Source organism: Lentzea sp. (genome assembly GCF_035525475.1).
Classification (GTDB): domain Bacteria; phylum Actinomycetota; class Actinomycetes; order Mycobacteriales; family Pseudonocardiaceae; genus Lentzea.
In genome coordinates, this window is sequence record NZ_DATLEC010000250.1 from 1 (window position 1) to 56799 (window position 56799).

Consider the following 56799-nt stretch of genomic DNA (forward strand, 5'->3'; position numbering starts at 1 on the left):
CAACGGCAGCTTCTCCTGGGCCAAGCGCTTCTCGTCCTCGTCCAGCCGGTCGAGCACGAACCGCCGCAGTTCATCGGTGTCCATGACACAGGGGTATCCGCTGAGCCGCCGGGTACGCCTGGCGACAGCAGCTTCCGGGAAAGGAGCACCTCATGCGCAGTCGCGTCCGCGTCGCGGGCCACGCCGTCCACCCGATCCTCATCGTGTTCCCGCTGGGGCTCCTGACGACAGCGGTGGGCTTCGACGTGCTGCACCTGATCACGGACAGGGTCACGTTCGCCTTCACCGCCGGCCACCTCATCGCCGCCGGGTTGCTGCTCGGGGTCGTCACGGCCGCCATCGGCTGGCTCGACTGGTGGCTGATCGTTCCGCGCGGCACGCGGGCACATCGCGTCGGGTTGCTGCACGGTCTGCTGAACTCCGTGGTGCTGGTCCTGTTCGCGGTCAGCTGGTCGATGCGGCTGGCCGAGCAGAACTGGGTCCCGGCGTGGCCCGCCCTCGTGGCGGCCTGGCTGGGCCTGCTGGTGAGCGGCGCCGGTGGCTGGCTCGGCGGTGAGCTCGTCGAGCGGCTCGGCATCAGCGTGGAGGAGGACGCGCACCCCGACGCGCCCAGCTCTCTTCGTGGTGCGGCCGTGTCGTAGTGGTCGCCGGTCGTGTCACGCGGTCATCCGCGCGACACGACCGCACGCGCGGGATCAGCTGACCGCAGGCCCTGACGAGCTCGACCCGGACAACTCCTTGATGAACTCGTGGCACTGCTGGGCGCGAGCCGAGTCCTGCTCCATGACCTGGCGGAAGAAGTCCGCGATGTCCTGGCGTCCCGCGTTGTCGGCGTCACGGACGTACTGGCCGTAGTCGTGTCCCGCCTTGAGTGCGTGGTACTGCACGGAGATCAGGTCGTAGGTCACGTCGTCGAAGCCGGTCTCACCGGTTGCCATCCTTGCCTCCCTTGGTTGTTCGGCACAGAGGACATACCCGCGAGAACCTCCTCGAACCTGTGCACCCGGTTTTTCCCGGCGAGCACGGGCTATCCCGTGCACTCGAACTCCCAGGGAGGCCGAGAACATGAACACAGCAGGGAAAGCGCTCCTCGCCACCGGGGTGGCTACCGCGGTCGCGGTGACCAGGTGGCGAAAGCGAGCGCCGGCGTCACGGGACGGGGAAGCGGACCGCTGGCTGGCCGTCACCGTGTACCGCTCACCGGACGAGGTCCAGGAATCGCTCCCGGAGGACCTGGCGCGGTGGCGGGACCAGGTGGAGATCCGCATCCGCCCGGCAACGGGCGACAAGGGAACCGAGCTGATGGCGAAGCCCGTCGGGCAGGTGTCGCGCCACGACCTCAGGCTCGCGTTGCGCAAGGCGAAGTCGGTGCTGGAGGCCGGTGAGGTGGTGCGGCCGGACACTGCGCCGACGCATCCCGGACCGCTGGGCAAGGCGCTGGGACTCGTGACGAACCGGGCAGGGGGAAGTGGTCGGCTGTGAAGGCGTTGTGCTGGGAAGGGATCAACGACGTCCGCGTGCAGGACGTGCCTGATCCCCAGTTGCTGAACGACCAGGACATGATCCTGAAGGTCCGGCTGAGCACCGTGTGCGGTTCCGACCTGCACCTGCTCACGGGCCACATCCCGTTCATGAAGGCGGGTGACGTGATCGGGCACGAGTTCATGGGCGAGGTGGTCGAAGTCGGCCCCGGTGTCACGAAGCACAAGCCCGGCGACCGCGTGGTCGTGTGCTCGTTCATCGCCTGCGGCCGCTGCTGGTACTGCCGCAACGAGCTGTACTCGTTGTGCGATAACACGAACACCAATCCGGGCATCACCCAGAAGCTGTGGGGCGCCGATCCCGGCGGCATCTTCGGCTACTCGCACGCGATGGGCGGTTTCCGCGGCAGCCATGCGGAGTACGTGCGTGTGCCGTTCGCCGACCACACCGCCATCCCGATCCCCGAAGCGGTCGACGACATGAGCGCGCTCTTCGCGTCCGACTCGGTGCCGACGGGCTGGATGGGCGCGGATCTCGGTGGCGTGAAACCCGGTGACGTGGTGGCCGTGTGGGGTAGCGGCGCGGTGGGGCAGATGGCCGCCAGGGCCGCTCAGCTCCTCGGTGCCGAACGCGTTATGGTGATCGACCGCTTCGACTACCGGCTGCGGCAGGCGGAACGGGCGTTCGGCGTGGAGACGATCAACTACGCGAAGACGTCCGTCGGGGACACCCTGCTGGAGGCCACCGGAGGGCGCGGGCCGGACGTCTGCGTCGAGGCGGTCGGCTGCGAGGCGCACTCCACCGGCCCGCAGTACGCGTACGACCAGGTGAAGAGCAAGCTGAAGCTGGAGATGGACCGGCCCATCGCGGTGCGCGAGGCGATCTACAACTGCCGCAAGGGCGGATCGGTCTTCGTGCTCGGCGTGTTCACCGGCCTGGTGGACAAGTTCCCGTTGGGCGCCCTGATGAACAAGGGTCTGACCGTGCGCGGCGCTCAGCAGCACGGGCAGCGCTACATCCCGATGCTGCTGGACCGCATCGCGTCCGGCGAGCTCGTCACGAACCACCTCGCCACGCACGTCATGCCGTTGAGCGAAGGTGCGCGAGGGTACGAGATGTTCAAGAAGAAGGAAGACGACTGCGTACGCGCGGTCTTCAAGCTGTGACGGGCTGACGGCCGGTGCCGGTCTCCTGGCACCGGCCGTCAGCGGCTACGCGGGGACCGTCCACCTCTGGTTGGCGCCACCCGTGCAGGTCCAGATCTGGAGTCTCGCGCCGTCAGCGGTGTTGTTGCCGATGACGTCCAGACACTTGTTGCTGCCCACGTTCACCACCGTGCCGTTCGACGCGGTCCAGCGCTGGTTCGTGCCGCCGAAGCAGTCCCACAGCTGGACCGCCGTCCCGTCCGCCGTGCCGTTGCCGGTCACGTCGAGGCACTTGCCCAGGCCGCGCACCGTGCCGTCGGAGGCCAGCGTCCACGTCTGGTTCGGGCCGCCGAAGCAGGTCCACATCTGCGGCAGGGTGCCGTTCGCGGTCGAGCCGTCGGTGACGTCGAGGCACTTGCCGCCCAGGCCCGTGATGGCGCCGGTGCGGCCGCTCGGCTGACCGGGATCGAGCGTGCCGGGCCAGGTGAACGTCGCCATCGCTCCCGCCGGCAGGTTGTAGCCGAACGTCTGGCCGTTGTAGGAGACGCGGAAGTCCTGCTGGCCGCCGGAGTTCAGGGCGACGAGCACGATCCGGCCGTCCGGGTTGCGGAAGGCGACGTTCTGGATGCCGCCCTCGCCGTAGCCGGTCGAGTCGATGCGGACAGCGCCGGGCTGCACGAACTTCGACAGGTGACCGAGGACGTAGTACTCCGCGTTGTACGTGACGTCGTTGCCGTTGGTGCGGACGACGCCCGTGCAGTTGGTGCAGCTGCCGATCACCGGGCCGTTGTTGTTGTCCAGGGCCATGTTCCAGATCGCCACTGACCGCGCGTGGTTGCGGGTCGCGCCGATCGCGAGGTTGATGCCCTGCCAGCGCAACGTGTCGCGGAACGTCGACGCGTCGTCAGCAGACCTCGTGCCGGAGCACTCGGTGAAGAAGATGTCCTTGCCGGGCTGGTTGTTCTTCACGACGGACTGGCCGCTCGGGTTGCCGCCGTAGCAGTGCCACGCCGAGCCGATCACGTTGCCGCCCGCGCCGTTGTTGACGGTCTGCGGGTAGCTCGTGTCGTCCCAGTTGTGGTCGTAGCCGAGGATCCGCGCCTGCTCGCCGACCGCGCGCAGCTTCGGCACCAGGGTGTTGATGACGTTGACCTGCTGCTGCGCCGACATCCTCATGCCGGGGTAGCCCGGCGGTTCGAAGTTCGGCTCGTTCTGCACGCTCATGTAGTCGATCGGGATGCCGGCGGCCTTGTAAGCCTGCGCGAACTTGACCAGGTAGTCGGCGTAGACGCCGATCCGGCTGTCGTTGAGCGAACCCTGGATGAGGTTGTTGTTGTTCTTCATCCACGCCGGGGCGCTCCACGGCGTCGCCATCACCGAGAGCTGCGGGTTGAGCTGCTTGGCCTGCTGCAGCAACGGCAGGATGTAGGCGTTGTCGTGGGAGGTGGAGAACCGCGACAGCGACGGGTCGGCCGCGCCGTCGTCGTAGGTGTAGAAGCTGCGGGAGAAGTCGGATGCGCCGATCGGCTGGCGGAGGAAGCTCATGCCGATGCCGGTGCTCTTGTTGAACAGGTTGTTCATGATCTCGTTGCGGCGCGGCGAGTTGAAGATGTTCCACGCGGCCGCGTCCGTGAACGACGCGCCGAAGCCGACCATGGACTGGTAGGCCGAGTTGGGGTTGACCGTGATCGTGGAACCGCTGCCGCCGGAGCCGAACGTCACGTCGCCCTGCTGCCGCAGCAGGTTCGACCGGTCGGCCGTGGTCAGCCACACGCTCGCGTTCGTGGCCGCGGTCGCGGCGGGAGACACGAGCGTGCTTCCCACCGTCACGACCGCCGCGGCGATCGCGATGCCGCGCCACCGTTTCGTCGTCATTGACATAAGCGCTCCTTGCAGGGGTTTGGGCGCCCGTTGGGTTTTCAGTTGTAGAGACGGAAATCGGCGATGCTCCACCAGCTGCTCGCGGCACCGGTGGACGTGATGCGGACGTACCGAGCGCTGGTGCGGCGGACGTCGATGCTGGTCAGCTGACCGATACCCGTTCCCCGTGCGACAGCGCGCCACGACCGGCCGTCGTCGCTGACCGAGAGCTCCCAGGCACGGGCGTAGTCGCCGAGGTTGCCGCCGGAGTCGACCGCCACGCGCCGGAAGTCCCTGCGGCGCCCCAGGTCCACCTGGAGGTGCTGGCCGGGAGCCTGCGCGGCGCCGCTGGACCAGCGCGTCGACGCGTCGTCGTCGATGGCCGCCGCGCCGTCCGGGGTCGCGGTAGCACCGGTCAGCGGCACGAGGTCGAGCTTGCTGCGGTGCTGCGAGGTCCAGGTGAACGTCGCCAGCGCGCCGCCGGGCAGGGTGTACTCGAACGTGCGGTCGCCGGTGTTGACCGCGAACGCGCGCGGCTCGTCGTTCTGGTTGTGCACCACCAGCGCCGTGGAGCCGTCCGGGTTGCGGAACGCGGTGTCCATGATCTGGCCGTTCCAGCCGGTGGTGCCGAACGACGTGCTGGCGATGCGCCGCGCGCCCGGCTTCACGAACTTCGACAGGTGGCCGATCGTGTAGTACTCGGCGTCGGTCACCACGGACCCGTCCGGCTGCACGGTGACCAGCCCGGTGCAGGTGGCGCAGCCGCCGTTGTGCGGGCCGCCGGCGCTGTCGAGCGCGATGTTCCAGTTGACCGCGCTGCGCGCCCAGTTGCGGGTGGTGCCGAGGACGACGTTGCGGGCGTGCCAGCGCAGCGTGTCGCTGAAGACCTTGGCAGGCGGGTCGGTGGCGCCCTTGGAGCCCGAGCACTCGGTGAACCAGATGCCCTTGTCCGGGAAGGCGTCGCGCAACGCGGTCTGCGCGCTCGGGTCGCCGTAGTAGCAGTGGTAGGCGGTGCCGGCGAGCCACTTCGCGGCTTTGCTGTTCAGGACCTGGTACGGGTAGTCGGCCTCGGCGGTGCCGTCGTTCGGGTGCGTGGCCCAGTTGTGGTCGTAGCCCAGGATCCTGGTGCGCGGGCTGGCTGCCATGAGCTTCGGACCGAGCGCCTCGACGACCCGGATCTGCTGCGCGACGGGCATGTCCGTGCCGGGGTAGGCGTCGGGCTTGCGGTTCTGCGGCTCGTTCTGCACGGACAGGAAGTCGACCGGCACACCCGCCCTCGCGTACTCCTGGACGAACTTCACCAGGTAGCGCGCGTACGCGTCGTAGATCGCCGGGTCGTCCTTGAGCTGACCGCCGACGAGCGAGTCGTTCGTCTTCATCCACGCCGGCGGGCTCCACGGCGTGGCCATGACCTTCAGCCGCGGGTTGAGGCGCTTCGCCTCGCGCAGCAACGGGAGGATCTTCGCCTCGTCGTGGCGGACGCTGAAGTGCCGCAGCGGGAAGTCGGTCTGCCCGGCCGGGACGTCGTCGTAGGTGTAGTGCTCCGCCGCCGCGGTGAAGTCGGACGACCCGACGGGCTGGCGCAGGAAGCTCACGCCGATGCCGCGCACGGGGTCGAACAGCTTGCGCATGGTGTCCGCGCGGACGGCGGGGGACAGGCCCGCGAGCAGTTCCGCGGACGAGTCGGTGATCGACGCGCCGAACCCGTCGACCTCCTGGTAGCGGCGGTCGGGGTCGACCACGATCGTCGGCTGTGCCGAGGGCGTCGTGCCGAACGTGACGCGGGGGCGTTCGTGCATCAGCTCCGCGCGGTCCGGCGTGGTCACCCACACCCGGACCTGTGGTGCGCCGGAGGCTTCGGCCGCAGGCACGGCGGTGAGGCCGAGCACCAGGGCCACGATCGCGGTTCGTCGCATGTAACACCCGTTCATCACTGTGAAACGTCAGCTTCCAGGATGAAACACCGGGTCGCGTCACGGGTCAATGGTCTGGATGATTTCCGGTACATTGACCAGGTGGAACGCAAGATCGAACACGTGAAACAGCGCGCGAGTCTTCGTGACATCGCGGCGGAGACGGGCGTGTCGATCGCGACCGTGTCCCGCGTGCTGAACGATCACGTCAACGTGGCGCCGCGGACCCGTGACCTGGTGCTCCAGGCCGTCGAGCGGCGTCGGCAGGAGACTCCCGCGAGACTCAGGACCGTCTACGTGCGGTGCCCTTACGTGCTCACGGACTACTTCGGCCTGATCGTCTCCTCGATCGCCGAGACGGTGAAACTGCACGGCCTGCGCCTGCTGCTCGACGCGGGGGAGTCCGGCCAGCACAGCGACGCGCTCAAGGCCCTGCCGCGGGAGGCCGACGTCGACGCCGCGATCCTCATCCTGCCGCCGGAGGAAGGCGACGAGCTGGTCGAGCTGTCCCGGTCTGGTCTCCCGTTCGTCGTGGTCGACCCGCGCGTCCTCCCGTTGCCCGACATCGCCTCGGTCTCGGCCGCGCACTCCTCGGGGGCCCGCGCCGTCGCGGACCACCTCATCGCGCTCGGCCACCGCGACATCGCCGTGATCGCCGGGCCGGAGGAGTGGCTCGCGGGCGACGCGCGCCTGTCCGGCCACCGCGCGGCCCTGGCCGAGGCGGGGGTGCTGCTGACGCCGGACCGACTGCGGCACGTCGAACCCACCGTCGCGCACGGCGCGCGTGCCGCCGCCGAGCTGCTCGACCTGGAGCCGCGTCCGACCGCGATCGTCTGCTTCAACGACAAGGTCGCGGTCGGCACGTTGCAGGCCGCGCGCGACCGCGGCCTGCGGGTGCCGGACGACCTGTCGGTGGCGGGCTTCGACGACATCGACCTCGCCGAGGCGACCACCCCGCGCCTGACGACCGTGCGGCAACCGTTGCAGGAGATGGGCAGGATCGCCGTCACCCAGCTGATGCGGGTGCTGGACGGGCACCGGCCGGAGGCGTTGCACATCGAGCTGGCGACGACGCTGGTCGTCCGGGACTCGACAGCCGCGCTGTAGAAGCGCCCGGCCTGCGGCCCACCGGTTTCGGCGGCGGGCCGCTCGGGCGAGCCGGACGGGGCGGGGCGGTTATCCGGTCGGCGGGAGGACGTTCTCCTTGTACGCGCCCGTCATGTTCCCGGCCGGGGAGAAGTTCACGGCGATGTAGGTGTCGTGCCAGGTGTTGTCCGCGGTGCCGCACACGCGACCCGCGCCGATCTTCGTGCTGCCGTTCCAGACGAGCTGGGTGAAGTGCCCGATCGCCTCTTTCGGGTCCTTGGAGGCGAAGGTCTCGTAGTCGTAGAACTTGATCTCGGAGTACCAGGCGTCGCTCGCCGCCGTGGCCGGCCCCTGGACCGGCCGGGAGGAACTGGACGTGTAGAGGTTCTCCCCGTACCCCTCGGTCCCGTCGTGGACGAGGGCTCCCTTCTCCGCGATGTGCTCGGCGCGGGACTTGGCGTAGTCGACGAGCGTCTGGTCGAGCTGCACGGGCGGAGCTCCGTGCTTCGCCCGGTGTTGGTTGATGCTGTCCACCATGCTGGTCAGGAAATCTTGGCTGGTCTGGTCGGAGAAGCCGGCTTTCATGTCATCTACCTTTTTCCGAGGGGTTTCAGTGGCGCTTGGTGATGTCGGCTTGGAATCGCGGGTCGATTTCGTAGTGGGTGTCGAACTGGCTGCTGAAACCGGTCACGCTGACGGTGTGGCCGGTCGTGAGCCCGGTGAGGTCGATGCCGGTCTGGGTGTTGACGAAGATGGTGAGCTCGCCCGAGCCGTCGTCGACGAAGAACTTGAACCCGTACGGCAGATCCGGCACCGGCGCTCGGGTGACCGTGGCGACCACGCGCACCAGTCGTCCCTCGGTGCGCTCGCCGACGGCGCCGGTGGCGAGCAGCCGCGGTCGGACAGCCGGGCCCTTGCCGCGCACGACGACGTCGGCCGGGTCACCGGGAACGAGGACGAGCAACCCGGAGCTGTCGCGCAGCGTGCCGGTCACCCGTACCTGGGTACGGACGGAGATGCCCAGATCAACCGCGATGCTGACGTAGATGCCGGCGCCCCGGTCCTCCAGTCCGAAACCCTTGTCGAAGAAGCTGGACTCGAACGCGCCGGGCGGCGTCGTCACCGTGCCGCCGACCGTGACGACCGTGCCCGGCGGCAGGGTCCGCGCTTCCGCGATGGACGACACGTGGTGGTGCGCCTCCACCGCCTGGGCGGGTGGTGGGAAGCCGATGGATGCCAGGACCAGGAGCAGAACCGGCAGGCAACGCCGCGATGAAGACACGTGTATTCCCCGTTCACGCGTTCGCCGGAATACCTGTCGAACCGCTGAGAAGGCGTCCATGTTCGTGACGTCGCCGGAGAACACCCATTCGTTTCCGAATCGCGCGAAACTGCCGGAGGTGTGAGCCGTTCAGACCACGGAGTACCGCCGAAGTAAACGGCGTCCACTCATCGGAGTATTGCTGCGTCGCTTCGATCAGGCGTAGCGTCGGTCCCGCCGTGCACAATCATCGAATTCACTTGGCATGATCTCGTCAGCCATTCGGGATATCCATGACAGGGGTGAACCGCCTGTTCCGGCACAGGTCTAGTGCGGCACGGCCCAGGTGCGGACCTTCGGGTCGACGAGGACGGTGAGCCGGTCGCCGGGCTGCCGCCGGGAGCACTCCGCCCGGCGGCACCGGTGCGTCGCCTGGAAACCGCCGTCCGGCAACGGGACCCAGAGCGCGAGCTCGTAGTGGACGTCCTCGCCGTCGTCGTCCTCGGTCCTGCCCACGACCTCGCCGAGCACCTGCTTCCCCACCGCCAGCAACGCGGTGGTCTGCTTCGCCGACTCGCCCGCCGTGAACCAGATCGCCAGCATGATGAAGACGACGACCAGCAGGCCGAGGTCCCACAGCAGGATCGCCCACCACGGCTGGCCGGAGAGGGCGAGCACGACCATGGCCGCGACCACGGCGGCGGCCGAGAGCCCGGCGATCACGCGCTGCGCCACCGCCGAACGGGGGCTCGTCAGGGAGACTTCGGCGGGGTTCGGGGCCACCGGCCGATCGTAGGGCGGTGGCCCCGAACCTGGTCGCGTTATGGGCGAAGCGTGATCGACCGCCCCTTCCTCAGCGTGATCCGCTTCTTCCAGCGGCCGAACCGGACCTCGGTCTCCGTGCCGCCGACGCTGCGCACGACGGCGCTCGTGACCTTCCCGTCGCGCCACGCCAGGTCGACGGTGAACCCGCCGCGGGCACCTATCCCGGTGACCGACCCGGTCTTCCACGCCGACGGCAGCGCGGGCAGCAGTTCGATCACGCCCGGCCGGGAGTACAGCAGCATCTCCAGCATCGCGGCGGGGGCGCCGAGGTTCGCGTCGATCTGGAAGGTCGACCGGTCGCCGAAGCTGTACATGTCGAAGAAGTTCGGCGCCGTGCCATTGGAATGGTCGATGGACGGGCGGATGACCTTCCGCACCAGTTCGTAGGCCCGGTCCGCGTCCTTCAGCCTGGCCCAGCACGCCGCCCGCCACGCCAGGCCCCAGCCGAAGCTCTCCATGCCGCGGGTGATCAGGTGCTGCTCCACGCCGTCGAGGACCGCGGCGGGGGAGTCGTCGCGGTTGACGCGGTCGCCGGGGAAGAAGCCGACCAGCGGGGAGAGGTGGCGGTGCGTGGGCTCGCCCAGGTCGTCGGGCGACATCCACTCCTGCAGCATGCCGGTCCTCGGGCTGACGACCGGCAGGTAGAGCTTGTCGCGCAAGGCTGACATCTTGCGGCCGTACGCCTGGTCGCGGCGCAGGACGTCGGTCGCCACGCGGTACTCGCCGAAGAGGTTGTGCACCAGTTCCTGGGTGTAGGTGTTGCCGCGCGTGTCCTGCGGTCCGTGTTCCGGCGACCAGTCGTGGTCGTCCACGAGGCCCTGCGGGGTCTCGACGAGGCGTGCTTCCCAGAACTCGCAGGCGCCCTTGAGCAACGGGTAGATCCTGGCCAGGTAGTCGCGGTCCAGGGTGTACTCGTAATGCTCGAACAGCGACATGCACAGCCACGCGTTGCCGCCGGGGTGCCACCACCAGCCGCTGCCGCCGTGGATGTTGGTGGAGAAGGCGACGGCCCAGCCCGCCACGCGGTTGCCGGTGTTGCGGAACCTGTTGCGCGGGTCCTGGTACACCGCCTGCGTGGTGCTCGTCCACGACGGGAGCTGCGCCACGCAGTAGTTCGCGAGTGCCTCGAAGGTGTCCGGCAGGGCGGCCCGGTCCGCCAGCCAGTAGTTCATCTGGATGTTGATGTCGGTGTGGTAGTCGCTGTACCAGTCGGGGTTGTTGTCCGACAGCCACAGGCCCTGCAGGTTGAGCGGCAGGTTGTCGCGCGAGCCGGTGATCGCGAGGTAGCGGCCGAACTGGAGATAGCTCGCCTCCAGTTCCGGGTCGGGCGCGGAGTTCGACGCCCTCGCCTGCAGGCGGGTCCACGTGTCCATTCCGCGCTGGGCGTCGGTGGAGCGGCCCAGGTCGACCTTCTGGCGGTCGTACTTCTCGCGGTAGTCCGCGACATGGGTGCGCAGCAGGGCGTCGCCCCCGGCGCGGACCGTGGCCTTCCGCAAGGCGATCTGGGCCGGTTCGACCAGTGGGTCCAGGTAGCCGGTAGAGGCGTCCGGGACGTAGTTCGTGCCGCCGGAGAACACGATCACGAGGTCCGAGCAGCCGGTGAACGACAGCGTGGAGCCGTTCACCTCGACCGTCCCATCAGGACTGAACGCCGTGACGACACCGCTGTAGGCCAGCTTGTTCGCGAACGAGCCGGTGAACAGCGCGGCGGTGTGCGGTGCGTCGCCGACGGTCGGCTCGCCGTGCGCGCCGGCCAGGGAGAGGGTGCCGGACTGGTCAGGGCCGACCAGGCGGGCGATCACCACGTCGTCCGGGTGGCTCGAGTAGAACTCGCGGCGGTACTGCCTGCCGTCGTGGGTGTAGGTGGTGGTGACGATGCCGTTGCTCAGGTCGAGCGCGCGGCGGTAACCGGTGGCGCCGGCGTGGGCCGGAACCTCGACGTGGAGCTTGGCCAGCAGCGAGAACGTGCCGAAGTGCGTCGGGTCGTACGGCAGCTGGCCGTCGCCGTCCAGCGCGTCGTTGAGCTCGCCGGTCCACAGCGTGACGTCGGTCAGGTAGAGGAAGTCCTTCTCGACGCCTCCTCCGACGAGCGCGCCGAGGCGGCCGTTGCCGAGGGGCAGGCCCTGCTCGATGATCTTCGCCTCGTCGGCGGGAGCCGGGTACCAGAGCGTGGTCGGGCTGGTGTTCAAGGGATTTCCGGAGGGTCGGCCGGGCTCGGCGTGGGCGGCGAAGGCGGGCAGGACGAGGGCGCCCAGCCCCAGCGCCCCGGACGTCTTCAGGAAGGCGCGACGAGTCGTCATCGTGGTGCTCCTAGGAAGGTGGCGGGTCAGGAACCGGACAGGGTCGACACGTGCACGGCGTTGTCCGGGCCGCGCACCGCGACCCAGGCCGTCCCGCCGGTGCCCGCGGCCGCGCCGACCGCTCCGGTGAGGGCGTTGCTCGCGAACTGGTCGCGCTGGGACCACCACGTGCCCGCGCCGTCGACCAGGTCCTGCTGCCACAGCGTGTAGTCGCTGCCGCGCACGAAGACGTTCACGCGGTCGCCGTTGGCCGATGCCGTCGGGCTGCCGCTGATCACGCCGCCGAGCGAACTCCAGCCTCCCCACCGGCCGTTCGAGTAAGTCCGGTGGTACGCCACGTTGCCGGGGCCGCGGACGAAGAGGTCGATCCGGCCGTCCTGGCTCGCGAACGCGGAGGGCTGGCCGCCCCGAGGGCCGCCGAGGGTGACCCAGCCCCGCCACTCGCCGTCGACCATCGAACGCTGGTGCAGGCGGCCGGACCTGTCGCGGGCGAACACCGCCATGGTCCTGTCGTCCCAGCGGATCAGGGCCGGACTGGCCGAGGTCTCGCCACCGAGGTCGGTGCCGGGAACGGCGGTCTCGCCGCGCAGCTTGAGGAACGCGGTGCCGTGCGCGGGAACCGTGACGGTGTACGAGCCGGTCGCCGTGCCGCGGTCGGCGCGGGCGCAGGTCGCGGATGCTCACCGTGCCCTGGAGACCGGTGTCGGGGTGCGCGCGAGGCCGGAGTCGTAGTAGGTGGGCGCGCCTTGGTCGACGCCCGCGTGTTCTGCCGGCGTTGCGGAGGGGGCCAGCAGGGTGAGGGCGATGGCGGCCGCGGTCAGCAGGGCTCTCGGCATACCCGTACCTCTCGTCGTCGATCCCTGCGCCCGGAAGTACCGTAGCAGTGATCGGACCTATGTGGCCACGGTTGCATGGCCTACGACGAGCGTCCGGTCTTTTAGAAAGTAGTCATCCGAGGTGTTCGGTCAGTGGGGCACGCACTGTGCAGCTCAGGGCACCACCAGCACCGGCCAGTGCCCGGAGCGGATGAGCCGTGTCGCCACCGACCCCGCGAACCGGTGCCCCGCCTGCTGCGACGCGCCGACCACCACCATGTCGGCCTGGCACTGGTCGGCGGACTCGCGCAGCAGGGTGAACGGGTCTCCGAACGCCTTCACGAACGTCACCGGCACGTCGAGCTCCTCCGCGAACGACCGGATCTGCTCGGTCAGCTCGGCGTGGAGCCGGGCGGTGGCCTCGTGCTCGAACACCGACGCCACCGCCGGGCTGAGCGCCGCCAGGAACGAGTGGCACGCCACGAACGTGACGACCAGCCGGGCACCCTGGCGGCGTGCGAGGCCGAACGCGGACGCGGCCGCCCGCATCGCGGTGTCCGAGCCGTCGACGCCGACCAGGATGGTCCGCGCCGACGGCCGGGGAGCGGGACCGAAGGAGTCCACACTGGACTCGAAGACGTTCACACCGGCGCTCATGGTTCTCCCTTGGTCAGCGAGCGACAGCCGAGTCTGCTTCCTTCTTCTCGAGATCGATCGTCGTGCGCAACGTGATCGGCTTGAGCAGCAGCGCCGCGACCACGCCGATCAGGCCCACCGCCGCGGAGATCAGGAAGATGTGCGCGGTCGCGTCGCCGTAGACGGTGTGCACGATCGTCTGCACCTGGGGCGGCAGTGCGCTGAGGTTCAACGCGCTGGTGCTGCCGGTCGACTGGCCCGCGGGCACGTGCAGCGCGGCGGACAGGTCGGCGGTGACTCGGTTGGCGAGCACGGCGCCGAGCACCGAGACGCCGATCGTGCCGCCCAGCGACCGGAAGAACGTGACGGACGCGCTGGCCGCGCCGAGCTCGCTCAGCGGGACGCTGTTCTGGACCGCCAGCACGAGGTTCTGCATCGTCATGCCGACGCCGATGCCCACGACGGCCATCGCGATGCCGACGATCCACAGCGCGGTGGCGTGGTCGACGAAGCCGAGTCCGAGGAAGCCGAGCACCAGGATGATCGTGCCCGCGACGATGTAGGGCTTGATCTTGCCCGAGCGGCTGATCATGCGGCCGGAGATCGTCGACGACAGCAGCACGCCCGCCATCATCGGGATCGTCAGCAGGCCCGCCTCGGTGGGGGAGTAGCCGCGGCCGATCTGGAAGTACTGGCCGAGGAACACCGCGCCGCCGAACATGGCCATGCCGACCGCGAGGCTCGCGATGATCGCCAGCGCGGGGGTGCGCTGGACGACGATGTGCAGCGGCACCACGGGGTCCTTGACCCTGCGCTCGACCGCGACGGCGGCGGCGAGCAGCACGACGCCGGCACCGACCATCGCGCCGGTCTGCCACGACAGCCAGTCGAACGAGTTGCCGACGAACGACACCCAGACCAGCAGCACGCTCACGCCCGCGGCGATCAGCGCCGCGCCGAGGTAGTCGATCCTCACGTTCTCGCGGCGCACGGTCTCCAGCTTCAGCGTCGCCTGCAGCACCACGAACGCGAGCGCGGCGATCGGCACGGCGACCCAGAAGCACCAGCGCCAGCCGAGCCACGACACGTCGACGATGAGACCGCCGAGCAGCGGCCCGCCGACGGTGGCGACGGCCATGACCGCGCCGAGGTAGCCGTTGTAGCGGCCGCGCTCACGCGGCGGGATGATCGCGGCGATCACGACCTGCACGAGTGCCTGCAGACCGCCGACGCCGATGCCCTGGAAGGCGCGGGCGGCGATGAGCTGACCGGTGTCCTGCGCGAAACCGCTGATCAGCGAGCCGACCACGAAGATCACGATCGCGACCTGGACCAGCGTCTTCTTGTTGAACAGGTCGGCGAGCTTGCCCCAGATCGGGGTCGTGGCCGTCGCCGTGAGCAGGGTGGCGGTGACCACCCACGTGTACTGGGTCTGCGTGCCGTTCAGCGAGCCGATGATGCGGGGCAGCGCGGTGGACACCACCGTGGAGCTGACCATGGCCACGAACAGCGCGAGCAGCAACCCCGACAGCGACTCCAGCACCTGCCGGTGCCCCATCGCCTGAGTCTCGATCTTCACGTCCCGCCCCTTCGTCCCTTCAATTCTTGCGCGTCGTGCAAATTTGCGCAATGGGAAACTTACTCCACGGCTACCCTGGGCGCATGGAGACCCTCACCACTCGGCGCGAGCACAAGAAGGCGGTGACCAGGCGGTCGCTGGCGGGGGCGGCGTTGCGCCTCGCGATGGAGCGCGGGCTCGACGGGGTGACGGTCGAGGACATCGCCGACGAGGCGGGCGTCTCGCGCCGGACGTTCTCCAACTACTTCACCAGCAAGGAAGACGCGGTCGTGGACGCCGACCGCGAGCGCACCAGGGCGCTGATCGCCCTGGTGGAGGCGAGGCCCGCGGACGAGGGGCCGTGGCAGGCCCTGCGCGCGTCCACGGCCGAGCTGTACCGCGCCCGGCCCGTCCCGGACATCGAGTGGATGGCGCAGCTGAGGCTGTTGCGCCGGCATCCGTCACTGATCGCACGACAAGCAGGCGACCAGGTCGCGCTCGAACGCGACCTGACCGCCGTGCTGGTGCTGCGGGAACCGGACGAGGAGCTGGCCCGGCTGATGGCGTCGACCTTCCTGGTCACGGTGCGGACCGGGATCGCGCTGTGGCTGGAGAGCGGGGGCGCGAAGGTCCTGCCCGACCTCGTCGACCGCCTGCTCAGCCGGGTGACCATTCAGGGCACGTAGATCTGCCCGGTCTGCCGTCCCTCGATCGACCGGACGTAGGCCAGCACCACGTCGGCGAGCGGCACCGGCTTCATGCCGGGGAAGAAGTCGCCGTAGACGTCCAACGACTCGGTGAACACCGTCGGGCTGACGGCGTTGATGCGCTGCGGTGCGATCTCGATGGCGGCCGCACGCACGAACGCCTCCAGCGCGCCGTTGGCCAGCGAGGCGGCGGCGCCGGTGACGATCGGTTCGCGGGCGAGCACGCCCGTGATCAGCGTGAACGACTCCTTGACGTGCGTGAGCCCTTCCTTGACGAGCGCGACCTGCGACAGCACCTTGCCGGTCACCGCGGCCTGGTAGTCCTCCACCGTGAGCTCGCTGACCGGCCGGTACGGCGCACTGCCCGCGGCGGCCGCGACGGCGTCGACCTGGCCGACGGTCTGGTAGAGGTCGGCCACCTGGGCCGGGTCGGTCACGTCGTACTGCAGGTCGCCTCCGGTGCGGGAGACGGTGACGACGTCGTGCTTGCGTTCGGTGAGCCCCTGGTGCAGCGCGGTGCCGAGCGTGCCGGTGGCTCCTACGAGCAGAATCCTCATGCCTTCGACGCTAGGCGCCGTCTCGTCGCGTGAGAAATGCCGTTCGTGCAGCACTTATGATCGGCAGTCATGAATGTCGAGCTGCGCCACCTGCGAGCGCTCGCCGCGATCGGCGACCACCGTTCGATCACCGCGGCGGCCCAGGCGCTGCACGTCACGCAGCCCGCGCTCTCGCGCACCCTCGAGCAGCTCGAACGGCGCCTCGGCGTCCGGCTGGTCGAACGCACGACCCGTCACGTCGAGCTGACCGGCCCCGGTCAGCGGCTCTGGGAGCACAGCCACCGCATCCTCACCTCGCTGGACTCGGCGCTGGCCGACGCCGTGCGGCCGCAGCCGTTGCGGCTCACCTTCGCCTGGGCGGCGCTCGGCCGGTTCACGATCCCGTTCCTGCGGGAGTGGCGTGCGGAGCACCCGGACGTGCTGGTGCGCATCCGCCGCGCCGACGACCCGGAGGCCGCACTGCGGCGCGGTGAGGCGGACGTGGCGGTGCTGCGGGCGGAGGCGTCCGGCGTGGGCATCGAGCAGGTCGCGCTGATCGAGGAGCCCCGTGTCGCGGCGATCGCGGACGACCACCCGCTGGCGTCGCGCGACGCCCTGGTGCTCGACGACCTGGTGGGCGAGTGCGTCGCCGTGTGCGAGACGGCGGCGACGACCACGGCCGACCTGTGGCCGGCCGGGTCGCGGCCGCGCACGGTCGACGTGCCCGGCGTGGTCGAGTGGCTGACCTCGATCGCGACCGGGGCGACCGTCGGCGTCACGGCCGCCGGCACCAGCCACCACAACCCGCACCCCGGCGTCACCTACCTGCCGCTGGCCGACGCCGAGCCGATCATCGTGCACCTCGCCTGGCCGTCGTCGGCGCCGCATCCGTCGACGGCGGAGTTCGTCGCGCTGGCTCAGCGGCACCTGGCCGCCACAACCGCAGTTGCAGCATCGCCGCGAACCGCGCGTTCGGATCGCTGAGGTCGATCTCCCCGACCTCCGACAACCGCCGCAGCCGGTACCGGAACGTGTTGGGGTGCACGAAAACGGCGGCGGACGCGGCCGCCACGTCCCCGAACGCGTCCAGCCACGCGCTCAACGTCTCGACGAGGCAGGCGCTGTGCTTGCGGTCGTAGGCGATCAGCCGCGCGACGGGTCCGGTCAGCGCGTCACCGCGTTCGGCGATCAGGTCCGACAGCTCCAGCAGCAGCCCCTCGCTGTGCACATCGGACACCCGCGCCACCGACCACGACGAACGACCGGCGCGCAACACCCGCAGCACCAGGTCGGCACCGGCCCTGGACCGGGACAGGGCGAGCCCGTCCGCGAGCTCGCCGACGCCGACCAGCACGGAGTTGCCGATGCGGTTGCGGAAGTCGTTCGCGATCCGCAACGCCCTGTCCTCCGACTCCGCCGGCAGGATCGCGTAGGCGACATCGCTGATCAACGCGGCGGCGGCGCGCGGGTGGACGGCGGTCAGGTGCATGGCGAACGCGTCGGCGACCTGCTGGCGTTCGGCGAGCAACCGGGCGTGCGAGGCGGGGTCGTCGCCGTGGGAGTGGGCCAGCGCGAGGGCCAGCACGACGCACGACTGGTCGGCCAGCCCCAGCCTCCGCACCGCCTCCGCCGCGCCCGTGCCGCCCTCCACGGCCGTGGAGACCAGGTCGGCGCGCAGCCGCCGTTCGACGTCGGCGCCCGCCCGTTGCCGCATCATGTGCAGCGCCACGAGCTTGGCGGCGTCGGTGAACGCGCGCGAGGAGTCGGGGGACAGCGGCGCGCGCACCGCCGCCCAGATCGAGCCGAGGAACTCGTCGCCCGCCCTGACGGCCACCGCGACCCTGGGCAGGACGAACCCGTCGTCCGCGTCCATGCCCTCGATGGTGATGGGCTGGTCGCTGCGGTAGAGGTGCTGGAACACCCCGCGCGCCTCCATGAGCTGCGAGTACCGCGCGGGGACCTGCCTGCCCAGGATCGTCTCGACGCGCGACGGGTCGGCCTCGTCCTGGCGCACCGAGAAGGCGAGCACGCGGGAGCTGCGGTCCTCGATCGTCACCGGGGCGTCGATCAGCGACGCGACGGCGTTGGCTAGCGCGAACAGGTCACCGGCCGGCACGCCGCCGAGCGTCTCGGACGTGCCGACCTCGCCCTCGGCCAGCAACGACCGCAGCATGGCGGCGAGCTGCGTCCACGACGCGCCGGCCGCCAGGCCGAGCAGCGCCACCCCCGATCGGTCAGCGGCCGCGGCGACCTCCTCGGTCACCACGACCGGACCGCGCAGGACGAGCGCGGCGGCGCCCTGGCCGCCCAGCAGCTCCAGGACCTCCGCCGGCTCGCGCACACCCACGCCCAGGACGATCGCCGACGGGGGCAGCGCCTGGTCGTCGTCCGGGTCGTGGATCACCACGCCGCCGATGTCGGTGGCGCGGCCGGGATCACCCCGCACGAGGTCGATCAACGTGGTGCCGAGGTCGTCCACGACGCGGGCGAGACCTGTTCGCGGGCTCATGACACCACCATGCCAAGCGTCTACAGAGGAATCCAAGTAGTGTTCGCTGATTGGAGCCTACTGGCGCACCGGCGTGTTCAGGCTGGTCAGGTGTCTCTCAGCGGTTCCGCGTGCCCAAGCGTTCGCACGAAATGGGAGCAGTGTGGGAGCGCGAGTGATGAACACATTCGCGATGACCAGGTGGTCACCTGGCTTCGTCCGGTCCTTCCACGATCCAGGACCACCCGCCGTCCACTTCCCAGCGGCGCTGGAGTTGTTCGAGCATTCGACCGAATACACCTCTGGTCAGTACGCCCGCGCTGCCGCGGACGCCGGGGTGCGGCTCTCTGTTGGCCGCAAGGGACAGTGCTGGGACAACGCGGTCGCCGAGTCGTTCTTCGCCACCATCAAGACCGAGTTCCTCGCCCGGTAGTCCTGGCTCACGAAAGCTAAGGCGCACAAGGCAATCTTCGAATATGCCGACGGTTGGTACAACACCCGCAGACGGCATTTGGAACTGGCCGAAGGCGCGGACCATCCCACTATGCCGCTGGTCCTCGACGTCCGGCTCGTCGTGCGCAACTCGACCGCCGCCCCACCTCGCTCGGCGGACCGTCAGCTCCGGCCCGGCGTCATCTCCGTGACCGGCCCAAGCGGCGATGCTGGAAGTCACACGAGTGTGGCGGGCACAGTGCTCGACGTCGGCCGGTGGTGGAAGGCCGACACCAGCATCTGGTTGACCGCGCACGCGGATAGCGGTGCCCGATCCGCTGGCGAGTGCGTTCACCGCAGCGTGCTCGGTTCGCGGTCGCGGACAAGGCAAGAGCAGCCGGATCGTTGCGAGGTCTTGGTCAGTGCGTGGCTGATCAGCTGACGGGGCAGGTCGAATGGGACGTGTCACCGTGAAACCGCCTGGGAGGTCAGGCAGGACCGGAGCGCGAAGGGCGAGCGAGAGCGGTGAGCATTGCCGCGGCGAGGGCGGGCCGGATGGTGCCCGCTCCGAGGCCGATCTCGACGAGGTCGTCGAACGCGCGCTGGTGGTCGCGTGCGGCGGTGGTCGCCACATCGACCAGCCAGGGTGCGCGAATGAGCCGGGAGACCGCATCGGTGTGCCGAAGGTGCCTGCCCAGGGTCTCGCGCAGTGATCGCCGGTACCGGTCGGCGGGCCCGGTTGTCAGAGCAGCGGTACCGGCCAGGAATCCGGACAGGATCGCGTAATAGATCCCTTCCCCGGTGAGGGGATTGATCAGCGACGCGGCGTCGCCGGCCAGCAGCACGCGGCCGTGGCCGACGTCGGGTCTCCCGGGCGACAGCGGCAGCCTGTGTCCGCGCAACGTCACCGGTGGGCAGTCGGGCAACAGGGCGTGCAGGCGTTCCGTCAGATGTGCCCGTGTCGGCGTTTCAGCGCGTATGAGTTCGCCATAGCCAACGTTTGCAGTGCCATCACCGATGGGAAAGACCCACGCGTACGCGGGCCAATGCGCTGTGGTCATGACGAGTCGCTGCTCGCCGGCGGGCCACGGCTGCGCGCTCGTGTACCCGCGCAGCGCGATGGCGGTGGTACCTGCCGGCGCTCTGCGGGCTCCGCACTGCCGTCGTACGACCGACTCCGCGCCGTCCGCACCGATGACGACGCGGGCCCAGGCGATACCGTCGATGTCGACACCATCTCTGACAGGTGTGAGTGTGCGCACCCGGTGCCGTCGCAGCCGGGCGCCTGCAGTGCGCGCAGCTTGCACCAGCCGCAGATCCAGCAGCGCGCGCGGCACCACCGAAGCCGGACGAGCGAACCGGCGGGCGGCCGTTACACCTCGCGGCGAGGTCAGGCGCAGGTCCCGAACCGGAGCGGTACCGGCTGTCAGTGCGGCGAGGTCCACACCGAGTGCGGCAAGGATGTCCAAGGCATGGGGCGCGACACCATCTCCGCAGATCTTGTCACGCGGGAAGTGGGCGGAGTCCAGCATCAGCACCCGGGCTGCCGGATTCGCGCGCATCGCCGCGAGTGCGGCCGTCGACCCGGCTGGCCCGGCGCCGACGACGGCGAGGTCCCATTCGCTGCTCGCCGGCATCAGCGCGCGAGCTGGTCAACAGCGGCGGCGAACAGCCACGGCGCACGGGCTGCGGCAGGAACGATCCGACGGCCGAGTGCGGGTCGATTTCTGGCCCACAGCAGAGACTCGGTCAACCAGCGAGACCGCCGTGACGTGCGAGTCCATGCACGTTCGTAGGCGGCGGGCCGCCCGGCGCGCAGGCAACGGACGAGGTCTGCTGCGGTGCTCAGCGACAGCGCCAGCCCTTCGCCGGTCAGCGCGTCGACGTAGCCTGCCGCGTCCCCGGCGAGCAGCACCCGCCCCGCCACCCTCCCCGTCGCCCGCTGCCGCAGCGGCCCGGCGCCGCGGACACCGGAGACCGGTCGCGCGCCGGCCAGGCGCGCCGCCAGCTCGGGGAAGGCGAGGAGCTGCTCGGTGAATCCGCCCCGGACCGACGACAGGATTGCGACCCCGATGGTGTCCGGTGCCACGGGTGTCACATAGGCCTCTGACTTCGGTGCCCATGTCACCTCCACCGCACTGCTGATCGGGCTGAGCTCGAAGTGGCGGCGCTGTCCCCACCTCGGCGCCGATGCCGTGCCCCGGCCGGCGTTCTCGGTGAGACCGACGAGGTCGCGAATCGATGAGTGCAGGCCGTCCGCCGCGACGAGGTAGCGCGCTCGCAGAGCACCGGCCCGCACGTGGTCGTCGTACTGGAGGACATCGGTCACCGGGAGCGTCAGCACTGGCACTCCGGCGCGTGCGACCGCCGCGCGCAACGCGTCGTGCAGCTGGGTGCGGCGGACTCCGAGTCCGGTGCCGCTGCGGAACGGCGCGTGCGCGACCAGAGACCCCTGCTGGTAGGTGATGCCTTCGATCGGGTGTCCAGCCGGGGCTACGCCCAGCGCGGTAAGTGCTCGCACGGCACCGGGCATCAGTCCTTCCCCGCACGCCTTGTCGAGCACGCCGGACCGTTTCTCGCAGACCACCACGTCCATGCCCGCCCGTGCGCAGCCCAGCGCCACCGCGAGACCGGCGGGTCCGCCTCCGGCGACGATGACGTCGTGCATTCGATCAGGCATGTGCGGTCCGCAGCGCTTCGTTCTCCCCGCGGATCCGCACCGCCAGCAGACCTGCGTTCAACACGGTGAAGACGAGCGCGGTCAGCCAGGCTCCGTGCACCAGCGGCAGGGCGAAACCCTCGATCACCACGGCGACGTAGTTGGGGTGGGGGAACAGGCGGTATGGACCGCTGGTCACTCGGGGCAGCCCCGGCACGACGACGATGCGGGTGTTCCACTGACGTCCGAGCACACGGATGCACCACCACCGCAACGCCTGCGACAAGACGACCAGCACGAGCATCGGCCAGCCGAGCGCGGGTGCGAAGGCGCTGCCGGCCAGCCACACATCGAGCAGGCATCCGGCCAACAGCCCGGTGTGCAGCACGACCATGAAGGGGTAATGCGCGAATCCCGTCTCGCGTCCACCGCGAGCGAGGCTCCACGCCATGTTGCGCTTGGCGACGACGAGCTCGGCCAGCCGCTCCACCGCGACCAGGCCGATCAGCACCGAGTACCACACCTGGCTCACCACCTCAGCAACACCAACTCGGCGCAGAAACCCGGCCCCATCGCCATCACCACGCCCCAGTCGCCAGGTGAGGCCGGTCTGCTCGCGAGCGTGTCAGCGAACACGTGCAGCACGGATGCCGAAGACAGGTTGCCGATCTCGTGCAACGACCGCCACGTCATGGCGAGATCGTCCTCGTCGAGGCCGAGCACCGACTGGATCGCCTCGATCACCTTCGGCCCGCCTGGGTGGCAGATCCAGCGCGCGATGTCGCCGACCTCCAAGCCGTGTGGTGCCAACAGGTTCTTGACGTCGTCGGCTAAATGCTCGCGCACCAGTTCCGGCACTTCGGCGCCCAGCACGATCTTCAGGCCGGTGCTGCCGATGTCCCATCCCATGGCGCGTTCGGAGTTCGCGTACAAGTGGCTCAGCGAGTCCACGACCTGCGGTCCGGCCGCCGCGCCGGGATGCTCCGAGCCGACCGCGACGACGGCGGCCGCGCCGTCGCCGAAGAGACCCGAGGCGATCATGTTGGCAGCGCTGGGATCCTGCCGCTGCACGGTCAGCGAGCACAGCTCGACCGACACGAGCATCGCCACCGAGGTCGGCCAGCCGCGCAGGAAGTCGTGCAGCCGCGCGACCCCCGCCGCACCGGCCAGACACCCGAGCCCGATGATCGGGATCCGCTTCACGTCCGGCCGCATGCCGATACGGGCCGCGATCCGCGCGTCGAGGGACGGCACGGCGATCCCGGTGACGGTCGTCGACACCACAAGATCAACATCGGACGGTCGCAGACCCGCGTCCGCCAACGCCGCCAGGGCCGCCTCACAGCCGAGATCGACAGCAACCGACAGAAAAGCGTCGTTGGCCTCGGTGAACCCGTCGAGGTCGCCGTACCGCTCGATGGCCAGCGCGAGGTGACGCGAACCGACGCGCGCACTGCTGTGGAAGCGGGCGACCACCGCACGGGAAGCGGAATCCGGCAAACACAGCTGCGCGAACAGGTTTGTCAGCCGAGCCTGTGGGTAGCGGTGCGGCGGAAGAACACCGTGGACCGCCGAAATTGTCGTCATCCCTTTCACGGTACGGCTTCCGCCTACACTCGGCAGATGAGCGGGACAGCGGTCCACCTGGGGAGATCGTCGCGATTGCTGCGAGGTCTCGCGCAGGCGTGTCATCCCCTGCCCAGCCTGGCGGTCACCGCGGTGGCCGTCCTCCTGGGATCAGGCAGCGGCCTCGACGGTCCGCGCACGGTGCTGCTCGGCGCCGCGGTGCTCACCGGACAGCTGTCGATCGGCTGGTCCAACGACTGGATCGACGCGGCGCGCGACCGTGCCACCGGACGCGCCGACAAACCTGCCGCCACCGGAAGCGTTCCGGTGCGCGCCGTCGCGGTCGCGGCGGTCGCGGCGTCGGCGGCAACCGTCGTGTTGTCGTTGCTGCTGGGATGGTTCGCCGGCATCACGCTGATTCTGAGCGTTGCGGGCGGGTGGGCGTACAACCTCGGCCTCAAGGCCACGGTTCTTTCCGGCGCCGCCTACCTGTTCACCTTCGCCGCGCTGCCGATCGGCGTGTACGCGGCCGCGCCGGGCGAACCATGGCCGCCGTGGTGGGTGCCCGTGGTCAGCGCGCTGCTCGGGTTCGGAGCGCACTTCGCCAACGTGCTCCCGGACCTCCGCGCGGACGCCGAGACCGGCGTGCGCGGCCTGCCCCACCGACTCGGACCGCGCGCTGGGGTGATCGTCATGGCCGTCGCCCTCGCCACGGCGTCCGCGGTGCTGGGCCTCGCCCCCGCGGGAGCGTCGGCGCTCTACTCGGCGGTCGTGGTGACGGCGGGGATCGCGTTGGCCGCCGCCACCACCGTGGTCGCGATCCGCGCACCGCACAGCACGATCGCGTTCCGGCTCACCGTCGCCATCGCGCTGCTGGACGTGGTGCTGCTGATCACCGGCACTGCTTGACGGCCACCGGCCATGCGGATGTTTCATAGCCTGTGGGGTCAGCGGGCGGTGGCGTGATCGTCGCCGCGGCGCGTTCAGCCGGGTCGCGTGCTGCTTGTCCCCTTGTGAGAACGGAGCCGAGGCCGATGAGCAGCGCCTTCAGCCGAGCAGTGCGGTGACGTTGGTGCGATCGGCGCCGAGAGTCACATACGGCTGTGCCCACTGCTTGTCGGTGTCGGTGGGGGTTTCGCCGTTGCAGAACGGTTTGCGGCCGTGTGCGGCGTAGTGGCGCAGTAGAGAAGTCGAGCGTGTGCCTGGCCGACAGCACCGGCATGTCCTTGTGGTGGCGAAGGAACATCCATGTAGAAGCCGAACACGCCCTGGTGCACCAGGATGAAAGCGATCATCAGGTACCGCTCACGGCCCGAGTGCCTGATCGAATGCCAGTGCGGCGCATAGCCTTCGAGTAGCAGCGGGAAGAACAGGTACGCCTGCCGTGCCGCGAGCCACCGCGGCGGTCCGTGCTTGGTCAGGCGCGGTGGCTGTGATCGACGGCTCTGGCGGGGCTCGTCTGGGGCTTTGCCGCGTGCGGCACCGACGGGATCACCCGCACGGCCGTTCCTGAGGATTTGGACGCTCGGCCGCCGCTGACGTTCGAGAACCCGTTCTGCCTGGCCATGGGGGAACCAGGCAGAACGGGACCCGATCAGCGGGTGGGACCGGTCCAGCCGGCGTCGATGCGGGCGACGCGCACGCGTTGCGGGTGGTCGCCGACCGGCACGGAGACGAGTTTCTGCCCGGTGGCGAAGTCGATCGCGGTGATCTGGTCGGAGCCGCTCTCGGAGATGACGCACGCGCGCCCATCACCGCTGACGGTGGCCCAGTAGGGCTTGGAGGCCGTGACGAGCGGGCCCTGCTCGAGAGTGGTCCGGTCGACGACCGTGGCGTAGTCGTCCATGGTTCCGGCGACGCAGAGCTTGCTGCCGTCGGGGTTCATGGACAGGCCGTGGTGGCGCGAGTCGTTGACGAAGGTCTTGCGGTCGTCACTGGTGTTCGGGTTCTTCGGCAGGGTCTTGACGCGGGTGATCCTGTCGGTGGCGACGTCGTACTCCAGGAAGCCGTTGAAGAACGACACCTGGAAGTACAGCTTCGAGAAGTCGGGGCTGAACACCGCGGGCCGCACGGCGTTGGACAGGTCACTGCGGCCGAAGGCGTTCAGCCTGCTGCGCATGTCGATGGTCCTGACGACCTGGTAGGTGGTGGCGTCGACGACGGTGATGTGCCGGTCGCCCTTCAGCCAGTCCTGGTCGGGGGCGTCGAAGTCGTTGTTGACCTCGCCGATCGACATGTTCCAGAGGTACCTGCCGCCGTCGGTGAAGACGTTCTCGTGCGGTTTGGCACCGGTCCGGAAGGAGCCGAGCTGCCTGCCGGTGTTGATGTCCAGCACGTGCACGGTGTTGGAGGTCGACGCCGAGACCGCGACCTTGCTCCCGTCGGGGGAGACGGCCATGTGGTCGGAACGGAAGCCGGACACCGGGAACCGCCACTTGACCGCCCCGGTGGCGAGGTCGAGGGAGACGACGTCGGCGAAGCTGGGCCGGGAGACGACCATGGCCGAGCCGTCGGGGGTGGAGTACATGTCGTCGACGAACTGGTCGTGTCCTTCGCCGGGGCCCGACCGGATGCCCAGGAAGAACGCCAGCTTGATCGGGTTGAGGTAGATCTCGGTCAGCCGCTGGGTCTTGTCGGGGATGACGTTGAGCCGGCCGATCCTGGCGAAGTCACCGGTGGACTTGACGACGTCGGCGGTGCCGTCCCAGTTGTTGCCCACGAACATCACCTCCCGCAAGGGGGCGGCGGAGGCGGCCGGGGTGGTGACGCAGGCGGCGAGCACTGCCGCCGCGGCGAGGGAGTGGGTCAGGCGGCGGCGCGTGAGAGCGCTTCCGGCGGGGGCTATCCGTACAGGGTCGGACGTAGCGTGCATCGCTGCTTCTCCGAGTGTGGTGGGCGCCCCGCGAGGGAGCGCATGCCGCAGGGAAATCTGAACTTGGCCGAGTTCAGATCTGGCTACTCGATAGTAGGGACCGTGTGATGGCCGCCACAAGACCCGGTGGGGGAGACTGCTGCGGATCGATGGAGGAACAGTGGCAGGCAGGATCACCCCGGCGGAGGGCCGTTACGCGGGCAAGGCCGCGTCCGAACGCCGGGACGAGCGCCGCAGGCGGTTCCGGGAAGCCGGCCTGGAGCTGTTCGGCACCACGACGGGCTACCGGGGAACCCGGCTGGGTGATCTGTGCAAGGCCGCGGGGTTGTCGAGCCGCCAGTTCTACGAGGAGTACCGCACGCTGGAAGACCTGCTGGCCGATCTGCACCTCCACGTCAACGACGTGGCCGGGAAGGCCGTCGCCGAGGTGCTGCCCAGCGTTGCGCACCTGACCGTCCCGGAGCTGCTGCCCGCGGTCGTGCACGCCTACGTGAAGGGTGCCTGCGCCGACCTGCGGCACGCCCGCATCGCGTATGTCGAAGTCGTCGGAGTCAGTCCTCGCATGGACCGCCAGCGCCTCGAACGCCGCGCCGTCTGGATCGAGATGATCAACCGGCTCGCCGAGGAAGCCGCCACCCGCGGCGAGATCCCGCCCGGCAACTACCGCATCACCGCGGCGGCCATCATCGGTGCCGTCAACGGGCTCATGCACGACTGGGTCGTCGGGTGGGTGGACGCGACCCTGAACGAGATCGCGGACGAGCTGGCCCAGATGGTGCTCGGCAGGTACAAGATCGCCGGGTGAACGTTGTGCTCGCCGAAACACCATTCGTGTAGGTGAGGCGGCGCGGTGATGCTCGTTGAGCATGCCGCCCGGTCGCCGCTGTCGGCGGATGTTGAGCTGGGTGACGGCTGCTTGATCCGTGGTCGGTGTTGGCGGCGGATGTAGCGGTCGGGCGTTCTCGAGGTCCATGACGAGGGTCTTCGCGGCTTGAGCGACCCAGGAGGCGGTGGGGTGCGCGGTGGCGCCGAAGCGTGCTGGCCTGCGAGTGGAGGAATGTTGACCAGGTCGTGGTACCGCGCTCCGGCGTTCTTACAACACCCAACAAACCACTACCACGTCCCGTCGGCTTGCCAGCGACGCTTGATCCAGCTGTCCGGGTTGCTGTGCCAAGTCACTGGGCCGTCCGGTACTCACCCGGCGAGCGTCCGGCGAACCTCTTGACCGCGGCGCTGAACGCGCTTTCGGTGCGGTAGCCGGCGGCCGCGGCAATCGAGGCGACCGTGCCGGTGTTCAGCGCGGGACCGAGCCGCGGGTGTGTCAGCACGTCCGAGGTGTGGTCGCGCAGCACTTGGAGCAGGAGCACCTGGCAGAGGCGGTCGAGGATCATCCTGCTGCCGCTGTGGATCTCGCCCCTGATGAGCGCGATGGTCGCCGCGGCGGTGCCCGCCCGGACGCGGATCACGGGCGGCAAGACCTCCAGCAGCCGGGCAGCTTCCGGATCGCAGGTGAAGCCGGCGCCGAGCAACGTCGTGTCATGGCCTGCGCCGACCCTGGCCGTGTCGCGCTGGGTGCCGTGCTCATGGTCGTAGCAGGGCTTCGCGAAAACCGGCGGGGGTGCTCGGGTGGGCGGTCATGCCGCTGCTCCCACCGAACGGTCGGTCACCAGGGTCATCGGCCGTGCCAGCCGCGCGAATGGCGCGACCAGGCCGATCAGCGGCACCGGTGGTGTCTCGTCGTCCGCTTCGGTCAGGTGCACCACCAAATCGCGACGCCGGAACACGGTGGTTCCACCGGAGACGACGGTGATACCGGCGAGCCGCCGGGCGAGTTCGCCGGCGTGCCCGGGCAGCGACTCGTACAGGACGGCCCTGCGCGGCAGGCGACCGGTGAGGCCGTTGCCGGACGCCACCCGCATCACGGCGGTCGCCAGGAACCGACGGAGGCTCGCTTCGTCGGTCACATCGCAGTCGTGGACCAAGTGCGGCCGCAGCCGCTGCTCCACCGCCTGGATCTGGGGTTGCCCCGCCAGGCGCCGGACGGCTTCCGAAGGAGGGCAGGTGATGTCCACCACCCGCACCACGACACGCCCGGCCATGAAGATCGAGGTGCGCTCCAGCAGCACCCACCCCCTCTCCCGCCTGCACACCGGAAGGGCTGCGTACCCGGAGAGGATCTCGGCCACAACCGCCTCCGATCCGGCCCGCACCGGGAAGGTCAACGCATAGCGGTCCACGGTTCGACCTCCGGTCATCGTGACCGCGGGGAAGCCACCGCGGTGGCCACCGAGAGGCTGCTCGTTCATCGGAACAGCACTTGGTCGACCACGGTCGGCAGGACGTCGGGATGGGGTGTGGTCGGGCTGCGCCACGCGATGAACCCGTCCGGACGGATCAGGACGGCGCCGTCGTCGGTGATGCCGCAGCGACGGGTGAAGTCGCCGGTGGGGTCGTGCAGGGTGTCGCCGATGCGGTGGTGCTCGATCCAGGTGCCCGAGAGGTTCGCGGCCTGCTGCCAGCCGGTGCCGGCGGGGCCGGCGACGAGTACAAGGCCGCGCCCCAAGAGGTCGATAGTGGACAGTTCGGTGCCGTTGTGCCCCAGCGTGATGTGAGGTGCGCGGCAGCCTGGTGCGGCGGTGGGGTGGTCGGGGTCTTCCACCGGGTTCGGAGTGGGGGTGCCGTCCGGGACGAAGGCGCCTTCGGGGTAGGTGTAGCCGAACATCGTCGCCCGTTGGCGGATGGCGCTGTCGCGTGCGTCGCCCGGCTTGCCGTTGACCAGGCCGTACCGCTCGACGGTCAGCGCGGTGGTGTGCCGGGCCACCGGGAGGCGTTCGGTCTCGTAGGTGGCCAACAGGCCCGAGCCGGCCACGCCGCGGTGGTGCAGGGCGATCTTCCACACCAGGTTGAAGACGTCCTGGACAGCGGTCGCCACGCCGAAAGTGCCCACGGGCGGCATGACGTGGGCGGCATCGCCGGCGATGAACACCCGGCCGACGTGCATGCGGTGGGCGATCTGGCCGGAGATCTCCCACGGGGCGTCGGACACGCGCTCGATCACGATCGGCAGTTCGTCGACGCCGATGGCAGTGCGCAGCAGGTGCACGCACCGCTCCTCGGTGAAGTCGGCGACGTCGTCACCTTGCCGCAGGGAGACGGCGAACCGCCACCGCTTCGCGCCGTCGATGGACGTGAGGAACCCGTGCACGGCGGGGTTGCGCACGGTCAGCGCGACGATCTTGCGCCCGCGCAACGGTTCGCGGAGATCGGCCTCGAAGTGGATGTTGACCTTGCGCGCCAGGAGGTCCGAGCTGTCCTGCCCGATGTCGAGCATGCGGCGGACGGGACTGTGCGCGCCGTCCGCCACGATGAGGTAGTCGGCACGGACACGCTCTTCCCGCCCGGTGCGGTGGTCGCGCACCACCGCGACAACGCAGTCGGGCTTGTTGTCCACCGCCACCACCTCGTGGTGGTAGCGCACGTCCGCGCCGGCCTGGACGGCGCGTGCGCGCAGCAGTGGTTCGAGCTGGTTCTGGTCGATCGCAGCCCACCGGCAAGGGCTCAGCGAGTCGGAGCCGGTGTCGAGGCGGTTGGGCAGCCGCAGCAGTTCCGGGCCCGCCAGGGTTTCGGCGTGGGCGACGACGGTGTGGTCGGCGATCGGTGACCGCACCCGCTCGATGGCCTGCTCCAGGCCCACAGCGCGGTAGAGCTCCATCGTGCGCGGGTTGAGCGCGCGGGCCCTGGGGTCGGTCGACGGTTCGGGATGGCGCTCCACCAGCAGGGTCGGCACGCCGTACCAGGCGAGGAGCACGGCGGCGGACAGGCCGGTCACGCCTCCGCCCGCGATCAGCACCGGGATCTCAGACATGGCGCTCCCAGCGGTAGAACTCGTGTGCCATCGCGTCCTTGGGCTCGCGCCACGTGTCGGGGTCGTAGGCGGAGACGAACGGGCTCAAGTCCCGGCTGATCCGCCGGAACCGGGGGTCCTCGTGGTGCGCGGCCACCGCCTCCGCCAACGGGCGGTCGCTCTCCACCAGGTGCAGGTAGAGCTCGCCGAACCGGAACAGGCTGCGCGACCGAACGCCGAGCGCGGCGGGAAGGTCGGAGTGGCGGTCGGAGCCGGCGAACACGGCGGCGACCTCGTCGGCGGCCTCGGGGACCATGCGGGCGACGATCAGGGTGCGGTGCACGCGAACTCCTCGACCTTCCGCTTGATCAGCGCCATCTGGAGGCGGCTGTTGTCGTTGATGTGCTTGGTCATGGCGGCGTCGTCCACCGGGGCGTCGGGTTTCATCGCGAAGTCCTGCATCCAGCACATGCGCACGCCCGTGTCGAGTTGTTCGTAAGTCCAGCGGATGTGCATCCGCTCGAACGGCCCGGTCTCGACGCGTCGGGCGGTGACCGTCCTGGTGGCCCGGTCCGCGACGCGCTCGGACACCCAGCTCCACACCCTGCCGGCCGCGTCCGGGTGCATGGTGAGGCGGAACAGCACGCGGTCGCCGTCGCGTTCGAGCACCTCGACCGAGTCGTACTCGCTGAACAGCTCCGGCCAGCGCTCGACGTCGTTGGTGCGTTCCCACACCAGATCCATCGGCGCGTCGATGACGATCTCGTTCTCGGTGTGCCCGCTCATCCTCACGCCCTCCCCGGCAGCAGGGCCAGCAGCTCGCGCGGCGACTGGTGCGGTCGCAGGTCGGCGTCCTTGGACACGCCGTGCTCGCGTTGCAGCTCGGCCAGCACGCCCATCAGGCCGAGGGAGTCCACGCCGAGGTCGTCGAACGTGCGGCCGGGGTCGGTGAGCTGCTCGCCGGTCACGGGAACCCCGGTGCACCGGCTGATCAGCGCCGCCAGGTCGTCGGGGGAAAGTCGGGTGTCCACGTCACATACCTCCGCTGATCAGTGATTCCGGGTGGCGCAGCACGAGCGCCGAGTTCCCGCCGTACACACCGCGGGACAGCACCAGGACGGTGCGCAGCTCCACCGGGCGGGCGTCGCCGGTGACCAGGTCGAGGTCGAACCGGCACTCGCGCACGCCCGGGGTGGGCGGCACGAGACCGTGTTCGAGGGCCAGCACCGCGGTGGCGACGTCGAGCACGGCCGCGGCGGCGTAGCAGCGCCCGTACCCGGCTTTGGGCGCGGTCACCGGCACCCGGCTCGCGTGCTCACCCAGCAGCAGGCGCAACGCCTCGGCTTCGGCGGCGTCAGCACGCGGGTCGGCCATCGCGTCGAGGAACACCGCGTCCACGTCGTCGGGGGTCAGACCCGCCTCGGCCAGCGCGCCCGCGGCGGCCCGCAGCAGTCCCTGCGCCGACCGGTCGAACCGCCGCCGGCCGGTGTAGGTCGCGCAGTGCCCCGCCACCACCGCTTTCACGGCGGCGCCCCGGCGGTGCGCGGCGTCGGCGTCCTCCACGACGAGCATGGCGCCGCCCTCGGCCGGCGCGAACCCGTCGGCCCGATCGGTGAACGGCTGGTAGGCCGTGGCCGGGTCGCCGGACGTGCTGAGCAACCCCAATCCGAGCTGGCAGCACATCGCGTACGGGCAGAACGGGGCTTCCGCGCCGCCGACGAGCATGGCACGCGCGCCTCGTCGCAGCTCACCCCCGGCGGCGGCGAGGACGTCCAGGCCGCCCGCTTCGTCGGCGACGAACACCCCGGACGGACCGCGCAGGCCGTTGCCGATGGAGACCTGGCCGGAGCACGCGGCGTAGAACCAGGCGATCGACTGGTAGGGGCCCACGTGCTCGGGTCCGTGCCGCCACAGCCGTTCGATCTCCCGCTGGCCGAACTCCACACCGCCGCTGTAGCTGGCCGTCATCACGCCGAACTCGAAGGGCTCCACCGCGGCCGGGTCCAGCGCGGCGTCGCGCAGCGCCAGGTCGGCGGCGGCGAGGGCGAAGTGGGTGAACCGGTCGGTCTGCACGGTGATCCGCGGTTCGACCCACCCGGCCGGTTCGAACCCGGTCACCTCGCCCGCCACGGTGACCGGGTAGGGGTTGGGCTCGAACCGTCCGATCGGCGCCAGCGCCAGGTGCCCGTCGCGCACGGCGGGCCAGAACTCGCCTACCCCAAGACCGCTCGGGGCGATCACACCGAGACCGGTCACGACGGGCGCGGAACCGGTGGGTGCGGGGCTCATGGCCGCCCCGCTCTCGTCAACACCACCGCGGACTGGAACCCGCCGAAGCCGCTGCCTACCGACAGCACCACGTCCAGCTGGCGTTCTCGCGCGGTGTGCGGCACGTAGTCCAGGTCGCACTCGGGGTCCGGCGTGTCCAGGTTGGCGGTCGGCGGGACCACGCCGTGGACGAGGGCCAACGCGCAGGCAGCCAGTTCGATGGAGCCGATCGCGCCCAGCGAGTGGCCGATCATCGATTTGATCGAGCTGACCGGCACCTGGTGCGCACGCTCACCCAGCAGCCGGTGGAACGCGGCGGTCTCGTGCCGGTCGTTCTGCCGGGTGCCCGAGCCGTGCGCGTTGACGTAGCCGACCTCGGCCGACGCCACCCGGGCGTGGTCCAGCGCGCGCCGCGCGGCCTCGGCCATTTCGACGCCCTCCGCCGTCAGGCCGGTCATGTGATGGGCGTTGCTGCGGGTGGCGAAGCCCGCGACCTGCGCCAGCACCTTCGCGCCCCGGCGACGGGCGTGGTCGAGATCCTCCAGCACCAGCACGGCCGCGCCCTCGCCGAGCACGAACCCGTCCCGGTCGCGGTCGAACGGGCGAGCCGCGTGCGCGGCGTCGTCGTTGCGCGCCGAGGTCGCGCGGATCGCGTCGAAACAGGCCACCGTGATCGGCGAGATCGGGGACTCCGAGGCCCCCGCCACCACTACGTCGGCCCGGCCGTCCTCGATGAGGCGGGCGCCGTGGCCCACCGCGTCCAGCCCGGCCGTGCACCCGGTGGACACCGTCCGCACCGGCCCGCAGGCGCCGACCCGGTCGGCGACCTCCGCGGCCAGCGTGGCGGGGGACAGGGCACAGTGCAGGAACGGCGAGGCCGCGCCCGCGTCGACCACCCACTGCCGCCCGCGTCGCGAGGTGGCCACGTAGTCCTGCTCCAGCAGCGTCGTGCCGCCCACGGCGGAACCCATGCTCACACCCAGCCGCCACGGGTCCGCGATGTCCACCTGCGCCTGTCGCCACGCCTCGTCGGCGGCGACGGCGGCGAACTGGACGTAGCGGTCCATCCGGGTGATCTCCGCGGTGGTCAGGCCCGCGTGCGCCGGGACGAAATCGCACTCGGCGGCAATCCTCGACCGGAACCCCTCCGGGTCGAACAGGGTGATCGGCCGGGTGGCGGTGCGCCCGGAGGTCAGCAGCTCCCAGAAGGAGTTCGTCCCGATGCCGCCCGGTGCCACCACCCCCAGGCCGGTGACTGCCACCCGGCGCGTCACGACACCTGCTCCGTGTCCACGTGCCCCAGGTCCGGCCGGGGCGCCAACGGGGACAACTGGAACAGCACGCGCGCCGGCGACGTCCCGGTGTTGCGGAGGCGGTGCCGCACCCCGATCGGCACCAGGATCGCCTGGTCCGTGCGCACCTCGTGCGGCACGTCGTCCAAGTCCAGCACCACCGGGCCCTCCACGACGTAGAGGAACTCCTCGGAGTACGGGTGGTAGTGCTCGTTCACCTGGTCGCCCGGCTCGACCAGCACGACACCCAGCAGCCCGGAGGTGGCGCCGACCGTCGCCGGGCCGAGCAGGACGCGGATGTCGCCACCGCGGCCGGTGTTGGGCGCGACGTCGTCCGGGCTCATCGCGCGGTGGAGTTGGCTGGTCATGCCACCACCCCCACCACGCGGTCGGTCACCAGCGTCATCGGGCACGCCAGGCGCACCAGCGGTGCCAGCCTGCTCGCGAGCGGCACGGCGGGCGTGCGATCCGAGGACTCCACCAGGTGCACGACCGCGTCCCTGCGCCGGAAAACCGTTGTGCCACAACCAGAACCTGAGCCTTCGGTGGCGAGCAGCCTGGCCACCTCGCCGGCCTGTCCCGGCAACGCCCGGTAGAACGCCGCCGCACGGGGCAGGTGGCCGGGGTGGCCGTTGCGGGAGGCGACCACCCGCATCACCGAGCCGGCCAGGAAACGCCGCCGGCCGTCGTCGTCGGACAGGTCGCGGTCCTGCACCAGGTGCGGCCGCAATCGCTGCTCCACGGCCTGGATCTGCGGCTGCGCGGCCAAATGCCGGATCGCCTCCCCGGGCGGGCAGGTGATGTCCACGACCCGCACCACCACCGGTCCGACCATGAAGACCGACGTGCGGTCCAGCAGCGGGCGCGCGGCCTGCGGCCGGCCGGGCGGGGGCCCGGCGTAGCCGGCCAGGATCTCGGCCACAGCCGCCTCCGACCCCGGCCGCACCGGGAACGTCAACGCATAGCGGTTCACGACTTCGCCTCCAGCAGTAGTCGATCGGCTTCGGCGCCCGGCGTGGTGGTCAGGCGGATGTGGTAGCGCGAGGACTCCCGCGCCGTCGCGCACGCGACCAGCGGGGCCGCCAGCCGCCGGTGGTCGGCGCCGCGCTCCCACGCGTGGAAGTGCGCCGCGCTCGCCCACTCGCTGGTGATCACCCAGTCCTCGGGATCACCCTCCGACTGGCACAGCTGGTCGCCGAGGTAACCCTCCACTTGCGACACCTGATGCCTGATCCGCCGGTAGGCGTCGAGGAAGCGGTCCTGGTCCGCGTCCGGCACGCGCAGGCGGAAGATCACCCGCAGTAGGCCAAGTCCGGACGTGTGGTGCTCCGCCATCTCGTCTCCTCTGGGGTGTGCACAGGATGAACAGGCAGCCTTGTAGTGATCGAAGTTTCGTTCGCCCGCGTCTGTAGGCAAGTCAGGGCCAGCCGATCGGTCGAACATCCACCCGATCGAGAGGACGAACTCGGGGCTCGGTCAGTAGGACTCTTCCGGGTAGGAAGCGATCCGGCAGGCATGCGAAGCCACCGCGCGCCGCACTCCCTCGTAGCGCAGCATCCGGCGGCACGTCCTGGCGTCGTCTTCCTCGCCCGTCTTCGCGATCTTGCACGCTTTGAGCACGTTGGCGGTCGCCTCGTACCCGTTCTCCATCACGTGGTCGATGCAGATCCCGGGATCGGCCTGAGCCGGCGCCCCCACGAACGAGAACAGAGCTGCGGCAGTGAACACCATGCCGGTCAGACCGGCCGCACGACGCAAATGCAACATCGGGTCGTCCTCTCCTGATCACGCTGACACGGCGCTTCGCCATGCCCGGCCGGGTGTTGGTCTCCGCCGGGTAACCCAGGATGCGTCAGACAAGCCGATCCGGCTTGCTCAACCCTCGATCGAGCGCAATGCCCCCCCGTCCGAGGGAAGAAGCCTCTCGCAGCGTGTGGACCGCCATCGCATCCCACTGCCCGATCGAGCACCGAGCCCACCACCCGGTGATGTTGCCGCCAATGGCAATGGACAGCCCGCTGCACCGGCACGTGCGGCGATCCCGCCCGTCCCCTCGTCTCACCGGTGTGGACGGTGGTGGCCGAGGCGGACGCCCGCTGCCGAATACCGACGCCCTGCCTCCGGAGTCGGACGCGGCCCCATCCGACCGTCATCACCGACGGCACGACGTGCCACAGCGGGATGAGATCCACGGACGGATCCCGCACGAGCCTGCCTGGAAGCAGTGTCCTGTTCGACATCGAGCGCCCGGCTCACCCGCGCGTGGAGTCGGGGGTCGCGTCCGGCGATACCATCCCGCGGACTCGGATCTCCGGGATGGTCTGGGCAGGGTGGAACACCAAGGCGCTGAACCCGCAGGACATCTCCGGCGGCGTCGGCATTCGAATGTCCTCAGTGGACGTTCTCGGTCGCACGGCCCTGTTCTGGCCTCGCCCCGGCAGTCCTGGTCGACTCGGCCAACGGCCTCCCGTACGCCATCCCGTTCCTGGGCACTCATGCCCACGCCACCATCCGGCGCTGGAACCGCCGGCGCTGGTGGAATGTGGGATCAGGGCGTTGACAGACGGCGGGTGGGGTCAGCCGACCGGGCTGGGGCCACGCTACCTCGTCGTGCGGCTGCGACGACTCGTTCACCACGCGGCGAGGAAGAGTGAACGAGCGCTTACCGCCGACGGTTCACCGATCCGGGCACCCGGCTCTGTGATCAAGAATGCCGACCAACGCACTCATCGTGTGCGGCGGATGCCCGTCGCACGTCTGAGGACCGAGTGCGTGGCGGCGCTGCCTCGAACGCCAGGACCGAGTCGCGGGGAGGGGCGGCTATTCGGATCAGAGCCCGGAAACCGAGCCTGGACGTTCGCCGCCGGGATGCGGACAACTGGTCCCGCGGGTGCGAGCGACTGCCAGAAGCCGCGTGACGCTTTGCGAACGGCTCCGAGCACGCCCACTGGGACGTGCTCGGAGCCGCGGTCCGCTCGGATCACTCGATCTCGTACTCGTCACTGCAGAGGTCGCCGTCGTCGGCGTTCGGCGTGACGTTGCCGGTGCTGCCGACCAGGGCGCCGCCGACGTAGACGCCGAGCGCGTAGGTCTTGACGTCGGTGCACGGGCCCAGGTTCCACTGCCGCACGGTCATCGGGCCGATGTTGGTCTGCCGGAGGAGCCGCACGCCGGAAGCACTGTGGCGGCTCAGCGACACGACCGCCTCGTCGAACCGGACGTCGCTGAGGTTGATCAGGGTGACGGTGAAGTTCGCGGCTTCCGGCATGGCGTCGTGGGTGACCGCCGCTGCGGTGGTGCCGGTGGTGCGGCTGAGCACCGGCGCGTCGGCCGCTCCTGCCGGCGGGCTCGCCAGCAGCAGGGCGGCGGCCGACACGGCCGCCGCGGCCACTGCGCGCACCGCGCGGGACTTGATCGTGTTCATCGGTTTCCCTCCTTGGCGCAGAACGCGCCGTTGTGTCGTCGCTGTTGCCGCACGGTCAAAGCGATGCCTTGAACAGCAGCAAGTTCGGGGTGGGCGGCTCGCCGGGGCCGGGCGCGGGGATGCCGGTGACCTTGCCCACGGAGGCGTTGGCCAGCAGCCAGGAGCGTGCCGCGGGACCCGAGTGGCTGGGATCGACCTGCATCCTGAGCGCCGCGCTGCCCGCCACCAGAGGCGCGGCCAGTGAGGTGCCGGAGGCCGACGCGGTGGCGGCGCGCTTGGTGCCGTCCGCCGCCACCGTGAAGAAGGTCGAGCTGACCCGCTCACCGGGAGCGAACAGTGTTGTGCAGTGCCCGTGGTTGGAGACCGTCGTCCCGTCCCGCATCATGCTGTCGTCGTCGGCTGTGCCGCCCACGGCCGTGACTCCGACCGCGCTCGCGGGTGACCGCAGGCAGGTCTTGATGCCCTCGTTGCCCGCCGCGACGGAAACGAAGTAGCCGGCGGAGACCAGTTCAGTGGCCTTGGCATTGAGCGTGGTGTCGTGCGCCGCACCCATCGAGACGTTGACCACCGCGGGTTTCACGCCGCGGTCGAGCACCCAGTCCATCCCGGCGATCAGGGAGGACAGGCTCGCAGTGGGCGTGCAGCCGTCGGTGACCTTCACCCCGCGCACCTCGACCTTCTTGGCGACGCCGTGGATGCTCCCGCCGATGAGACCCGCCACCAGCGTTCCGTGGCCGTGGCAGTCCTCGGCCGACCCTCCGGTGGTGCTGACCATGTTGATGGCCCGGCCCTCGAACTCCGGGTGGCCGGTGTAGATGCCGGTGTCGAGCACGTAGGCCCGGATGCCGGTGCCCGTCGCGGTGTAGGTGAAGGTGTTGCTGCGGGGCAGGTCGCGCTGGTCGGCGCGGTCGAGATGCCACAGGGCCGGACCGGTGGTGCTCTGGACCGTGGCGGTCGTGCGGACGACCGCGTCCTGGCTGACCTCGGCTACCTCGGCGGTGTCCGCCCGTACGGCCGCCACCTGTCCGCCGGTCAAGCGGGCGGCGAACCCGCGCACCGTTCCCGCGGCGTAGACGTGGGTGGGCCGCAGGCCGAGGCGGGCGGCGAGCGCGGCCGGGTCGGTGCCCGGCCGGGTGCGCACGATGTAGCTGTCGGCGATCGCGTCGGAGGCGGCCATCCGCAACGGGACGAGCGGCGCCGGCTCGGCTGCGGCGGCTCCCGGCGCGGCGACTGCCGCAGCGGTCGCCGCGGCGGCCGCCACCAGCGCCGTCAGCGCGGGAATGAGTCTGGTCATCGCGTTCTCCCCAAGGCGTCGAGTGCTTGCGGGGAGAAGCGTGGGACGAGGCGGTATGGCCTACGTATGAGATGCGTGTGGCCGGAGTTCGCCGGTCACCGATCGCCTGCGGCGTTCGGGGCCTCGAGCTTGGCCCGCACCACAGCGGCATCCGGGTGGTGCAGGTCGTCGAGCAGGTGGAGGGCCTGCCGCCAGGTCACACGGGCCGCCTCCGCGTCACCCGCCGCGTACTGGGTGTCGCCGAGTCGCGTGAGCGTGCCGGATTCGTAGTAGTAGTCGTGCAGGTCCCGGTACAGGTTCAGCGCTCTCAGGTAGCCGGCTATCGCCTCGTTGTGGTTGCCCAGCTGCTGGTGCGCGTAGGCGATGCTGTCCCATGTGTGCGCGCACCCGCGCTGATCGCCCAGGTCGCCGTACAGGGTCAGCGCCTGCCCGCAGTTGCGCAGGGCGCTGCGGTGGTCGCCCAGCTTGATCTGGTGCCACCCCACCATGTTCAGCGCTTTGGCCTGTCCGTACTGGTGGCCGGCCTCCTGGTAGGCCGCCAACGCCCGCTCGGAGTGCCGCACCGCCTCCTCGACCCGGCCTTGGTGCTCCAGCGACCAGGCGACGACTCCCTCGGTGTGGGCCTGCTGGACCAGGTCGCCCACATCGCGGTGCAGCCCCAGCGCACGCGCCAGGTGCGGCTGGGCCTCCTCGTGCCTGCCCAGCAACGCCAGCGCCCGGCCCAACCCCTGGTGAAGCCGTCCCTGGCCGTCCACGTCACCGGCCAGGCGCGCGGCAGCCAGTGCGACCTGCCCGGTGACCACCCACTCGTGCCAGTGGCCCCGCCGATCGAAGCAGGTGGTGAGCAGGTGCTGGAGCCGCCAGGCGTGGGTGTGCAACCCGGCGTTCGCGGCGTGGGCGATGGCTCCCGCCAGCACGTGGCGCTCCACCTCGTACCAGCGCCACGCCTGCGCCGCATCGGCCGGTTCTTCCACGGGTACCGGTGGCGGGGGGAGTGCGAGGTGATCCCGGTTGGGCGCCAGCACGCGGTCCACGCGGTCGGCGGTGTGCAAGTAGTGGTCCAGCAGGCGGAGCAGAGCGGCGTGCCGATCTTCCTCCGCGTCGTGGGCCGCTGCTTGGTCGCCCGCGTAGGTCCGCAACAGGTCGTGGAAGGAGAACCGGCCGGGCCCGCGCTCCTGGAGAAGGTTCGCGCGGGTCAGTTCGGCGAGGGCGGCTCGGGTCTCGGGCGCGGTGCCACCCGTCAGGCAGGCCGCGGCCGGCAGACCGATGTCCGGGCCGGGGTGCAGGCCCAGCAACCGGAACGCGCGCGCCGCCCCCGAACCGATGCGCTGGTAGGACCAGGAGAACACCGCCCGCACACTGGTCATCGGATCGCCCGCGTCCAGCGCGTCGAGTCGGCGGCGTTCGTCGCGCAGTTCCTCGGCGGGCACGCGCAGCGGGAACGTCGGACGGGTGGCCGCGCGGGCGGCCACGATCGCCAGCGCCAGCGGCAAGCGTGCGCAGTGGCGGATCAGCTCGTCCGCGGCGTCCGGCTCGGCCGCGACGCGGTCCGCTCCCAGCCGGCTCGCGAGCAGAGCCATGGCCTCGTCGTCGTCGAGCGCGTCCAGCGCCAGCGGGTGGGCGCCGTGCCGCACCACCAGCCCGGTGAGCTCGATGCGGCTGGTGATCACGGTGTGGCAGGCCGAGCCGCCCGGCAGCAGCGACTGCACCTGCTCGGCATCACGGGCGTTGTCCAGCAGCACCAGCACCGCCCGGCCGGCGATGAGGCTGCGGTACAGCGCGGAGCGGGCCGTCAGCCCGGCGGGCACCCGGTCCGGTGGCACGCCGAGGGCGTCGAGGAACCCCTGCAGGACGTCGGCCGGATCCGCCGGCGGACTGTCGGGGTCGAATCCGCGCAGGTCCACGTACAGCTGTCCGTCGGGGAACCGGTCGACGACCTGATGTGCCCAGCGCACCGCGAGGGTGGTCTTGCCGATGCCCGCAGTGCCGCCGATCGCCACGGTGCCCCCGTGCGCCCCTGCCGCGTCCAGCACCTCGGACAACCGCTTGAGCTGCGCGGCACGCCCTACGAAGCCGGCGACGGGCGCGGGCAGTTGCCGGGGAACCGCCCGCCCCGGTCCACCCGCCTCGACGGGCGTGCCCGTGGTCAGGTCCAGCGTCGGGTCGGCGGTGAGGATCGCCTGTTCCAACCGGCGCAGGGCCGGTCCCGGTTCCAGCCCCAGCTCAGCGACCAGGAGCTGGTGCCCCTCGCGGGCCACCGTCAGCGCCTCGCCCTGCCGGCCCGACCGGTACAGGGCGAGCATGAGCTGACCGCGTACCCGCTCCCGCAACGGATGCAACGACACCAGGCGGGACAGCTCGGCGACCAGGTCGTGATGCCGGCCCAGCGCGAGGTCGACCTCGACGCGGGCCTCCAGCGCAGCCTGCCTGCGCTCCAGCAGTCGAGCCGCCTCGTCGCGCAGCACGTCCACCTCGTCGACATCGGCGAACGGCGTTCCCCGCCACAGGGCCAACCCCTGCCGCAGCAACGTCCCAGCGACTTCCAGGTCACCGGCGGTGGAGGCGACGCGGCCGCGTTCGACCAGGTCCTCGAACCGGGCGGAGTCCAACTCGCCCGGCCGGACCACGAGCGCGTAGCCGGGCGGGCGGTGCTCGACGCGCGCCGGATCACCCAGAGCCCGGCGCAACTGGTGGACGTAGCCGCGCAGGTTCTCCGCCGCCGTACGCGGTGGGTCCTCCCCCCACAACGCGTGCAGCAGCCGGTGCACCGAGCTGGGTTCCCGCCCGCCGCACAGCAGCACTGCCAGCAACGTCCGCAGCTTGGCCGATCCGAGCCGCACCGGTCCCGTGCCGGTGTCGACCTCCAACGCCCCCAGGACGTTGAACTCCATGACCACTCCCCCCAAGACCATGCACACCCGGCCACTCCGCCGTCCTGGCGGTGGCCGCGCAGCGCATGTGCACTCCTCACCCAACCGACGGCCAAGATCGACCACAAGAACGACGAGGCTACCCACTCACATGGGTGCCGTTGCAGTACTGCTAGTGGGATCCGGCAGAGGAATGGGGCTCACTTCCGAAACATCCTCTGTCCACTGTGGATTGAGAGCGTCCATGGGAACGGTTGCGGCTGGGCGATCTGACAGCCGACGCGCAAGAATTGTCAAATCAGGACACTGGGGCCTGTGTCGAAGGCGACTGCCACTGCGCTGCACCTCGACGTCCTCCGCGTCCTGCTCGACGCAGCGTTGCTCACCCGCTGGAGGTGTCATGAGGGTTTCCCCTCATGACACCTCGGTCGATGCCGGGGGAGGTGTGCGCCGCAGCAGGAGAACGACGAACCCGAGAACTCCGCGATAGCCGCCCAACCAGCTGGTGCGGTGGGACGCTGACATCTGAAGAGCGAGGTCGTGGCCGGGGTGTTCGGGATGGTCGAGAGCCCACTTGGCGAGGGTGCCGGTCCAGCACCATTCGTACTCGTCCCACTCCGCGAGGGTGCTGATGTATCCGTAGACCGGTGTCCACCCGTCGGCGACGACTTGGGACACGGTGGTCGGGAGATCCGCGTACTTCTGCGGACCGTCCTCCAGTTCCGCGCGGACGGCGGCGTCGGGTTCGCGCTCCCAGAAGCAGTCGCCGAGCAGGAGCATCCCGTCTTCGGCGAGGTGTTCCCGAGCGGCGTTCAACGTGGGGAGCAGCCCGCCGTACGCGTAGGCGGCTCCCACGCTGAGCACCAAGTCCGCCTTCCTGGTCGACCGGTACTCGGCGACGTCCTGGCGCCGCAGTTCCAGCCGATCTTCCAGACCGAGCCGGGCGGCCTCGTCGAGGACGTGGTCGAAGCCTTCGCCCGAGATGTCGACTCCGACGGCTGTTACGCCGTCGTGCGCCTGTAGCGCGCGTAGCAACCAGGTGCCATCGCCGCAGCCCAGATCGAGCAGGTGATCGTCCTGCCTGCGGATGGCCCGGTGGAGGAGGTGCTCCACTGTGCTGTCGCTCAGTGGAGCCGAAATCGGATGGTCTGCGTGCGCGAGAGCGCTGAGTTCGCGTCGGTCCACCAGTGCTGTCTAGCAGAAGCCGGATCTTGTGTCGCAGGCATTTCGCAGTGGAGGTGGTGGCAACCCCTGCTGCCGAACGGTGAGCACCATGCCCATCACGTCGACTCCCCACCCGGCCTTGAAGAGCGGGTGGGGAGTCGGCCGGCGCGTCTGGTGCGCGGTAACGTCAGCCGGCGTCGACTGCCTGCTCTCACCGCCCAGCGGGTCGACCGGTGTTGTCCTTTGTGGACTTACCGGGACATCATTGCCTGCTTGGTTTCCGGAGAACGGAGCCGCACTGGCCTGCAGGAGTTGTATTCCGCAGGTCAGCGCGGCCTTCATGTCACAGGAATCCACTCCGTCTTCACCGTCACCGCGTCGAGCGCGTCCGGCAGCGGCGTGACACCGAGGCCCGGACCGGTCGGCACGGCCAGGTGACCGTCGTCCAGCACGAACGGCTCGGTGACGTCCATCGCGTAGTAGCGGTCCGACGCCGACGTGTCGCCGGGCAGCGTGCAGCCGGGCAGCGCCGCCAGAGCCACGTTCGCCGCCCGTCCGATGCCCGTCTCGAGCATCCCGCCGCACCAGACCGCGATCCCGTGCGCCGCGCAGACGTCGTGGATGCGCCGCGCCTCCAGGTACCCGCCGACCCTGCCGGGCTTGACGTTCACGACCTGGCAGGCGCCGAGCTTGATCGCGTCGGCCGCGGACTGGGCCGAGGTGATCGACTCGTCGAGGCAGATCGGCGTGCGCACCACCTTCGCCAGCTCGGCGTGGGCGAGGATCTCCTCCTCGTCCAGCGGCTGTTCGATCAGCAGCAGGTCGAACGGGTCGAGCTTGGCGAGGTGCCGGGCGTCGCCGAGCGTGTAGGCGGTGTTCGCGTCGACCTGCAGCAGCACGTCGTCGCCGAACCGCTCGCGCACGGCCCGCACCGGTTCGAGGTCCCAGCCGGGCTCGATCTTGAGCTTGATCCGCACGTAGCCCTCGTCGAGGTACCCGCCGACCGCGGCCAGCAGCTCGGGGATCGAGTTCATGATCCCGACCGACACCCCGCACGGCACGCGGTCGCGCGTCGCACCCAGCTCGCGGCCGAACGACACGCCGCGCGTGCGCAGCTCGGCGTCCAGCACCGCCATCTCCAGCGCGCCCTTGGCCATGCGGTGGCCGCGGAGCTTCCCGAGCCGCGGTGCCACCGACACCCCGTCGACCTCACCGGCCAGCGCGGGCACGAGGAACCGCCGCAGCACGTCCGCGCAGCCCTCCAGGTACTCCGACGAGTACACCGGGTCGGCCATGGCGACGCACTCACCCCAGCCCTCCGCCTCCTCCGACACGGCGCGGAGCAACAACAGCTGCCGCGTGGTCTGCGTGCCGAAAGACGTGCGGAACGGGGACTTCAGCGGCATCTCGACCCAGCGGATCTCCACCCCGGAGAGCTTCACCGCGCTTCCTCCTTCTCGACGACGTACCAGCCGGACCTGTCGAACCCGGTGATGCGGGCGCCCGCGGCGAGCAGGCCGCCGAGGACGTCCCGCACGGCGTAGCGCCACTCGGTGGCCGCGGCCGGGTTCGTGGCCCGCAGCGTCTCGACGTCCGGCGGCACCGCGACGAGAACGGTGCTCGCGGAACAGGTTCCGCGCACCGGCAGCCCGTCCTCGGAGATCCCGAGCCCGATCACGCCGGTGGCGGCGGTGGTGCGCGGGTGGCCCTCGCACGCGGCGACGACCTCGGGAGAGGTGATGGGCCACCGGACGAGCAGCCGGTCGGTCTCGCCGCCGCCGTTGATGTCGTCGTCCATGCTGCCGTAGAAGTCGGGCAGGTACTCGGTCGCGTCCGCGGCGAGCTTGCCCAGGTTGAAGTGGGCGTTGCGGCGCACCAGCGGGTCGAACGTCCAGGTGACCTCGGTGAGGCCGCGTTCCAGGGCCCACGTCCGCTGGTCGAGCTTCATCGCGTAGCCGACGTTGCGGCCCCGCATGCCGGCCGCGACGCCCGCGATGTGGCTGTGCAGCGCGCCCGCGGCGGGCGGCGAGCAGAAGCCGATGCACGCGCCGACCAGCTCGTCGCCGTCGAACGCGCCCGCGACGTAGCTGCCCGCCTTGGCCATCGCGCGCAACAGCTCCGCGTTGACCGGGGGAGTGCCACCGTCGCCGGTGGGACGCCAGATCGACTCGTACAGCTGTTGCGTGGCAACGAGCTCCGCGTACTCGGTGAGCTGGCGCACCACCACGTTCCGCGTCACCACCGTCATGTCAGCTCCTTCACGAGCGCCGCGAGCAGGGCCGTGCGCGGTGCCAGTTCGGACACCAGCACGTGCTCGTTCTCCGCGTGCGCTCCACCGCCCACCGCGCCGAGGCCGTCGAGCGTCGGAACGCCCACGCCCGCGGTGAAGTTGCCGTCGGACGCGCCGCCGACCGCGGCCTGAGCCAGTGGGAAGTCCGCGAGTCCGGACGCGAGCGCGAACAACCCGGAGGACGCCGACAGCTCCATCGGCGCGCGGTTCGGGCCGCCGGTCACCTCGACCTTCGCCCCGTCCACCACCGGTTCCAGCGCCCGCATCGCCTCGTCCACGCGCCGTTGCTCGGCGAGGTTGCGCACCCGCACGTCCACCATGAACTTCCCTTGCGCGGGAACGGTGTTCGTCGTCGTGCCGGAGCTCAGCACCGTCGGCACCACGGTCGTGCCGGCGGCAGGGTCCGCCAGCTCCGCCACGGCGAGGACCTGGTGCGCCGCCTCGATCGTCGCGTTCACCCCGCGCTCGGGTTCGAGCCCGGCGTGGGACGCACGGCCGTGCAGCGTCACCTCGTACATGGACGTGCCCTTGCGCTCGGTCTTCAGAGCGCCGCCGTCCGCCGACCCCTCGGTGACGAGCACGGCCGCGTGCTGCACGGCCTCCTCCTCGATCAGCCCGCGCGACGACGGCGAGCCGATTTCCTCGTCGCCGGTGATGAGCACCGTGACGCCGTCGGGGGACCCCAGCGACGCGACGGCGTGGAAGATCATCGCGACGCCGGTCTTCATGTCGAAGCAGCCCGGCCCGCGCAGCACGCCGTCGCGCACCTCGAACGGGATCCGCTCCAGCGTGCCGACCGGCCACACCGTGTCGTGGTGGCCGAGCAGCAACACCCTGCGCGGCCCGGAACCCAGCCGCCAGCGCAGGTGCGTGCGACCGTCGAGCACGATCCACTCGGGGGTCGTGCCGAGCAGGGCGGAGCCCACCTCGGCGGTGACCTCCGCGCTGCGGGCGACCGCCGCCAGGTCGGTCGACGGCGACTCGCAGCTCACGAGCCGCTCGATGTCGGCGAGCAACGTCATCTCAGGACACCTTCGGCGTGGCGCGGACACCCATGTGCACGTACTCCTCGCCCGTCGGCAGTGAGTAGAACACGACGGACGTCCAGCTCTCGTTCTCCGCCATCCTGCACACGAACGTGGTGTCGTCGAGCGGCACGAGGTCGACCTCCGGCGGGTCGGGGACGAGGCCCTTCAGGGGACCGGTGATCGCCGTCCTCAGCCGCAGTCCCTTCTCGCCCTCGGTGATCTCCATGTGCGTCGACTCCCGCTCGTACCGGCCGACGTACCGCGCCAGGTCGACGGCCGGCGGCTCCGCGGCCGGTTCCACCGGGCGCGGCATGGCCACACCGGCCAGCTCGGCGAAGATCTCGCGGTACAGCTCCAGGTAGATCTCGCGGGCGTGGTCGCCGTTGGTCAGCAACGTGACCGCGAGCTGCTGCTCCGGCAGCAGGCGCAGGAACGCCGACTGGCCGATCGTGTTGCCGTCGTGGCCGATCAGCCGGTGACCGTCCCAGCCGAACCGGATCCAGCCGACGCCCCACGAGTCGCCGAGCGCGTTCGGGTCCGGCAGGTCGGTCTGCTTCTCGGTCATCGCGGCCGCGGACTCCTCGGACAGCACCCGCGTGCCGTCCTGCGCCACCCCGCCCTCGAGGTGCATGCGGGCGAACGCCAGCACGTCCTCGGTGGTCGAGAAGATCGTCCCGGCCGGGCCGAGCGAGCGCGGCAGCTGCCACACGGGCGCCGGCACCTGCTCGCCGTCCTCCTCCATGTGCCCGACCGCCGCGCGGTGCAGCAGCGCCTCCTCGGGCAGCGTGCCGGTGCGGGTGAGCCCGAGCGGGGCGAAGAGCTTCTCCTTGAGCGCCGCGTCCCACGTCTTGCCGGTGATCTTCTCGATCACTCGGCCCGCGAGCACGAAACCGGCGTTGCTGTAGGAGAAGGTCGCGCCGAGCGGGTGGTTCTGCGGGGCGTCCGCGAGCAGCCGGGTGTAGAGCTCCAGGCAGTCGTCGCCGCGGCCGGTGTCGGTGAACAGGTCGCCGTCGATGCCGCTGGTGTGCGTGAGCAGGTGGCGCATGGTCACCTTCCGCTCGACGACCGGGTCCTTCAGCTTCAGCTCGGGCAGCACGTCGGCGATCGGCGCGTCGAGGTCGAGCAGGCCCTCGTCGACCAGCTGCATGACCACGGTCGACGTCCACACCTTGCCGATCGAGCCGATCTGGAAGACCGAGTCGTCGGTGACCTCGACCCCGGTCCTGGTGTTGAGCACGCCGTGGTGCGCCTGGACGACCTCGCCGCGGTAGAGGATGCCGAGCGCCGCGCCGGGGACGCCGTGCTTCGCCGCGAGCGCGGAAAGCCTGCGCTGCCAGTGCTTCGCGTCGAGCGGCCTGCGTCCGGTCACGTGCTCGCGCACCCAGTCGACGACGCGGCGGTTGAAGTCCTCGCGGTGCGACGGCTTGCCGTTGAGGATGAACAGGTGCGACTCGTCCGGGTAGAGCACCAGCTTGGCGGGCACCGAGTTCTGGCGCAGCGCGGTGAACCACTGCTCGGCCTGGCCGACGGGACACCTGTCGTCGGCGGCGCCCTGGTAGATCAGCGTCGGCGTGCGGACCTGGCCGACGAGCGTGATCGGGGACAGCTCCGCGAGGTGCTCGCCGGGACCGCCGAGCTCCAGCTCGGTCAGGTAGTGACCGCCGTCGGACGTGCCGCCCATGCTGCTCAGGTCGCTGACCACACCACCGGCGACGGCGGCGGCGAACCGGGAGTCGCGGCTGGTGAGGTAGCAGGTCATGTAGCCGCCGTAGCTGTACCCGGTGACGGCGAGCTTCGCCGGGTCGGCGAGACCTTCCTCGACGAGCTGGTCGAGCGGCTCCAGGAAGTCCTTCGCGTCGGCTTTGCCCCACGCGCCGAGCGCGGCCCGGTAGAAGTCCTCGCCGTAGCCGTCGCTGCCGCGCGGGTTGAGCGTCAGCACCGCCCAGCCCTCCTCGGCCAGCACCTGGTGGTAGAGGTGGACGGGGTCGGCGGTGCCGTTCCACGCGTTGTGCGGACCGCCGTGGACGTCGAGCAGCAACGGCAACGGGCCCGTGCGCGCCGGGTCGCGCAGCAACCAGCCGTGCACGACAGTGCCGTCGGAGACGGTGAACTCGCGCTCCTCGCGCACCAGCACGTCGTCGCTGTTGTGTCCGGTGTGGACGGTGACGTCACCGGAGGCCAGGTCGACGGTGGCGATCTCGCCGTACGAGGTGGGCGTGCCCAGGACGATGGCCGCGACACCACCGGCGACGGAAAGCCCTGACACGACACGGGAGTCGCCTCCCACGACCAGCTTCGGCTCGCCGCCGTCGAGGTCTGCGGAGTAGAGCTGCGTGCAGCCGCGGTCGCGGGCGCAGAACAGCACGCTGTTCCCGTTCAGGGCCGGACGGCCGCCGGGATAGCCCGCCATGCCGGGCATCACGTTCCGGTCCAGCGCCGCAGACAGGGTGCGCGCCTCGCCGTCCGGGGACACGTGCAGCAGGTCGACGTGCCCGGTGTCCGCGGTGAGCCGGCCGGTGACGATCAGGCCGTCCTCGGTCCACAGGACGGTCGCGACCTGTCCTTCGGCGAGCCCGACGACCCGCGGTTCCGCGTGGCCCTCCACGTCGACGACGTGCACCGGGGAGCGGAAGTTCAGGTCGGAGTCCTCGTCCCGCGCCGCGCTGAAGGCCAGCTTCGTCCCGTCCGGTGACCACGCGGGGGTGTCCGCGAAGTAGTCGCCGGTGGTCACCTGGCGCACCTCGCGGCTCTCCAGGTCGAGCACGTGCAGGTGGGCGCGGATGCTGCGCAGGTAGCCCGACCCGTCGGCCTTGTAGTCGAGGCGGTTCGCGACGATCGGCGCCTTGGCGTCCGCGATGTCGACGGGCGCGGAGAACGCGATCTTGGTGCCGTCCGGGTTCCACACCGGTGCCCCGGCGCCGAGCGGCAGCGTGGTCAGCTGCTCCGGTTCGCCGCCGTCGGCGGGCAGCAGCCAGAGCTGCGCCGGCCCGTCCTGGGCCCGCAGGAACGCGATGACGCCGCCCTTCGGGGACCACGTGGGTGCCACGTCGGTCTTTCCCCTGGTGAGCTGCCTCGCCTCGCCGCCGGACAGCCGCCACAGCGCCCGCTCGTCGCGGTCGGCCTCGCGGTCCGTCGTCCGCAGCACGTAGACGACGTCGGCGCCGTCCGGGGAGATCGCGGGCTGCTCGGGCAGCGCGAAGCCGTACAGGTCCTCGATGGTGGTCATGGTGGTGGTCCCCCTCGTCAACGGGTGGCGCCGAGCTCGGCGCGGAAGAGATCGAGCACGTTCTGGCCCAGCACCAGGGCGATGTCGTCGTCGGCCCAGCCGCGCTTCCGCAGCGCCTCGGTGACGAGCGGCAACCCCGCGGGCCCTTCCAAGCCTGGCAGGAACCGGTCCGTCGGAACGCCCTCGATGACCTGCGTCTCGCAGCACGGCGGCGTGACGTCCTCGAGGACCTCCTTCACGAAGTCCGGGCCGAGGCCGACGTGCCGGACGCCCATGACGCCCGCGATGTGCTCGATGTGGTCGATGAGCCGGTCGATGGTGAAGTCGGTCTCGTGCAGGAACGGCGCGAAGAAGTTGACGCACACCACGCCCCGGTTGCTCGCGATGCCCCTCAGCTGTTCATCGGTGAGGTTGCGGTGGTGGTCGCGCAACGCCCGTGCCGACGAGTGCGTCGCCATCACCGGCCGGGTCGCGAGCTCCAGCACGTGGTCGACGCCCGCCGCGCCGAGGTGGCTGACGTCGAAGATCATGCCGAGCCGCTCCATCTCGCCGAGCGCCGCGACGCCGGCCCTGGTGAGCCTGCTGCCGGTGGCGTCCTCGCCGCTGCCGTCGGCCAGCGCGGTGCGGCCGAAGTGGGCGAGCGACGCGATCCGCACGCCCAGCCTGCTCAGCGTCTCCAGCAGCTCGACGTCCTCACCGACGCCGGGCGCGCTTTCGAGCGCCAGCACGAGCGCGATGCGGTTGTCCGCGAGCGCGGCGTCGATCTCGGCGCCGTCACGGCACAGCCGCACCGCGCCGGGGTTCGCCTCGGCGATGCGGTGGGCGGCCTCGATCTCCCTCAACGTCTGCCGCAGCGCGCCTTCCGGGCGGAACACGTCGTCGACGAACACCGGCAGCACCTGCAGGTCGACCCCGCCCGCCTCCAGCTGGGGCAGCCAGCGGTCGCGGAAGTGCGGCACCCACTGCTCGACCGGGCGGTGCGCGATCGCGGTGAGCAGGTCGTTGTGGGTGTCCGCGACGACGCTGCGCCCGTGCAGATCGTCGATCATGAAGCCTCCAGCCGTGTGTGCCGCTTGGGCGCGGCCGCGAGCAGCTCACGCGTGTACTCGTGCGCCGGCGCCGTGAGGACCTGCTCGGCAGGCCCCTCCTCGACGATCCGGCCGTCCTTCATCACCGCGATCCGGTCGCTCACGTACCGCACGACGGCGAGGTTGTGCGAGATGAACAGCATCGACAACCCGAGCCGCCGCTGCAGCTCGCGCACCAGGTTCAGCACGGCCCCCTGCACCGACACGTCGAGCGCGGACGTGATCTCGTCGGCGATGATGACCTCGGGCTGCCCGGCGAGCGCCCTGGCCAGCGCGACGCGTTGCCGCTGCCCGCCGGACAGCCGCGCGGGCAGCGCCGCGGCGCGGCCGGGGTCGAGGTTCACCAGTTCCAGGAGCCGCGCGACCTCGGCCTTCTTGTTCGTGCCCCGGGGCATGGCCTCGGCGATGGAGCCGCCGATGCTCATCCTCGGGTCGAGCGAGGAGTACGGGTCCTGGAAGACCATCTGGACCTTGCGGCGGTGACGCGTCTCGCCGTCGAGGAGGACCCGGCCCGCGGTGACGCCCACGAGGCCGACCGCGGTGGCGGCCAGGGTGGACTTGCCGGAGCCCGACTCGCCGACCAGTCCTACGACCTGGCCCGACGGGACCGTGAGGGTGACGTCGTCGACGGCCAGGTGGTGGCCGTAGCGGACGCTGACGTGGTCGAAGTGGAGCTCACTCATCGCGCACCTCCCGCGGCCGCCAGCGCCAGTTCCTTCTCCGACTTCCAGCACGCCACCCGGTGCCCGTCCGACATCTCCTTCAGCTCCGGCTCATCGGTCCGGCACCTGTCCTCGGCGAGCGGGCAGCGCGGCGCGAACGGGCAGCCCCGCGCGATCTCGCCCGGCTCCGGCGGACGGCCAGGGATGACCGCCAAAGGCGCGTCCCGGTCCGTGTCCAGGTCGGGTACCGCTGCCAGCAGCGCCGTCGTGTACGGGTGCCGCGCGGCCGTGAACAGCTCGTCCGTCGGCAGTTCCTCGACGATCCGTCCCGCGTACATCACCAGCACGCGGTCGCAGGTCTGCGCGACCACGGTGATGTCGTGGCTGATCAACAGCACTGCCGCGTTCCGCTCGGCCCTGATCCGCGCGAGCAGCTTGAGCACCTCGCGTTGCACGGTGACGTCGAGCGCGGTGGTGGGCTCGTCGGCGATCACCAGGCGCGGCTCGCCCATCAGGCCCATCGCGATCATCGCGCGTTGCCGCATGCCGCCGGAGAACTCGTGCGGGTACTGCTTCACCCGCCGTTCTGGCTCGGGGATGCGGACGGCGCGCAGGCGGTCCACGGCCTTCTGGAGGGCCGCCTTGCGCGAGAGCCCCTGGTGCACCTCGGACACCTCGGCGAGCTGGCCGCCGATGCGGCGCGTCGGGTTGAACGACGTCATCGGGTCCTGGAACACCATCGCCAGCTTGGTGCCCAGCTCGCGGTCCGGTGTGGAGCGCAGCGGTGTGCCGTCGAAGTCGAGCTGGTCCGCCGTCACCGACCCGGGGTGTTCGATCAGGCGGGACACGGCCAGCGCGGTGAGGCTCTTGCCCGACCCGGACTCGCCGACCACGCCGATCATCTCTCCGTTGTGGACGGTGAACGAGACGCCGCGCACCGGGGTGATGCCGCCGGGGAACGTCACGTGCAGGTTCCGCACGGTCAGCAGGCCGTCGTCCGTCTCCTCCACAGTGGACTCGTGGTGCGGTACCGCACGGCCGCGCGGCTGCTGCCTGCCGCCGGCGGCGGACGCGGCCGCCTCGCCGAAGAGGTTGAACGCCAGCCCTGCCAGCACGACGGCGATCGCCGGGCCCAGCGCGGGGGCGGGGGAGATGTAGATCCGCTGCAGGCCCTCGCCGAGCAGCCTTCCCCAGTCGTAGGACGGCGCCTGGACGCCGATGCCCAGGAACGACAGCCCGGCGAACGAGGTCAGCGCGGACCCCGCCGCCAGGGTCGCGTTGATCACGAGGGGTTCGGCGATGTTCGGCAGGACGTGCCGGACCAGCAGGCGGAACCTGCCCACCCCGCACACCCTCGCGGCCTTGATGAAGTCACGTCCGCTGACCGCGGCGGTCAGCGTCTGGGTGAGCCGGGCGAACGACGGCGCGATCGCGAACGCGATGGCGAGCACCGCGCCGACCGTGCCGGTGCCGAAGATGACGGCGAAGAACAACGCCAGCAGCAGACCGGGGAACGCCACGGCGATGTTCACGCCCGAGGTGACGAGACGGGCCGCCCACCGCGGCAGCACCGACGGCACGGAACCCAGGACCAGACCGGTGGTCACGCCGATCAGCGTGGCCAGCAGGGCGAGGCCGATCGTCAGGCGGGTCGCCACGAGCACGCGGTAGAAGATGTCGCGGCCGAGCTGGTCCGTGCCGAGCAGGTGGCCGGCGGACGGGCCCTGCTGCAACGCGTCGGTGTCGATCGCGGCGGCGCGGTCGCCCCAGAGGAGCGGGGCGAAGACCGCCAGCAGGAGCAGGAGAACGAGGAGCACGGCCGACGCCAGGCCGACGGGGGAGCGGAGTGCGGCGCGCATCAGGCCTCCCTGATCGTCGAACGGGGGTCGAGCAACGCCAGCGCCACGTCCACGAGCAGGTTCACCAGCAGCACGCCGGCGCCGTAGACCAGCACGATGCCCTGCACCGTCGGGTAGTCCTTCTGCTGGATCGAGCCGACGATCGTCGACCCCAGCCCCGGCCACGCGAACACGTTCTCCACCAGCACGGTCCCGGCGACCAGCGCCCCCAGCAGCATGCCGCCGAGGGTCAGCGTCGCGGTGACGGCGTTCGGGAGCGCGTGCCGCAGGTACACCAGTCGTGCCGGCAACCGCTTGGCCCGTGCCGTGCGCACGTAGTCGTCGCCCAGCACGGAAAGCAGCTCCACCCGGACGATCCTGGCCAGCACCGCGGCCGGTCCGATCGCCAGCGCCAGCACCGGCAGCACCCACGAGCCGGGAGCATCGTTGCCCGCCACGGGGAAGAGGTTCAGCTGCACCGCGAGGAAACCCACGAGCCCCACGGCGAGGAGGAACTCCGGGATCGCCGCGAGCACCACGCTCGTCGAGGTGAACGCGAGCTCACCACCGCGGCGACGCCCGCCCTTGGTCAGGATCGCCATCGCGACGCCCACCGGCACCGCCACGACGATCACGAACAGGAACGCGAGCACCGCGAGCTGCACGGTCGCGGGCAGCCGGTCGCCGATCAGGTCGGACACCGGGGTGCCACCGGTCAGCGAGGTGCCGAGCTCACCGCGGAACAGCCCGGACAGGTAGCGCCAGTACTGCACCGGCAACGGGTCGTCGAGCCCCAGCGCCGCGCGCCGCGCGGCGACGACGTCGGGTGGAGCGGTGAGGCCGAGCGACTCGCGGACCGGGTCGCCGGGGATCAGGTGGATCATCAGGAACGCCGCGGTGATCAGCACCCACAGCGACACCAGGAACCGCACGGCCCGCCGCCGGGCGAAGGGCAGCCACGTGCCGCCCTCCACCCGATGCTCCTTGATCATGACGCGAGCATCCGGATCGACGTCGGGTCGGGGCTCTCGCTGATCGTGAACTTCGCGCCCTTCACGAACACGGGCAGCACCGAGTCGTAGTACGGGATGAAGCTGGCGTCCTTCACCAGCGCGGCCTCGGCCTTGTTCCAGTGCTCGCACCCGTCCTTGCCCGCCATGGTGGCGGCCTGCTTCGACTCCGCCTCGAACTCGGCGTTGGCGATGTGGGCGAAGTTCACGCCGTCCGGAGGCAGCGCGCCGGACGCGAACGGCGTCAGCTGGCTCGGCAGCGAAAGGGTGAGGGGCACCATCGACGCGTCCCACGCACCGGTGTCGAACAGCGCCTGGTTGACACCGGCCGAGTCGACGGGCGCGATCTCCACCTTCACGCCGATGCCCTGCCACGTCTGCTGGATCAGCTCGGCGGTCGAGGTGAGCGTCGGCCCGGCGACGGTCGGCTGGAGCAGCTTGACCGACAACGGCTTGCCGTCCTTGACGCGCGTGCCGTCCGGCCCCGCCTTCCAGCCCGCCGCGTCGAGCGCCGACGTCGCCGCGGCCTTGTCGAACTTCGGCAGGTGGGGGCCGACGTTGTCGCCGGTGCACGGCCGGGGCTTGACCGTCACGAGGCTCTGCGACGGCTTGCCCTTGCCGCTGGTGAGAACCTTGCCGACCTGGTTGAGGTCGAGTCCCTGCACGAGCGCGCGGCGCACCGCGGGGTCCTTGCCGGGATGTCCCTCCGCCTGGTTGAACGTCAGCGTGCCCAGTGGCGTCGCGCCGTCCACGTGGTCGACCTTCTGCGCGAGCAGGCGCTCCTGGTCGGGTCCGACGATCTGGGCGCCGGTGAGCTGGCCCTGCAGCAGCAGGTTGACCGCGGTCGTCTCGTTCGGGATCACCCGGAACACGACCTTGTCCGGCAGGCCCGGCTGATCGGCCTTCCAGTCGCCGGGTCCCCAGGTGAAGTCCTTGCGGCGCTCCATCGAGTAGCGGTCGTTCGGCACGATCTCGGTGATCTTGAACATGCCGGTGCCCTGCTCGCCCTTGGCGAGCAGCGCGCGGTCGGCCATGCCCTTCGCGCACACGATCGACAGCGTGCCGATGTTCGTCAGCAGGAACGCGTCCGGCGCGCCGCTGGTGACGGTGACGGTGCGGGCCGCCTCGTCCGCCGTCGCCGTGGTGCCCGCCGCGACCTGGAGCCCGGTCAGCGCGGACTTGTTCGCCGGGTCGCCGATGAACGCGATGTTCGCGGCGACGTCCTTGGCGGTGAGCGGCGCGCCGTCGGCGCAGGTGAGGCCCTGCCTCAACGTGAAGGTCGCCGTGGTGGTCGTGGCGTCCCACTTCTCCGCGAGCCCGGCGACGATCTCACCGTCCTGGGTGCGTTCGATCAGGCTGGAGTAGAGGAACCGGCCGATCGAGCGGGCCGCGGACAGGACCGTGAGCGCGGGATCCAGGCTGCCCGGATCCGTGCCGATCGACATCGTGAACGTCTTGCCGTCGGCGAGGGCCTGGTTGCCGGACCCGGTGTTCCCGGAGGTCCCGCAGGCGGAGGTGGTCAGGACAACGGCTCCGAACAGGGCTACCGCACGCTTCATGATGGGCTCCGGAGGTGGTCGACGGCGAGACGTCCGGCGCGGCCGATCACCGCGTCGACGGCGGGTTGCCGGAGGTCGAGCGACTGGGAACGCGTGAACACCGCTACGGCGTAACGGCGTCCGTCGGGGTAGGTGACGACTCCGGCCTCGTTGCGCACGCTCGGCAACGTGCCGGTCTTGGCGGCGATCTGGACGCCGGCCGGGAAACCCGATCCGAGCCGGTGCGGCCAGACCTGCTGGGCCATGATCGACCGGACCTGCTCGCACGCCGGCGGTGAGGCCGCGCGATCGGTCCAGATGGCGTCCAGCAAGGTGGTGATCTCCCTCGGCGTCGAGGAGGTGGTGCGTTCGGGGTCCACAATGGACAACTTCCGGACCTGGTCCCAGGTCGGGTTCTCGAGGGCGTCCCCGGCGTCACCGGTGCCGAGGTCCGCCGCCACCGAGGCGAACAGGTCCTCGCAGCAGCCCAGGATCCGGGTGCGGCGGAGGCCCAGCTTCGCCAGCACCGCGTCGACGGCGGCCTGGCCGACGCGGTGGAACACGACGTCCGTCGCGGCGTTGTCGCTCATGGTCATCATGAACGACGCGAGGTCGCGCCAGCTCATCTCGACGTCGTCGGCGCACCCCGCGGTGCCGATGCCGCCGATCCGGTACCGGGACGTGACGCGCGTGCGTTCGGTCTCGTCGAGCCGTCCCGCCGCCACCTCCTCGGCGAAGGCCACGGCGACCGGGATCTTGAACACCGAGGCCAGCACGACCTGGTCGTCAGCTCCGAGGCCGGTCTCCCCGCCGTTCTCGACGCCGACCTCGCGGGCGTGGACGAACCCCTCGACACCCACGTCCGCGAAGGCTTTCTCGACGGCTTCGACGGTCACGGGGCCACCCGGCGGTCCGCGCGACCGGTGTGCAGGTACAGCGCGTGCCCGTGCCCGTCGTCACCGACGAACGCGTGCGGCATGTGGATCCCGTGCACCGGCTCGGCGGCGACGAGGGTGTCGTTGCGCCACGGAACCAGCTCGGTCTTGCCCGCGGACTCCGGGCTGACCTCGGCCATGATCCCCTTGGGCACGAGCTCCATCCAGATCCGGCCGTCCTCGTCCTGCGTGATCACGCGCTCGGCGACCGACGACACGTACACGCCGGTGAACCGCTCGCCGTCGACGCGTCCCGGCTCCGCGGCGGGCTCGGGCATCGCCCGCAGCTCGACGCCGGCGAGCTCGCGCAGCACGTGCCGGAAGATCGCCTGGTAGAGGTCGAACGTGTTGCCGCCGTTGGTCAGCAGCGCGATCGCGACGCCCTGCTCGGGAACCATGCGCAGGAAGGCGTTCTGCCCGATCGTGCCACCGTCGTGGCCGATGACCGTCCCTTGTGGATAGTGGAACATCTCCCAGCCCAGGCCCCACGCGTCGCCCATCAGCGCCAGGTCGGGAACCTGCACCTGCACTTCCCGCATGGCGCGGGCGGACTCCGGGGACAGCACCTCCGCGCCGTCGCCGATGTGCATCCGAGCGAACTCCAGCAGGTCGCGGGCGCTCATCGCGAGCACCGACCCGGCCGGCGCGTTCGACCGCACGAGCGACCAGATCGGCGCGACCTGCGGCCCGGTGTCCTCGTCGGGGGTGAGGTGCCCGACGGCGGCGCGGAACATGATCGCCTCGTCGGCGCTGGTGGCGGCGTGGGTCAGGCCGAGCTTCGCGAACAGGTGCTCGCTCAGGCAGCGGTCGTAGGGCTTGTCGCGCAGCACTTCCACGATCCGGCCGAGCACGCAGTAGCCGGCGTTGTTGTAGCTGAACATCTCGCC

At 70.6% G+C, this 56799-nt stretch carries 51 protein-coding genes and 3 pseudogenes (1 of these 54 only partly in view); 9 read left to right on the top strand and 45 right to left on the bottom strand.

Features of this window, described 5'->3' with window-relative positions; all coding sequences use genetic code 11:
* Positions 1-152 precede the first annotated feature (152 nt).
* Positions 153-641 carry a DUF2231 domain-containing protein gene (locus VM306_RS37650; RefSeq protein WP_325523638.1) on the top strand — a complete coding sequence of 163 codons (489 nt, stop codon included), beginning with the start codon at positions 153-155 and terminating at the stop codon, positions 639-641.
* Between the two features lie 54 nt (positions 642-695).
* Here the strand turns inward: VM306_RS37650 and VM306_RS37655 are convergent, their stop codons facing one another.
* Positions 696-938, bottom strand: coding sequence for an acyl carrier protein (locus VM306_RS37655; protein WP_325523640.1), 243 nt, complete (start codon positions 936-938; stop codon positions 696-698).
* Positions 939-1065: 127 nt separating this feature from the next.
* Between VM306_RS37655 and VM306_RS37660 the strand changes: the two genes are divergently transcribed.
* Together VM306_RS37660 and VM306_RS37665 are read left to right on the top strand one after the other, a co-directional pair.
* Complete coding sequence (locus tag VM306_RS37660; protein WP_325523642.1) at positions 1066-1482, top strand: hypothetical protein; 417 nt, start codon at positions 1066-1068, stop codon at positions 1480-1482.
* Positions 1479-2648 (top strand): zinc-dependent alcohol dehydrogenase, encoded by a 1170-nt coding sequence (locus VM306_RS37665; protein ID WP_325523644.1) that lies wholly within the window; start codon positions 1479-1481, stop codon positions 2646-2648. The genes VM306_RS37660 and VM306_RS37665 overlap by 4 nt, the downstream gene beginning before the upstream one ends.
* 45 nt (positions 2649-2693) lie before the next feature.
* Here VM306_RS37665 and VM306_RS37670 read toward each other — a convergent pair whose 3' ends face one another.
* Complete coding sequence (locus tag VM306_RS37670) at positions 2694-4502, bottom strand: ricin-type beta-trefoil lectin domain protein (RefSeq protein WP_325523646.1); 1809 nt, start codon at positions 4500-4502, stop codon at positions 2694-2696.
* Positions 4503-4546: 44 nt separating this feature from the next.
* Positions 4547-6403 (bottom strand): discoidin domain-containing protein, encoded by a 1857-nt coding sequence (locus VM306_RS37675; RefSeq protein ID WP_325523648.1) that lies wholly within the window; start codon positions 6401-6403, stop codon positions 4547-4549.
* A gap of 99 nt (positions 6404-6502) precedes the next feature.
* Here VM306_RS37675 and VM306_RS37680 point away from each other — a divergent pair, with 99 nt between their 5' ends.
* Positions 6503-7507, top strand: coding sequence for a LacI family DNA-binding transcriptional regulator (locus VM306_RS37680; protein ID WP_325523650.1), 1005 nt, complete (start codon positions 6503-6505; stop codon positions 7505-7507).
* Positions 7508-7576: 69 nt separating this feature from the next.
* Here the strand turns inward: VM306_RS37680 and VM306_RS37685 are convergent, their stop codons facing one another.
* From VM306_RS37685 to VM306_RS37720, 8 genes are all read right to left on the bottom strand, one after another.
* On the bottom strand, positions 7577-8071 hold the full coding sequence (locus tag VM306_RS37685) for a CAP family protein (RefSeq protein ID WP_325523652.1): 495 nt from the start codon (positions 8069-8071) through the stop codon (positions 7577-7579).
* Positions 8072-8096: 25 nt separating this feature from the next.
* On the bottom strand, positions 8097-8768 hold the full coding sequence (locus VM306_RS37690; protein WP_325523653.1) for a hypothetical protein: 672 nt from the start codon (positions 8766-8768) through the stop codon (positions 8097-8099).
* Between the two features lie 306 nt (positions 8769-9074).
* Positions 9075-9530, bottom strand: a complete 456-nt coding sequence (locus VM306_RS37695; protein ID WP_325523655.1) for a hypothetical protein — start codon at positions 9528-9530, stop codon at positions 9075-9077.
* Between the two features lie 38 nt (positions 9531-9568).
* The gene (locus VM306_RS37700; RefSeq protein ID WP_325523657.1) at positions 9569-11872 is read right to left on the bottom strand and encodes a glycosyl hydrolase family 95 catalytic domain-containing protein; all 2304 of its coding nucleotides are present in this window, start codon (positions 11870-11872) and stop codon (positions 9569-9571) included.
* Positions 11873-11898: 26 nt separating this feature from the next.
* A complete protein-coding gene (locus VM306_RS37705; protein ID WP_325523659.1) occupies positions 11899-12375 on the bottom strand; it encodes a hypothetical protein in 477 nt (158 codons plus the stop codon).
* Positions 12376-12552: 177 nt separating this feature from the next.
* Positions 12553-12708 (bottom strand): hypothetical protein, encoded by a 156-nt coding sequence (locus tag VM306_RS37710; RefSeq protein WP_325523661.1) that lies wholly within the window; start codon positions 12706-12708, stop codon positions 12553-12555.
* A gap of 153 nt (positions 12709-12861) precedes the next feature.
* Positions 12862-13344 (bottom strand): universal stress protein, encoded by a 483-nt coding sequence (locus VM306_RS37715; RefSeq protein WP_325523663.1) that lies wholly within the window; start codon positions 13342-13344, stop codon positions 12862-12864.
* A 13-nt stretch (positions 13345-13357) separates the two neighbouring features.
* On the bottom strand, positions 13358-14881 hold the full coding sequence (locus VM306_RS37720; RefSeq protein ID WP_325523787.1) for an MDR family MFS transporter: 1524 nt from the start codon (positions 14879-14881) through the stop codon (positions 13358-13360).
* Positions 14882-14985: 104 nt separating this feature from the next.
* Between VM306_RS37720 and VM306_RS37725 the strand changes: the two genes are divergently transcribed.
* Positions 14986-15567 (top strand): TetR/AcrR family transcriptional regulator, encoded by a 582-nt coding sequence (locus tag VM306_RS37725; RefSeq protein WP_325523665.1) that lies wholly within the window; start codon positions 14986-14988, stop codon positions 15565-15567.
* Here VM306_RS37725 and VM306_RS37730 read toward each other — a convergent pair.
* Positions 15555-16145: a short chain dehydrogenase gene (locus VM306_RS37730; RefSeq protein WP_325523667.1), complete on the bottom strand. Its 591-nt coding sequence runs from the start codon at positions 16143-16145 to the stop codon at positions 15555-15557. The genes VM306_RS37725 and VM306_RS37730 overlap by 13 nt on opposite strands.
* Before the next feature lie 69 nt (positions 16146-16214).
* Between VM306_RS37730 and VM306_RS37735 the strand changes: the two are divergent.
* A pseudogene (locus tag VM306_RS37735) lies at positions 16215-16994 on the top strand (LysR family transcriptional regulator); the annotation flags it as partial.
* Here VM306_RS37735 and VM306_RS37740 read toward each other — a convergent pair.
* Positions 16975-18633, bottom strand: coding sequence for a PucR family transcriptional regulator (locus VM306_RS37740; RefSeq protein WP_325523668.1), 1659 nt, complete (start codon positions 18631-18633; stop codon positions 16975-16977). The pseudogene VM306_RS37735 and the gene VM306_RS37740 sit on opposite strands and share 20 nt — an antisense overlap.
* 157 nt (positions 18634-18790) lie before the next feature.
* Between VM306_RS37740 and VM306_RS37745 the strand changes: the two genes are divergently transcribed.
* Positions 18791-19045, top strand: coding sequence for a hypothetical protein (locus VM306_RS37745; RefSeq protein WP_325523670.1), 255 nt, complete (start codon positions 18791-18793; stop codon positions 19043-19045).
* Positions 19046-19532: 487 nt separating this feature from the next.
* On the opposite strand, the gene VM306_RS37750 is transcribed toward VM306_RS37745, so the two are convergent.
* From VM306_RS37750 to VM306_RS37765, 4 genes are read right to left on the bottom strand one after another with little or no spacing between them, the layout of a single operon-like run.
* The gene (locus VM306_RS37750; RefSeq protein ID WP_325523672.1) at positions 19533-20681 is read right to left on the bottom strand and encodes an NAD(P)/FAD-dependent oxidoreductase; all 1149 of its coding nucleotides are present in this window, start codon (positions 20679-20681) and stop codon (positions 19533-19535) included.
* Positions 20681-21724, bottom strand: a complete 1044-nt coding sequence (locus VM306_RS37755) for an NAD(P)/FAD-dependent oxidoreductase (protein WP_325523674.1) — start codon at positions 21722-21724, stop codon at positions 20681-20683. The genes VM306_RS37750 and VM306_RS37755 overlap by 1 nt, the downstream gene beginning before the upstream one ends.
* Positions 21717-22235, bottom strand: coding sequence for an isoprenylcysteine carboxyl methyltransferase family protein (locus VM306_RS37760; protein ID WP_325523676.1), 519 nt, complete (start codon positions 22233-22235; stop codon positions 21717-21719). The genes VM306_RS37755 and VM306_RS37760 overlap by 8 nt, the downstream gene beginning before the upstream one ends.
* Positions 22232-23299: a type III polyketide synthase gene (locus VM306_RS37765; RefSeq protein ID WP_325523678.1), complete on the bottom strand. Its 1068-nt coding sequence runs from the start codon at positions 23297-23299 to the stop codon at positions 22232-22234. The genes VM306_RS37760 and VM306_RS37765 overlap by 4 nt, the downstream gene beginning before the upstream one ends.
* Before the next feature lie 27 nt (positions 23300-23326).
* Between VM306_RS37765 and VM306_RS37770 the strand changes: the two genes are divergently transcribed.
* Positions 23327-24178, top strand: coding sequence for a UbiA family prenyltransferase (locus VM306_RS37770; protein ID WP_325523680.1), 852 nt, complete (start codon positions 23327-23329; stop codon positions 24176-24178).
* Between the two features lie 685 nt (positions 24179-24863).
* Here VM306_RS37770 and VM306_RS37775 read toward each other — a convergent pair.
* Positions 24864-26141, bottom strand: a complete 1278-nt coding sequence (locus VM306_RS37775; RefSeq protein WP_325523682.1) for a YncE family protein — start codon at positions 26139-26141, stop codon at positions 24864-24866.
* 160 nt (positions 26142-26301) lie between these two features.
* On the opposite strand from VM306_RS37775, the gene VM306_RS37780 reads away from it, so the two are divergent.
* Positions 26302-26946 (top strand): TetR/AcrR family transcriptional regulator, encoded by a 645-nt coding sequence (locus VM306_RS37780; RefSeq protein ID WP_325523684.1) that lies wholly within the window; start codon positions 26302-26304, stop codon positions 26944-26946.
* A gap of 370 nt (positions 26947-27316) precedes the next feature.
* Here the strand turns inward: VM306_RS37780 and VM306_RS37785 are convergent.
* The 27 genes and pseudogenes from VM306_RS37785 to VM306_RS37915 form a co-directional block, all read right to left on the bottom strand.
* A pseudogene (locus tag VM306_RS37785) lies at positions 27317-27727 on the bottom strand (cupin domain-containing protein); the annotation flags it as partial.
* Between the two features lie 48 nt (positions 27728-27775).
* Complete coding sequence (locus tag VM306_RS37790) at positions 27776-28447, bottom strand: SchA/CurD-like domain-containing protein (protein WP_325523686.1); 672 nt, start codon at positions 28445-28447, stop codon at positions 27776-27778.
* The gene (locus VM306_RS37795; RefSeq protein WP_325523688.1) at positions 28444-30006 is read right to left on the bottom strand and encodes an FAD-dependent monooxygenase; all 1563 of its coding nucleotides are present in this window, start codon (positions 30004-30006) and stop codon (positions 28444-28446) included. Before VM306_RS37795 ends, VM306_RS37790 begins: the two co-directional genes overlap by 4 nt.
* The gene (locus VM306_RS37800) at positions 29999-30328 is read right to left on the bottom strand and encodes a TcmI family type II polyketide cyclase (RefSeq protein ID WP_325523690.1); all 330 of its coding nucleotides are present in this window, start codon (positions 30326-30328) and stop codon (positions 29999-30001) included. The genes VM306_RS37795 and VM306_RS37800 overlap by 8 nt, the downstream gene beginning before the upstream one ends.
* Positions 30313-30771, bottom strand: coding sequence for an SRPBCC family protein (locus VM306_RS37805; RefSeq protein WP_325523692.1), 459 nt, complete (start codon positions 30769-30771; stop codon positions 30313-30315). Before VM306_RS37805 ends, VM306_RS37800 begins: the two co-directional genes overlap by 16 nt.
* Positions 30772-30773: 2 nt before the next feature.
* Positions 30774-31016 carry an acyl carrier protein gene (locus VM306_RS37810; protein WP_325523695.1) on the bottom strand — a complete coding sequence of 81 codons (243 nt, stop codon included), beginning with the start codon at positions 31014-31016 and terminating at the stop codon, positions 30774-30776.
* Position 31017: 1 nt separating this feature from the next.
* Positions 31018-32274: a beta-ketoacyl synthase N-terminal-like domain-containing protein gene (locus VM306_RS37815; RefSeq protein ID WP_325523697.1), complete on the bottom strand. Its 1257-nt coding sequence runs from the start codon at positions 32272-32274 to the stop codon at positions 31018-31020.
* Positions 32271-33527 (bottom strand): beta-ketoacyl-[acyl-carrier-protein] synthase family protein, encoded by a 1257-nt coding sequence (locus VM306_RS37820; RefSeq protein ID WP_325523699.1) that lies wholly within the window; start codon positions 33525-33527, stop codon positions 32271-32273. The genes VM306_RS37815 and VM306_RS37820 overlap by 4 nt, the downstream gene beginning before the upstream one ends.
* Positions 33524-33913 carry a cupin domain-containing protein gene (locus tag VM306_RS37825; protein WP_325523701.1) on the bottom strand — a complete coding sequence of 130 codons (390 nt, stop codon included), beginning with the start codon at positions 33911-33913 and terminating at the stop codon, positions 33524-33526. The genes VM306_RS37820 and VM306_RS37825 overlap by 4 nt, the downstream gene beginning before the upstream one ends.
* On the bottom strand, positions 33910-34518 hold the full coding sequence (locus VM306_RS37830; RefSeq protein ID WP_325523703.1) for a SchA/CurD-like domain-containing protein: 609 nt from the start codon (positions 34516-34518) through the stop codon (positions 33910-33912). The genes VM306_RS37825 and VM306_RS37830 overlap by 4 nt, the downstream gene beginning before the upstream one ends.
* Entirely contained in the window at positions 34515-34880 is a 366-nt protein-coding gene (locus VM306_RS37835) for an antibiotic biosynthesis monooxygenase family protein (RefSeq protein ID WP_325523705.1), read from the bottom strand. The genes VM306_RS37830 and VM306_RS37835 overlap by 4 nt, the downstream gene beginning before the upstream one ends.
* A gap of 141 nt (positions 34881-35021) precedes the next feature.
* Positions 35022-35312 (bottom strand): hypothetical protein, encoded by a 291-nt coding sequence (locus VM306_RS37840; protein WP_325523707.1) that lies wholly within the window; start codon positions 35310-35312, stop codon positions 35022-35024.
* A 1213-nt stretch (positions 35313-36525) separates the two neighbouring features.
* Complete coding sequence (locus VM306_RS37845; protein WP_325523709.1) at positions 36526-36969, bottom strand: hypothetical protein; 444 nt, start codon at positions 36967-36969, stop codon at positions 36526-36528.
* 55 nt (positions 36970-37024) lie between these two features.
* Complete coding sequence (locus VM306_RS37850) at positions 37025-38263, bottom strand: S8 family peptidase (protein ID WP_325523711.1); 1239 nt, start codon at positions 38261-38263, stop codon at positions 37025-37027.
* 95 nt (positions 38264-38358) lie between these two features.
* A complete protein-coding gene (locus tag VM306_RS37855; protein WP_325523713.1) occupies positions 38359-41154 on the bottom strand; it encodes an AfsR/SARP family transcriptional regulator in 2796 nt (931 codons plus the stop codon).
* Positions 41155-41547: 393 nt separating this feature from the next.
* A complete protein-coding gene (locus VM306_RS37860) occupies positions 41548-42246 on the bottom strand; it encodes an SAM-dependent methyltransferase (RefSeq protein WP_325523715.1) in 699 nt (232 codons plus the stop codon).
* A gap of 389 nt (positions 42247-42635) precedes the next feature.
* A complete protein-coding gene (menC, locus tag VM306_RS37865) occupies positions 42636-43739 on the bottom strand; it encodes an o-succinylbenzoate synthase (RefSeq protein WP_325523717.1) in 1104 nt (367 codons plus the stop codon).
* Positions 43736-44545: a GNAT family N-acetyltransferase gene (locus VM306_RS37870; protein ID WP_325523719.1), complete on the bottom strand. Its 810-nt coding sequence runs from the start codon at positions 44543-44545 to the stop codon at positions 43736-43738. The genes menC and VM306_RS37870 overlap by 4 nt, the downstream gene beginning before the upstream one ends.
* Positions 44542-45609 (bottom strand): M20 family metallopeptidase, encoded by a 1068-nt coding sequence (locus VM306_RS37875; protein WP_325523721.1) that lies wholly within the window; start codon positions 45607-45609, stop codon positions 44542-44544. The genes VM306_RS37870 and VM306_RS37875 overlap by 4 nt, the downstream gene beginning before the upstream one ends.
* A 1-nt stretch (position 45610) precedes the next feature.
* Positions 45611-48841: a serine hydrolase gene (locus VM306_RS37880; protein ID WP_325523723.1), complete on the bottom strand. Its 3231-nt coding sequence runs from the start codon at positions 48839-48841 to the stop codon at positions 45611-45613.
* 17 nt (positions 48842-48858) lie between these two features.
* A complete protein-coding gene (locus VM306_RS37885) occupies positions 48859-49890 on the bottom strand; it encodes a dipeptidase (RefSeq protein WP_325523725.1) in 1032 nt (343 codons plus the stop codon).
* Positions 49891-49898: 8 nt separating this feature from the next.
* Positions 49899-50612: pseudogene (locus VM306_RS37890) on the bottom strand (ABC transporter ATP-binding protein); the annotation flags it as partial.
* Positions 50609-52450 carry a dipeptide/oligopeptide/nickel ABC transporter permease/ATP-binding protein gene (locus VM306_RS37895; RefSeq protein WP_325523727.1) on the bottom strand — a complete coding sequence of 614 codons (1842 nt, stop codon included), beginning with the start codon at positions 52448-52450 and terminating at the stop codon, positions 50609-50611. The pseudogene VM306_RS37890 and the gene VM306_RS37895, both read right to left, overlap by 4 nt.
* A complete protein-coding gene (locus VM306_RS37900; protein ID WP_325523728.1) occupies positions 52450-53421 on the bottom strand; it encodes an ABC transporter permease in 972 nt (323 codons plus the stop codon). The genes VM306_RS37895 and VM306_RS37900 overlap by 1 nt, the downstream gene beginning before the upstream one ends.
* Entirely contained in the window at positions 53418-54998 is a 1581-nt protein-coding gene (locus VM306_RS37905; RefSeq protein ID WP_325523730.1) for an ABC transporter substrate-binding protein, read from the bottom strand. Before VM306_RS37905 ends, VM306_RS37900 begins: the two co-directional genes overlap by 4 nt.
* Positions 54995-55873 (bottom strand): serine hydrolase, encoded by an 879-nt coding sequence (locus VM306_RS37910; protein WP_325523732.1) that lies wholly within the window; start codon positions 55871-55873, stop codon positions 54995-54997. The genes VM306_RS37905 and VM306_RS37910 overlap by 4 nt, the downstream gene beginning before the upstream one ends.
* On the bottom strand, positions 55870-56799 hold the 3' portion of the coding sequence (locus VM306_RS37915; RefSeq protein ID WP_325523734.1) for a serine hydrolase domain-containing protein. It continues 447 nt past the right edge of the window; only the last 930 of its 1377 coding nucleotides appear in the window; the start codon falls outside the window, past its right edge; the stop codon is at positions 55870-55872. The genes VM306_RS37910 and VM306_RS37915 overlap by 4 nt, the downstream gene beginning before the upstream one ends.

Excerpts from the sequence above, each read along its gene's own strand:
- VM306_RS37650 (WP_325523638.1), top strand. The coding sequence starts at position 153 with ATGCGCAGTCGCGTCCGCGTCGCGGGCCACGCCGTCCACCCGATCCTC.
- VM306_RS37655 (WP_325523640.1), bottom strand. The coding sequence starts at position 938 with ATGGCAACCGGTGAGACCGGCTTCGACGACGTGACCTACGACCTGATC.
- VM306_RS37660 (WP_325523642.1), top strand. The coding sequence starts at position 1,066 with ATGAACACAGCAGGGAAAGCGCTCCTCGCCACCGGGGTGGCTACCGCG.
- VM306_RS37670 (WP_325523646.1), bottom strand. The coding sequence starts at position 4,502 with ATGACGACGAAACGGTGGCGCGGCATCGCGATCGCCGCGGCGGTCGTG.
- VM306_RS37675 (WP_325523648.1), bottom strand. The coding sequence starts at position 6,403 with ATGCGACGAACCGCGATCGTGGCCCTGGTGCTCGGCCTCACCGCCGTG.
- VM306_RS37685 (WP_325523652.1), bottom strand. The coding sequence starts at position 8,071 with ATGAAAGCCGGCTTCTCCGACCAGACCAGCCAAGATTTCCTGACCAGC.
- VM306_RS37700 (WP_325523657.1), bottom strand. The coding sequence starts at position 11,872 with ATGACGACTCGTCGCGCCTTCCTGAAGACGTCCGGGGCGCTGGGGCTG.
- VM306_RS37705 (WP_325523659.1), bottom strand. The coding sequence starts at position 12,375 with ATGGCGGTGTTCGCCCGCGACAGGTCCGGCCGCCTGCACCAGCGTTCG.
- VM306_RS37710 (WP_325523661.1), bottom strand. The coding sequence starts at position 12,708 with ATGCCGAGAGCCCTGCTGACCGCGGCCGCCATCGCCCTCACCCTGCTG.
- VM306_RS37715 (WP_325523663.1), bottom strand. The coding sequence starts at position 13,344 with ATGAGCGCCGGTGTGAACGTCTTCGAGTCCAGTGTGGACTCCTTCGGT.
- VM306_RS37720 (WP_325523787.1), bottom strand. The coding sequence starts at position 14,881 with ATGGGGCACCGGCAGGTGCTGGAGTCGCTGTCGGGGTTGCTGCTCGCG.
- VM306_RS37725 (WP_325523665.1), top strand. The coding sequence starts at position 14,986 with ATGGAGACCCTCACCACTCGGCGCGAGCACAAGAAGGCGGTGACCAGG.
- VM306_RS37730 (WP_325523667.1), bottom strand. The coding sequence starts at position 16,145 with ATGAGGATTCTGCTCGTAGGAGCCACCGGCACGCTCGGCACCGCGCTG.
- VM306_RS37740 (WP_325523668.1), bottom strand. The coding sequence starts at position 18,633 with ATGAGCCCGCGAACAGGTCTCGCCCGCGTCGTGGACGACCTCGGCACC.
- VM306_RS37745 (WP_325523670.1), top strand. The coding sequence starts at position 18,791 with ATGAACACATTCGCGATGACCAGGTGGTCACCTGGCTTCGTCCGGTCC.
- VM306_RS37750 (WP_325523672.1), bottom strand. The coding sequence starts at position 20,681 with ATGCCGGCGAGCAGCGAATGGGACCTCGCCGTCGTCGGCGCCGGGCCA.
- VM306_RS37755 (WP_325523674.1), bottom strand. The coding sequence starts at position 21,724 with ATGCCTGATCGAATGCACGACGTCATCGTCGCCGGAGGCGGACCCGCC.
- VM306_RS37770 (WP_325523680.1), top strand. The coding sequence starts at position 23,327 with ATGAGCGGGACAGCGGTCCACCTGGGGAGATCGTCGCGATTGCTGCGA.
- VM306_RS37775 (WP_325523682.1), bottom strand. The coding sequence starts at position 26,141 with ATGCACGCTACGTCCGACCCTGTACGGATAGCCCCCGCCGGAAGCGCT.
- VM306_RS37790 (WP_325523686.1), bottom strand. The coding sequence starts at position 28,447 with ATGAACGAGCAGCCTCTCGGTGGCCACCGCGGTGGCTTCCCCGCGGTC.
- VM306_RS37795 (WP_325523688.1), bottom strand. The coding sequence starts at position 30,006 with ATGTCTGAGATCCCGGTGCTGATCGCGGGCGGAGGCGTGACCGGCCTG.
- VM306_RS37805 (WP_325523692.1), bottom strand. The coding sequence starts at position 30,771 with ATGAGCGGGCACACCGAGAACGAGATCGTCATCGACGCGCCGATGGAT.
- VM306_RS37815 (WP_325523697.1), bottom strand. The coding sequence starts at position 32,274 with ATGAGCCCCGCACCCACCGGTTCCGCGCCCGTCGTGACCGGTCTCGGT.
- VM306_RS37825 (WP_325523701.1), bottom strand. The coding sequence starts at position 33,913 with ATGACCAGCCAACTCCACCGCGCGATGAGCCCGGACGACGTCGCGCCC.
- VM306_RS37835 (WP_325523705.1), bottom strand. The coding sequence starts at position 34,880 with ATGGCGGAGCACCACACGTCCGGACTTGGCCTACTGCGGGTGATCTTC.
- VM306_RS37840 (WP_325523707.1), bottom strand. The coding sequence starts at position 35,312 with ATGTTGCATTTGCGTCGTGCGGCCGGTCTGACCGGCATGGTGTTCACT.
- VM306_RS37845 (WP_325523709.1), bottom strand. The coding sequence starts at position 36,969 with ATGAACACGATCAAGTCCCGCGCGGTGCGCGCAGTGGCCGCGGCGGCC.
- VM306_RS37850 (WP_325523711.1), bottom strand. The coding sequence starts at position 38,263 with ATGACCAGACTCATTCCCGCGCTGACGGCGCTGGTGGCGGCCGCCGCG.
- VM306_RS37855 (WP_325523713.1), bottom strand. The coding sequence starts at position 41,154 with ATGGAGTTCAACGTCCTGGGGGCGTTGGAGGTCGACACCGGCACGGGA.
- VM306_RS37870 (WP_325523719.1), bottom strand. The coding sequence starts at position 44,545 with ATGACGGTGGTGACGCGGAACGTGGTGGTGCGCCAGCTCACCGAGTAC.
- VM306_RS37875 (WP_325523721.1), bottom strand. The coding sequence starts at position 45,609 with ATGACGTTGCTCGCCGACATCGAGCGGCTCGTGAGCTGCGAGTCGCCG.
- VM306_RS37880 (WP_325523723.1), bottom strand. The coding sequence starts at position 48,841 with ATGACCACCATCGAGGACCTGTACGGCTTCGCGCTGCCCGAGCAGCCC.
- VM306_RS37885 (WP_325523725.1), bottom strand. The coding sequence starts at position 49,890 with ATGATCGACGATCTGCACGGGCGCAGCGTCGTCGCGGACACCCACAAC.
- VM306_RS37895 (WP_325523727.1), bottom strand. The coding sequence starts at position 52,450 with ATGCGCGCCGCACTCCGCTCCCCCGTCGGCCTGGCGTCGGCCGTGCTC.
- VM306_RS37900 (WP_325523728.1), bottom strand. The coding sequence starts at position 53,421 with ATGATCAAGGAGCATCGGGTGGAGGGCGGCACGTGGCTGCCCTTCGCC.
- VM306_RS37905 (WP_325523730.1), bottom strand. The coding sequence starts at position 54,998 with ATGAAGCGTGCGGTAGCCCTGTTCGGAGCCGTTGTCCTGACCACCTCC.